Source organism: Oceanicaulis sp. MMSF_3324, assembly GCF_030733545.1.
In the GTDB taxonomy this organism is placed as follows: Bacteria; Pseudomonadota; Alphaproteobacteria; order Caulobacterales; family Maricaulaceae; genus Oceanicaulis.
Window position 1 is genome coordinate 53861 of the sequence record NZ_JASHIU010000004.1, and the last position, 56497, is coordinate 110357.

Annotated in this window: 56 protein-coding genes and 1 riboswitch (2 of these 57 cut by a window edge); of the genes, 30 read left to right on the plus strand and 26 right to left on the minus strand. The window is 63.5% G+C overall.

Translation table 11 applies throughout. From position 1 onward, the window contains the following. Window positions 1-217 carry the 5' portion of an endonuclease domain-containing protein gene (locus RBA95_RS05950; RefSeq protein WP_306015921.1) on the minus strand. Its footprint begins 161 nt before the window's first position, so only the first 217 of its 378 coding nucleotides appear in the window; its start codon is at window positions 215-217; the stop codon falls past the left edge of the window. Between the two features lie 202 nt (window positions 218-419). Between RBA95_RS05950 and RBA95_RS05955 the strand changes: the two genes are divergently transcribed. Then, on the plus strand, window positions 420-2300 hold the full coding sequence (locus RBA95_RS05955) for a peptide MFS transporter (protein ID WP_306015922.1): 1881 nt from the start codon (window positions 420-422) through the stop codon (window positions 2298-2300). A gap of 53 nt (window positions 2301-2353) precedes the next feature. Here RBA95_RS05955 and RBA95_RS05960 read toward each other — a convergent pair whose 3' ends face one another. The 4 genes from RBA95_RS05960 to tldD form a co-directional block, all read right to left on the minus strand. Beyond that, window positions 2354-3280: an aspartyl protease family protein gene (locus RBA95_RS05960; RefSeq protein WP_306015923.1), complete on the minus strand. Its 927-nt coding sequence runs from the start codon at window positions 3278-3280 to the stop codon at window positions 2354-2356. A 187-nt stretch (window positions 3281-3467) separates the two neighbouring features. After that, window positions 3468-5534, minus strand: coding sequence for a TonB-dependent siderophore receptor (locus RBA95_RS05965; RefSeq protein WP_306015924.1), 2067 nt, complete (start codon window positions 5532-5534; stop codon window positions 3468-3470). 82 nt (window positions 5535-5616) lie between these two features. Next, the gene (locus RBA95_RS05970) at window positions 5617-7704 is read right to left on the minus strand and encodes a TonB-dependent siderophore receptor (RefSeq protein WP_306015925.1); all 2088 of its coding nucleotides are present in this window, start codon (window positions 7702-7704) and stop codon (window positions 5617-5619) included. Window positions 7705-7836: 132 nt separating this feature from the next. Then, on the minus strand, window positions 7837-9249 hold the full coding sequence (gene tldD, locus RBA95_RS05975; protein WP_306015926.1) for a metalloprotease TldD: 1413 nt from the start codon (window positions 9247-9249) through the stop codon (window positions 7837-7839). Between the two features lie 142 nt (window positions 9250-9391). Between tldD and RBA95_RS05980 the strand changes: the two genes are divergently transcribed. Together RBA95_RS05980 and RBA95_RS05985 are read left to right on the plus strand one after the other, a co-directional pair. Further along, the gene (locus RBA95_RS05980) at window positions 9392-10534 is read left to right on the plus strand and encodes a hypothetical protein (RefSeq protein ID WP_306015927.1); all 1143 of its coding nucleotides are present in this window, start codon (window positions 9392-9394) and stop codon (window positions 10532-10534) included. Further along, window positions 10531-11541: an ROK family protein gene (locus RBA95_RS05985; RefSeq protein ID WP_306015928.1), complete on the plus strand. Its 1011-nt coding sequence runs from the start codon at window positions 10531-10533 to the stop codon at window positions 11539-11541. Before RBA95_RS05980 ends, RBA95_RS05985 begins: the two co-directional genes overlap by 4 nt. 25 nt (window positions 11542-11566) lie before the next feature. Here RBA95_RS05985 and RBA95_RS05990 read toward each other — a convergent pair whose 3' ends face one another. Further along, window positions 11567-12175, minus strand: a complete 609-nt coding sequence (locus RBA95_RS05990) for a tetratricopeptide repeat protein (protein WP_306015929.1) — start codon at window positions 12173-12175, stop codon at window positions 11567-11569. A 263-nt stretch (window positions 12176-12438) separates the two neighbouring features. Between RBA95_RS05990 and coxB the strand changes: the two genes are divergently transcribed. From coxB to RBA95_RS06040, 10 genes are all read left to right on the plus strand, one after another. After that, entirely contained in the window at window positions 12439-13305 is an 867-nt protein-coding gene (gene coxB / locus RBA95_RS05995) for a cytochrome c oxidase subunit II (RefSeq protein WP_306015930.1), read from the plus strand. Window positions 13306-13316: 11 nt separating this feature from the next. Continuing rightward, on the plus strand, window positions 13317-14933 hold the full coding sequence (gene ctaD, locus RBA95_RS06000) for a cytochrome c oxidase subunit I (RefSeq protein WP_306015931.1): 1617 nt from the start codon (window positions 13317-13319) through the stop codon (window positions 14931-14933). A gap of 41 nt (window positions 14934-14974) precedes the next feature. Beyond that, window positions 14975-16000, plus strand: a complete 1026-nt coding sequence (gene cyoE, locus RBA95_RS06005) for a heme o synthase (protein WP_306015932.1) — start codon at window positions 14975-14977, stop codon at window positions 15998-16000. Beyond that, complete coding sequence (locus RBA95_RS06010) at window positions 15997-16197, plus strand: hypothetical protein (RefSeq protein WP_306015933.1); 201 nt, start codon at window positions 15997-15999, stop codon at window positions 16195-16197. Before cyoE ends, RBA95_RS06010 begins: the two co-directional genes overlap by 4 nt. 6 nt (window positions 16198-16203) lie before the next feature. Then, the gene (locus tag RBA95_RS06015) at window positions 16204-16788 is read left to right on the plus strand and encodes a cytochrome c oxidase assembly protein (protein WP_306015934.1); all 585 of its coding nucleotides are present in this window, start codon (window positions 16204-16206) and stop codon (window positions 16786-16788) included. Between the two features lie 91 nt (window positions 16789-16879). Continuing rightward, window positions 16880-17785, plus strand: a complete 906-nt coding sequence (locus RBA95_RS06020) for a cytochrome c oxidase subunit 3 (RefSeq protein WP_306015935.1) — start codon at window positions 16880-16882, stop codon at window positions 17783-17785. Further along, on the plus strand, window positions 17786-18211 hold the full coding sequence (locus RBA95_RS06025) for a DUF983 domain-containing protein (protein ID WP_306015936.1): 426 nt from the start codon (window positions 17786-17788) through the stop codon (window positions 18209-18211). A 4-nt stretch (window positions 18212-18215) separates the two neighbouring features. Further along, on the plus strand, window positions 18216-18932 hold the full coding sequence (locus tag RBA95_RS06030) for an SURF1 family protein (RefSeq protein ID WP_306015937.1): 717 nt from the start codon (window positions 18216-18218) through the stop codon (window positions 18930-18932). A gap of 18 nt (window positions 18933-18950) precedes the next feature. Then, window positions 18951-19529 carry a GNAT family N-acetyltransferase gene (locus RBA95_RS06035; RefSeq protein WP_306015938.1) on the plus strand — a complete coding sequence of 193 codons (579 nt, stop codon included), beginning with the start codon at window positions 18951-18953 and terminating at the stop codon, window positions 19527-19529. Continuing rightward, window positions 19526-20686, plus strand: coding sequence for an EAL domain-containing protein (locus tag RBA95_RS06040; protein ID WP_306015940.1), 1161 nt, complete (start codon window positions 19526-19528; stop codon window positions 20684-20686). Before RBA95_RS06035 ends, RBA95_RS06040 begins: the two co-directional genes overlap by 4 nt. A 19-nt stretch (window positions 20687-20705) precedes the next feature. On the opposite strand, the gene RBA95_RS06045 is transcribed toward RBA95_RS06040, so the two are convergent. Both RBA95_RS06045 and RBA95_RS06050 read right to left on the minus strand, forming a co-directional pair. Then, window positions 20706-20861 (minus strand): hypothetical protein, encoded by a 156-nt coding sequence (locus RBA95_RS06045; protein WP_306015941.1) that lies wholly within the window; start codon window positions 20859-20861, stop codon window positions 20706-20708. Window positions 20862-20954: 93 nt separating this feature from the next. Then, window positions 20955-21539 carry a YqgE/AlgH family protein gene (locus tag RBA95_RS06050; RefSeq protein WP_306015942.1) on the minus strand — a complete coding sequence of 195 codons (585 nt, stop codon included), beginning with the start codon at window positions 21537-21539 and terminating at the stop codon, window positions 20955-20957. A gap of 125 nt (window positions 21540-21664) precedes the next feature. Here RBA95_RS06050 and RBA95_RS06055 point away from each other — a divergent pair, with 125 nt between their 5' ends. After that, complete coding sequence (locus RBA95_RS06055) at window positions 21665-22147, plus strand: peroxiredoxin (protein WP_306015943.1); 483 nt, start codon at window positions 21665-21667, stop codon at window positions 22145-22147. A gap of 50 nt (window positions 22148-22197) precedes the next feature. Here the strand turns inward: RBA95_RS06055 and rnhA are convergent, their stop codons facing one another. From rnhA to ispH, 3 genes are read right to left on the minus strand one after another with little or no spacing between them, the layout of a single operon-like run. Further along, the gene (gene rnhA / locus RBA95_RS06060) at window positions 22198-22641 is read right to left on the minus strand and encodes a ribonuclease HI (protein ID WP_306015944.1); all 444 of its coding nucleotides are present in this window, start codon (window positions 22639-22641) and stop codon (window positions 22198-22200) included. A 15-nt stretch (window positions 22642-22656) separates the two neighbouring features. Further along, a complete protein-coding gene (locus tag RBA95_RS06065; protein WP_306015946.1) occupies window positions 22657-23085 on the minus strand; it encodes a DUF1801 domain-containing protein in 429 nt (142 codons plus the stop codon). Between the two features lie 21 nt (window positions 23086-23106). Beyond that, window positions 23107-24051: a 4-hydroxy-3-methylbut-2-enyl diphosphate reductase gene (ispH, locus tag RBA95_RS06070; RefSeq protein ID WP_306015947.1), complete on the minus strand. Its 945-nt coding sequence runs from the start codon at window positions 24049-24051 to the stop codon at window positions 23107-23109. Between the two features lie 147 nt (window positions 24052-24198). On the opposite strand from ispH, the gene RBA95_RS06075 reads away from it, so the two are divergent. Both RBA95_RS06075 and argS read left to right on the plus strand, forming a co-directional pair. Next, entirely contained in the window at window positions 24199-24774 is a 576-nt protein-coding gene (locus RBA95_RS06075) for a hypothetical protein (protein WP_306015948.1), read from the plus strand. A 14-nt stretch (window positions 24775-24788) separates the two neighbouring features. Further along, on the plus strand, window positions 24789-26552 hold the full coding sequence (gene argS, locus RBA95_RS06080; protein WP_306015949.1) for an arginine--tRNA ligase: 1764 nt from the start codon (window positions 24789-24791) through the stop codon (window positions 26550-26552). A 1-nt stretch (window position 26553) separates the two neighbouring features. Here the strand turns inward: argS and RBA95_RS06085 are convergent, their stop codons facing one another. Further along, window positions 26554-28533 (minus strand): winged helix-turn-helix domain-containing protein, encoded by a 1980-nt coding sequence (locus tag RBA95_RS06085; protein WP_306015950.1) that lies wholly within the window; start codon window positions 28531-28533, stop codon window positions 26554-26556. Between the two features lie 243 nt (window positions 28534-28776). Between RBA95_RS06085 and RBA95_RS06090 the strand changes: the two genes are divergently transcribed. The 7 genes from RBA95_RS06090 (at window position 28777) to RBA95_RS06120 (ending at window position 35904) form a co-directional block, all read left to right on the plus strand. Further along, window positions 28777-29100 carry a UrcA family protein gene (locus tag RBA95_RS06090; protein WP_306015951.1) on the plus strand — a complete coding sequence of 108 codons (324 nt, stop codon included), beginning with the start codon at window positions 28777-28779 and terminating at the stop codon, window positions 29098-29100. Between the two features lie 327 nt (window positions 29101-29427). Then, a riboswitch (glycine riboswitch) is annotated at window positions 29428-29518 on the plus strand. 176 nt (window positions 29519-29694) lie between these two features. Next, complete coding sequence (gene gcvT, locus RBA95_RS06095) at window positions 29695-30789, plus strand: glycine cleavage system aminomethyltransferase GcvT (protein ID WP_306015952.1); 1095 nt, start codon at window positions 29695-29697, stop codon at window positions 30787-30789. A 33-nt stretch (window positions 30790-30822) separates the two neighbouring features. Then, window positions 30823-31188 (plus strand): glycine cleavage system protein GcvH, encoded by a 366-nt coding sequence (gene gcvH, locus RBA95_RS06100; RefSeq protein ID WP_306015953.1) that lies wholly within the window; start codon window positions 30823-30825, stop codon window positions 31186-31188. Window positions 31189-31284: 96 nt separating this feature from the next. Beyond that, window positions 31285-32631: an aminomethyl-transferring glycine dehydrogenase subunit GcvPA gene (gene gcvPA / locus RBA95_RS06105; protein ID WP_306015954.1), complete on the plus strand. Its 1347-nt coding sequence runs from the start codon at window positions 31285-31287 to the stop codon at window positions 32629-32631. A gap of 2 nt (window positions 32632-32633) precedes the next feature. Next, window positions 32634-34214 carry an aminomethyl-transferring glycine dehydrogenase subunit GcvPB gene (gcvPB, locus tag RBA95_RS06110; protein WP_306015955.1) on the plus strand — a complete coding sequence of 527 codons (1581 nt, stop codon included), beginning with the start codon at window positions 32634-32636 and terminating at the stop codon, window positions 34212-34214. 191 nt (window positions 34215-34405) lie between these two features. Next, window positions 34406-34708 (plus strand): hypothetical protein, encoded by a 303-nt coding sequence (locus RBA95_RS06115; protein WP_306015956.1) that lies wholly within the window; start codon window positions 34406-34408, stop codon window positions 34706-34708. Between the two features lie 128 nt (window positions 34709-34836). Beyond that, window positions 34837-35904 carry a serine hydrolase gene (locus tag RBA95_RS06120; RefSeq protein ID WP_306015957.1) on the plus strand — a complete coding sequence of 356 codons (1068 nt, stop codon included), beginning with the start codon at window positions 34837-34839 and terminating at the stop codon, window positions 35902-35904. A 70-nt stretch (window positions 35905-35974) separates the two neighbouring features. Here the strand turns inward: RBA95_RS06120 and RBA95_RS06125 are convergent, their stop codons facing one another. From RBA95_RS06125 to RBA95_RS06165, 9 genes are all read right to left on the minus strand, one after another. Further along, on the minus strand, window positions 35975-36469 hold the full coding sequence (locus RBA95_RS06125; RefSeq protein WP_306015958.1) for a F0F1 ATP synthase subunit B: 495 nt from the start codon (window positions 36467-36469) through the stop codon (window positions 35975-35977). Between the two features lie 3 nt (window positions 36470-36472). After that, window positions 36473-37018: a F0F1 ATP synthase subunit B gene (locus tag RBA95_RS06130; protein ID WP_306015959.1), complete on the minus strand. Its 546-nt coding sequence runs from the start codon at window positions 37016-37018 to the stop codon at window positions 36473-36475. Between the two features lie 139 nt (window positions 37019-37157). After that, window positions 37158-37385 (minus strand): F0F1 ATP synthase subunit C, encoded by a 228-nt coding sequence (locus tag RBA95_RS06135; protein WP_009803216.1) that lies wholly within the window; start codon window positions 37383-37385, stop codon window positions 37158-37160. A gap of 58 nt (window positions 37386-37443) precedes the next feature. Continuing rightward, window positions 37444-38220: a F0F1 ATP synthase subunit A gene (locus RBA95_RS06140; protein ID WP_009803217.1), complete on the minus strand. Its 777-nt coding sequence runs from the start codon at window positions 38218-38220 to the stop codon at window positions 37444-37446. 65 nt (window positions 38221-38285) lie between these two features. After that, entirely contained in the window at window positions 38286-38606 is a 321-nt protein-coding gene (locus RBA95_RS06145; protein ID WP_306015961.1) for an AtpZ/AtpI family protein, read from the minus strand. Between the two features lie 120 nt (window positions 38607-38726). Then, window positions 38727-42164 carry a chromosome segregation protein SMC gene (gene smc / locus RBA95_RS06150; RefSeq protein ID WP_306015962.1) on the minus strand — a complete coding sequence of 1146 codons (3438 nt, stop codon included), beginning with the start codon at window positions 42162-42164 and terminating at the stop codon, window positions 38727-38729. Between the two features lie 137 nt (window positions 42165-42301). Continuing rightward, window positions 42302-43024: a thioredoxin domain-containing protein gene (locus tag RBA95_RS06155; protein WP_306015963.1), complete on the minus strand. Its 723-nt coding sequence runs from the start codon at window positions 43022-43024 to the stop codon at window positions 42302-42304. A 77-nt stretch (window positions 43025-43101) separates the two neighbouring features. Next, window positions 43102-43824 carry a thioredoxin domain-containing protein gene (locus RBA95_RS06160; protein ID WP_306015964.1) on the minus strand — a complete coding sequence of 241 codons (723 nt, stop codon included), beginning with the start codon at window positions 43822-43824 and terminating at the stop codon, window positions 43102-43104. Between the two features lie 18 nt (window positions 43825-43842). After that, window positions 43843-44415 carry a DUF721 domain-containing protein gene (locus RBA95_RS06165; RefSeq protein WP_306015965.1) on the minus strand — a complete coding sequence of 191 codons (573 nt, stop codon included), beginning with the start codon at window positions 44413-44415 and terminating at the stop codon, window positions 43843-43845. Window positions 44416-44468: 53 nt separating this feature from the next. Here RBA95_RS06165 and mutY point away from each other — a divergent pair, with 53 nt between their 5' ends. Further along, on the plus strand, window positions 44469-45560 hold the full coding sequence (gene mutY, locus RBA95_RS06170; protein ID WP_306015966.1) for an A/G-specific adenine glycosylase: 1092 nt from the start codon (window positions 44469-44471) through the stop codon (window positions 45558-45560). A gap of 243 nt (window positions 45561-45803) precedes the next feature. Here mutY and RBA95_RS06175 read toward each other — a convergent pair whose 3' ends face one another. The 3 genes from RBA95_RS06175 to RBA95_RS06185 all read right to left on the minus strand — a co-directional run bounded on the left by RBA95_RS06175 (window position 45804) and on the right by RBA95_RS06185 (window position 48676). Continuing rightward, entirely contained in the window at window positions 45804-46898 is a 1095-nt protein-coding gene (locus RBA95_RS06175; protein ID WP_371933592.1) for a site-specific DNA-methyltransferase, read from the minus strand. Between the two features lie 83 nt (window positions 46899-46981). Beyond that, window positions 46982-47584 (minus strand): ribonuclease HII, encoded by a 603-nt coding sequence (locus RBA95_RS06180; protein ID WP_306015968.1) that lies wholly within the window; start codon window positions 47582-47584, stop codon window positions 46982-46984. A gap of 12 nt (window positions 47585-47596) precedes the next feature. Next, entirely contained in the window at window positions 47597-48676 is a 1080-nt protein-coding gene (locus tag RBA95_RS06185; protein WP_306015969.1) for a PA0069 family radical SAM protein, read from the minus strand. Window positions 48677-48789: 113 nt separating this feature from the next. Between RBA95_RS06185 and RBA95_RS06190 the strand changes: the two genes are divergently transcribed. Together RBA95_RS06190 and RBA95_RS06195 are read left to right on the plus strand one after the other, a co-directional pair. Beyond that, entirely contained in the window at window positions 48790-49491 is a 702-nt protein-coding gene (locus RBA95_RS06190) for a glycosyltransferase (RefSeq protein ID WP_306015970.1), read from the plus strand. After that, complete coding sequence (locus tag RBA95_RS06195; RefSeq protein ID WP_306015971.1) at window positions 49488-50075, plus strand: TIGR04282 family arsenosugar biosynthesis glycosyltransferase; 588 nt, start codon at window positions 49488-49490, stop codon at window positions 50073-50075. The genes RBA95_RS06190 and RBA95_RS06195 overlap by 4 nt, the downstream gene beginning before the upstream one ends. On the opposite strand, the gene RBA95_RS06200 is transcribed toward RBA95_RS06195, so the two are convergent. Continuing rightward, on the minus strand, window positions 50061-50846 hold the full coding sequence (locus tag RBA95_RS06200) for a uracil-DNA glycosylase family protein (RefSeq protein WP_306015972.1): 786 nt from the start codon (window positions 50844-50846) through the stop codon (window positions 50061-50063). The genes RBA95_RS06195 and RBA95_RS06200 overlap by 15 nt on opposite strands. A gap of 130 nt (window positions 50847-50976) precedes the next feature. Here RBA95_RS06200 and RBA95_RS06205 point away from each other — a divergent pair, with 130 nt between their 5' ends. The 4 genes from RBA95_RS06205 to RBA95_RS06220 are packed head-to-tail and all read left to right on the plus strand — an operon-like array spanning window position 50977 to window position 56261. Then, a complete protein-coding gene (locus RBA95_RS06205; protein WP_306015973.1) occupies window positions 50977-52650 on the plus strand; it encodes an electron transfer flavoprotein-ubiquinone oxidoreductase in 1674 nt (557 codons plus the stop codon). Window positions 52651-52663: 13 nt separating this feature from the next. Then, complete coding sequence (locus RBA95_RS06210; RefSeq protein ID WP_306015974.1) at window positions 52664-54367, plus strand: hypothetical protein; 1704 nt, start codon at window positions 52664-52666, stop codon at window positions 54365-54367. 8 nt (window positions 54368-54375) lie between these two features. Beyond that, window positions 54376-55254 (plus strand): 4-(cytidine 5'-diphospho)-2-C-methyl-D-erythritol kinase, encoded by an 879-nt coding sequence (locus tag RBA95_RS06215; RefSeq protein WP_306015975.1) that lies wholly within the window; start codon window positions 54376-54378, stop codon window positions 55252-55254. Continuing rightward, complete coding sequence (locus RBA95_RS06220) at window positions 55251-56261, plus strand: hypothetical protein (protein ID WP_306015976.1); 1011 nt, start codon at window positions 55251-55253, stop codon at window positions 56259-56261. The genes RBA95_RS06215 and RBA95_RS06220 overlap by 4 nt, the downstream gene beginning before the upstream one ends. Window positions 56262-56401: 140 nt before the next feature. Here RBA95_RS06220 and RBA95_RS06225 read toward each other — a convergent pair whose 3' ends face one another. Next, a protein-coding gene (locus RBA95_RS06225) for a M14-type cytosolic carboxypeptidase (RefSeq protein ID WP_306015977.1) crosses the window boundary here: on the minus strand, window positions 56402-56497 show its end. It continues 1029 nt past the right edge of the window; only the last 96 of its 1125 coding nucleotides appear in the window; the start codon falls outside the window, past its right edge; it ends in the stop codon at window positions 56402-56404.

Here is a 56497-nt window from a genome sequence, read left to right on the forward strand (position 1 = left end):
GCTGATGGGCGGGAAGGTTATGCTGGCCGCCATCCAGTTCGATGATCAGACCGATTTCCGGGCAGGCGAAGTCAGCCACATAGGGCCCGATTGGATGCTGACGCCGAAACTTCAGCCCGTCAGGCCTTTGTCGAAGCAGGGACCAGAGCTTGCGTTCGGCATCTGTCATGTCCCGGCGCAAGCGGCGTGCTCTAGAGATGGGTTTTCTCGATGCCATGTGAGCACAGTATCGGGAAAGCTACTCAACCAGAAGGGCATCCCTCCCTTACCCTCCCAATACCCCCACTGCCGCAAGGCTCTTGCGACTCCTCGCCACGCATGGTGTTTTGCGCGGTAGTCATTTCGTAACGAAATTGTCCACGGTCCTTCTTCTTGACGCATGAGGGGCGTCGGGCCGTGACGGGGAGGGACCTCAGCTCATGAATATCGTCGTCCTGGCGGGTCTGGTGATCACGTTCGCCACCGCCATTCCGGTCTTTCTGGAGATGCGCAAGCACCCCAGAGGCCTTCACATCCTGTTCTTCGCCGAGATGTGGGAGCGCTTTTCCTATTACGGGATGCGCGGCCTGCTGATCTTCTATCTCACCCAGCATTTCCTGTTCTCTGACAGCGAAGCGAGCTCGCAATACGGCGCCTATACCGCGCTGGTGTACCTGCTGCCGCTGTTGGGCGGGTTCCTGGCGGACCGGTATCTGGGCAACCGCAAGGCGATCGCCTTCGGCGCCTTGTTGCTGGTGGCTGGTCACATCACCATGGGGGTTGAGGGCGAGCCGGCGCGCGAGGCCCTGATCCATGAGGGCCAGCAATACGAGCTGGTCGCCGAAGGCCGCGGCTCGAACCGCTCGGTCATGATCGAGGTGGACGGCGCAGAGTACGCCTTCTCGGCCAATGCCGAGGGCGCCTTCGAGATCGCCGAACTGCCCGCCTCGGCGAGCCTGCCGGCGGTTCTGCCGCAAGGCACGTTCGAGATTGAGCGCGTGGAACGTGACCGGATGTTCCTGAACATCTTCTATCTCGCCCTGGCGCTGATCATCATGGGCGTGGGCTTTCTGAAGGCGAACATCTCCTCGATCGTGGGCCAGCTCTATGAAGAGAATGACCCGCGGCGCGATGGCGGCTTCACGCTGTACTATTACGGCATCAATCTGGGCTCGTTCTGGGCGGCCATCCTGTGCGGCCTTCTGGGCGAGACCGTGGGCTGGTGGGCCGGCTTCGGCCTCGCCGGTCTCGGCATGGCGCTGGGCTGGATCGTGTTCGTGCGCGGTCGCGCCCTGTTCTTCCTGCCGGGCAAGAACCTCATCGACCATGTGGGCAACCCGCCCAGCGAGGAGAAGCTCAAGGCCAAGGCGCTGGGTCCGCTCAACACCGAATGGCTGATCTACGGCATCGGCCTGGTCGGCGTCGTGGTGGTCTGGTTCATGGTCCAGGCGCACACCATCCGCTTCTCCGTGCCGGGCATGGGCGAGCAGGATCTTCTGGCGCTCTTCCTCCTGATCGGCGGGCTGGGCTTCCTGGGCTATGTGGTCTTCTACATGGTCAACAACTGCACCCGGGTCGAAGCCGAACGCCTGATCCTGGCGCTGATCCTGATCATCGTCTCGGTGGTGTTCTGGGCGCTCTTTGAGCAGGCCGGTTCGTCGATGAACCTGTTTGCGGCGCGCAATACCGACCTGTCGGTGGGGCCGTTCGAGATCACGGCGTCACAGACCCAGTCCTTCAATGCGGGCTTCATCTTGTTGTTCGCGCCGGTCTTCGCGGCGATCTGGGCGTTCCTCGCCAAGCTGCGCAAGAATCCCAACACCCCGCTGAAATTCGGCCTCGCGCTGGTTCAGGTGGGTCTGGGCTTCATGCTGCTGGTCTGGGGCACCCAGTTTGCGGGCGATGACTATCGCGTGCCGCTGATCTTCCTGGCGGGCGCCTATCTGCTGCACACCACCGGCGAGTTGTGCCTGAGCCCGGTGGGCCTGTCGGCGATCACCAAGCTCAGCCCGGGCGCGGTGGTCTCCACCATGATGGCGGGCTGGTTCCTGTCCTCGGCCTTCGCGCAGTATGTGGCGGGCATCATCGCCACCTTCACCGCGACCGATACGGTGGCGGGCCAGGTGCTGGACCCCGCAGCCGCGCTCAACGGCTATGCCGCCGTGTTCGGCTCGATCGGCCTGTTCGCCATCGTGCTGGGCGTGATCTTCGGCGTGCTGAGCTTCTGGCTCAAGGGCCTCGGCCATGGCCGGGCCGAAGACCAGATCGACGCCAAGGCGGAAGCCGCCGGCCCCGACCAGGATGCGCGCGACCTGCTCTAGGTTCAATGCGGATCTGACAAGGAAAGCCCCGGAGCCTGGCTCCGGGGCTTTTTTCAGGGCTGGATCTGGGACCGCGCGGCGCGGCAGCGCCAGCGCTCCGGGCCGGGATCGATCTGCGCCCGCCCTGTCGCGTAGTCGACAATCAGGCGCGTATCCTGCAACAGGTCGAGCCCGACAATCATGGCCGGTCGCTCGGACCAGCCCATGGCGTCAAAGACGTCCAGCTCGGCTTCATCAACGCTCATGCCCCGAATGCAGACGCCCCCCAGCCGGAAGCGGGTCAGAGTCACGCGGCCGTCGACCTCGACCGTATCGGGAATGCGCGAGACGCTGCCCACATTCATCACCCGCATGGGCGTGCGTTGGGACAGCCGCCGCGCCAATACGGGATTGACCAAGGTGACCGGCGAGCCGGTATCCACGAGCACGGCGATAGGCTCATCTATCCAGCGCGCTCGGGCTTGTCCCACAAGCACCTGGCGCACGGGGTCCAGTCGCGCATCCGCATGCCGGGGCGAGGGCGCGTCCAGGGTCAGCGCACTATTGGGATAGTCGATCTCGACGGTCTGACCCGCGAAAGCCTCGCTGCCCAGAAGGCCGAACAGCTCCAGTTCGATATCCGTTGCAATCGGGGTCACTACGGCGTCGACCTGCCCCTGCGGAGCATCGCCCAGCCGCAGGTCCACCAGGATATGGCGTTCGGCTGTCACCTCGGCAGTCAGGGTCTGTACCGGATCCAGGCGGTCTCCCGAACGCACGAAGCCATGACGTTGCGCCAGCGTTTCGGCGATCGCCACATGGCTGGCGCCGGTATCGGGCGCGAACGGGTAGGGGCCATCAGCGCCGAGGAAGACCGGGGCGACGAAATATCCTGACGATGTGCGTTCAAGCGTGAAGGTCTGCGGCTGTGCGACCGCCGTGGCGGTCGCGCAGGCAAGGCCGGCCAGGCTGGCGCACAGGCGCACAGCATGCTCGATCATGTCGAACTCCTCCGCGCAGCGTCGCCGGATCGTCACATGTCCGGCGTTGGGCTGTCAGGCTAGAGCCTAACAGCTAGGTCGGTCATGGCCGTATTACAAATGACGCAGGTCAGAGAGCGCTGCACGGAGCGGACGCGGGGGCGCGCAAAAGCGCCCCGACATCGCAACGCCTAGCGAGAGGCTGGCTTCAGAATACGCCACGCAGCGCAAAGGTGACGTAACCGTCGGACTCCTGTTCGCGGCGTTCCAGCTGGGTGGGGACGCCGATGGCGCGACTGACGGGCCAGCGATAGCGCTCTCGGCCATTGGTCCCGCCATTGAGTTCCACACCGAGCCGGGCCGTCATGCCGCCCCAGATCTGCTTTTCGGCAAAGACATCCAGATCGCCGCGGGCGTCGGAGGTGCGGCTGAATTCCCGGCGGCGATAGAAGTCCTCATCGCCCTGGACGGAATAGTCAAAGCCCCACGCCATGCCCCAGCCGGGCAAGTCCTGACGGAAGTCGAGGCTGAAGCGCCAGTCTTCATCGCCGCGGAAGCGTCTGTCCTCGCCGGTCACCGGATCAGGCACATTGGTGTCGCGCAAGCGACCGCTGAGCACGAGCAGCCCGCCGTCCACCCCGAACCGGTCGGTGGGCAGATCGGCTTCAAACTCGATCCAGCTGCGTTGGCCATCATCAAGATTGCCCGGCGCATCGCCCGACAGGCCGACAGGGACACTATCGAGCACGCCTTCCACCCATTCATGACGGAGGATCACGGTGAGCGCGCCTTCCTGCCAGAAGCGGCGCGTCCACTCGACCTGGGCGGCGGTGGTGCGTTCAGGCTCCAGATTGGGATTACCCAGACTTTCCGTATCATCAACCACATCCACAGAGGAGATGAAGTCGCCGAAGGAGAGCTGTCCCACACTGCGGCGCAGGCTGAACCGGATCTGGTCCGTTTCGCGTGGGGTCCAGGTCAGGGTCGCTTCAGGTTTGAAATAGGTGAAGGTGCGCTCTTTCTCGGCATCCCCGGTCTGGGCGATACGGCTGAACTCCACAGCCGCCGTGGCGTCCAGCGTCCATCGGGGCGACAAGCGCCACAGCTCGCTGACGCCCGCATTGACCCGGTGTTCCTCCACCCGTGTGTCGGACACCGGCAGGTCGACTTCGATTTCGCCTGTTCCGTCGTCTTCAAACAGGTCGAAATCACCTTCAAGGAAGTTGTAAGCGCCTTCCAGGATGAAGGTGCGCGAGCGGGAGGGAGAGCTGGCGCGCCGGGCTTCCAGACGCAGAACGGTTTCGCCTTCGTCTTCGGTTTCTGCAATGCGGGTGACATCGTCAAGCGCGCCTGTTGGCTCGAAATCGACGAACCGGTCATTGCTCTCTTCAATCGTCAGTCGTTGAAGCGCTGTCAGTTTCAGCGACCAGACATCGCTGAGACGATGATCATAATCGGCGGAGACCTCAGTCCCGTAAGCATCCGTCTCGGACCGGCTGGCGGCAGAGCCGAGCAACACCGATTGCGCATCTTCAACAAAACCGGTCCGGTTTGCCGCAAAACCCCAGGCCCAAACGCGGGCATCCACGCGCAGGCTGTGTCCGGCATCAAACTGGCGCTGATAGCCCACAGACGGGGTCAAATCCCAGAAGCGCTCCTGAAAACGGTCTTCGATCCGACTCTCCAGTGCGGCGCCCCGGGTCAGGTCAAAAATGCGCCGGAGCTCATCGCGACCATTGGCGTGACCGGACAGATCCACCGCCAAAGTCAGTGTGGCGTTCGGGGATGTGCGCGTCATGGAGGCGTCTCCACGCGGAATCACCCGTCCGCTTTCGAACAAGCGCGCTTCGCCATTCCAGGCGCCGGTCCATCCGCCCGAGCGATCGGTGATCACATTGACCACCTGATCCTGACCGGCCATGTCGATGCCGGGAACGGGAGAGCGGATCAGCTCAACTCTCAGGACCGTGGCGGCGGGCAGGCGCTGCAACAAGGTCGTCACCCCGGCTTTGGAGCTGGGGCGGCGACCATCGATCAGAACATTGCCCAGAGCGGCGTCCAGACCGCGGCCGCCACCGCCGCCCTGCAGATCAAATCCGGGGACTCGCGTGACCAGATCCAGAGCCGATTGCGGGTTGTAATCCGCAAAGAAAACAGGCTCGTAAGTCAGTACGGCATCGGTCTGCTGCGCATCGGGCGCCGCTTGACCCAGGGCGAGGGCGGGCATTGCGCTGAGGGCGAGGCCCATCAGGCAGGGATAAAGCATCTGTTTCATGGCGCGGGACACTAGTACGCGCGACCAAAAATTCAGATAATGAAGCGGAAAGAAATCTCACATTGCTGTGAAGCTGTCCGGATCAGAAGGCGCCTCGCACACTGAGGAAGACCTGCGGGCCATGGTCGAAATAACGTTGCTGATGCAGGCGTTCGATCCCGTCCGCCCGAGAGCCGTCATAGAAAATCAGATCCTGGCGTTCCGTCGTGTCGAGCGTGAAATTGGCGCCCAGTCGCGTGGTCAGCCCGAGCCAGCGGGTGGTCTCCACATAGACATCCAGATCTCCCGCAGGGCGCTGAATGTTCGTGAAGCGGCTTACCCGGTAAGAGGATGCGTCAGAGAGATAGAAATAATCCCAGCCCCAGGCCATCTGCCGTTCGGGGAAGGTCTGGCGGAAGTCAAATCGGACTTCCCATTCCGAAATCCAGGACCAGGACCGCTCCTCGCCCGTGACCGGGTCATCCACATTGCTGTCAAACCATTCCACAAACCCGTCCAGCGTGGCGTTGCGCAGGCCCAGCCAGCCCAGCGGGCTGGTCCAGTCCAGCGTGATGCGGTTCAGGCCCCCGTCGCCGATATTGCCGGGTGCGTCAAACACTTCGGTCGGGGTGATGATGGCGATGTAATCGTCCAGATCCTGGCGCCAGACCCGGCCCAGGGTCAGGGTGACTGAGGCGTCCTCGTTGAAGCGCTGTTCAAATTCCGCTTCCAGCGTCCAGTCAGTTTGCGGGCGATAATCGGGATTGCCCACATCGACCTGATCAGAGTTCAGGTCGACGGAGCTGGCGAAGTTTCCGAAATCAAGCTGATCCACATTGCGCTCAATCCCGACCCGAAAGCGGCGCTGCTCGCCCGGACGCCAGGTCGCGCTGGCGCGCGGCTTGAGATAGGTGAAAGTGCGCGCCTGTCCGGCAGGGCCGGTTTGGGATATTTCGCTGTATTCGTAACGCAGCCCCCCTTCCAGGCTGAAGGCGTCATTGATCACCCAGACGGTGTCGGCGAAGGCCTCGCCGCGCACTTCCTCGACCCGCGTATCGCTGACGGGAAGCGGGATGGGCACAAACCCGCCGCCCGTGTCCTCAAACAGCGCCAGGCTGGCGTCGAGCGCGTTGAAGGCGGCTTCCGCGCCGAAGGTCAGCGAGTGGGCGTCTGAGATCGTCCAGTCAAAGCTGTGGCGCAGGGCCGTTTCTTCCTCGGCGTTCTGATAGAGCACCTGCACGCGCTCAATGCCGGCGCCCAGCGTGTGGACGCTTTCGGTTTCGGGCCCGTTATCGGTATCCGAGCGCGTCAGCAGGAAGGTGGTCGTGGAGGCCAGCCCCTCGCCCCAGTCGCGCTCCAGCGTGGTCGACAGGGCCGCTTCCCAGCTGCGCTCATCATTGACCTGGTCGAGATAGGCGGCGGGCTGGTTGGCGTCATCATAGATGAACCCTGAAATACTGCGCCGCCAGGCGACGAATTCGGCATTGGCGTTGACCCGCAACTGCATCGCGTCACCAATGGGGCCGGCAAAGCTGATCGAGGGCTCGATCTCGCGATAGCGGCGCTGGTCATTATAGCGTTCACGCGAAATCAGATCGCCGTCCGGAGTTTCGGTGATGAAGGTGCGGTCGTTGGCCGGGCCCCACGCTTCCCAGTTCAGCCCCAGCGTGATTTCGCCGGAACCGACCGGGCGCGTGATCGAGCTTTCCATGGCGGACGCCAGACGCGACGAGTTGTTCCGGGTCAGGGTGTGCTGAAAGCTGGCGCGCGTGCCCGACCCGTCGGCCAGGATGACATTGGCGAGCTGGCTGTAGCCGCGCATTTCATATTCGGGGAGGGGCTCGCGGATCAGTTCGATCCGGACGACCTGACTGGCCGGGATCCGTTGCAGCACCGTGCCCAGGCCCAGCGTCTTGTCGGAGGGGCGTTGACCATTGATCAGAAGGTTGCCGAACGCGTCCGCCAGACCACGGCGCCCGGTATCTCCATCAGACAGGGAGAACCCCGGCAGGCGGTTGATCATGTCGCGCGCGGTCACCGGGCTGAATTCGGTGAAGAAGCTGGCCGGATAGGCCAGGATGGCGCCGTCCGCTTCACCCTCGGCGACCACCGGCTCGGGCGCATCATCAGCGAAAGCCGGTGCGGTCACAGTCAACAGAAGGGCAAGCGGGGTCGTCCGGGCAAACATCATCGTTCCAGCCTTGCAAATCAAAATCGAGTGCAAGCTAGGACGGCTGGTTTGGAATGACGTATTACAATGCGGTAAGTGGATACATTGTAATAAGTGGATGAAATGTAAGCTGATCTATCGGCAACTAAACGCCTAGCCCGTGCCGCCGACCGTCAAACCGTCAATGCGCAAAGTGGGTTGGCCCACGCCGACCGGCACGCCCTGACCGGCCTTGCCGCAGGTGCCCACGCCCGGATCGAGCTTCATGTCATTGCCGATCATGGAGATCTTCGTCAGCGCAGTCGGGCCGTCGCCAATCAGGGTCGCGCCCTTGATCGGCTCGCAGATCTTCCCGTCGCGCACGCGATAGGCCTCGGTGCAGCGGAACACGAACTTGCCCGAGGTGATATCCACCTGACCGCCGCCGAAATTCTTGGCGTAGATGCCGTCCTTCAGGCTCTCCAGGATTTCGCCCGGATCGCGATCGCCCGCTTCCATGATGGTGTTGGTCATGCGCGGCATGGGCGGGTGGGCATAGCTTTCCCGCCGGCCGTTGCCAGTGGGCTCCACCCCCATCAGACGGGCGTTCTGCCGATCCTGCATATAGCCTTTGAGCACGCCGTCCTCGATCAACACCGTTCGGCCGGTGGGCGTGCCCTCGTCATCAAAGCTCAAGGAGCCGCGCCGATCGGGAATGGTGCCATCGTCAACGACGGTCACGCCCTTGGCGGCGACCTGTTGACCGATCTTGCCGGAAAAGGCGGATGCGCCCTTGCGGTTGAAATCGCCTTCAAGGCCATGGCCCACCGCTTCGTGCAGCAGGATGGCGGGCCAGCCCGGGCCCAACACGACCTGCCATTCGCCCGCAGGGGCATCCACGGCTTCCAGATTGACCTTGGCGACCCGCAGCGCTTCGTCGGCGAGGCCTTTCCAGGCGCCGGGTTCAATCCATTGATCAAAGGCGGCGCGACCGCCGGCCCCGGCCGATCCGGTTTCCCGGCGGCCCTGGCGTTCACAGGTCACGGCCACATTCACGCGCACCAGCGGACGCACCTCGGTGCGCACATCGCCGCCTGTGCGGACAATGCCGATGACCCGGCGCGAGGCGGAGACAGAGGCGGACACTTGGACCACTTCAGGATCCTTGGCGCGCAGATAGGCGTCGATTTCAGCCAGCAGGGTGGATTTCGCTTCGAACCCCGGCTGGGCGATGACGTCCACATCCTTGTAGAGGGTCTGGTTGGCGCGGGCCGGGGAGGGCGCCATCACCGCGTCGCGCCCCTGACGGGCGGCGCTCGCGGTTTCACCCGCGCGTTTGAGCGCCGCCAGGGTGGGGTCAGAGGAATGGGCGAAGCCGGACGCCTCGCCGAACACGCCGCGCAAGCCAAAGCCGCGCTCGGCGTCGAAATTGGCCACTTTCAGCCGGCCATCATCGAAGGCGAGGCTTTCAGACGCCGATGTTTCAAGGAACAGTTCGCCGTCATCCGCCCCGACCAGCGCCTCGTCGAGCACGCGGCCCGCATCATCAGCGTCAAATTCAAAAGCGGTGAACGGATCAGTGGTCATAACGGCTCCTGCACGTGGCGGTACGCCCCATACATAGACCGTGCGGCAAGTGAGTGCGAGGGGCGCGGACAGACGCGTATGGTCAATCAGAAATAACAACCATCGAGCGCATTAAGCGTAGAGGTTTCCCCTTTGAGCGGATATGATTGAGACATCTGATGGCATCTGCGGGGGCGTGATGTTTGTTTTGGTCAATCTTTTTCGCTGGTTGTCTAGTTGGGGGCGCGTCCTGCTATGCGTTATCGCATTCGCCATTCTGCTCGGCGCTTGCGTGGCCTGGGCCATTACCCATTTCGATTGGAGCGATAGCCTGCCGGAGTTCGCCGCTTTCTGGGTCTACAGCTATTACAGCTTTGTAAAAGCCAACATCCTTCTGACGGTGACCTTGTTGACGATTTTCGTGACCAATGCGGAGACCGTTTACCAGCTTTTACTGCGCCGTCGATTCAAACGCGTGTTCGGTCACCAGATCAGGACGCAGCGATACATTGTCTCTATTCCTGAGTTCAAAATCTCCGATGAAGCCAACACGGCCTTGAACGCAGCAGGCCTTTACACAACCCGAAAGCGCTTCACTCCACAAAATGTGCCTGACCGGTACAAGGCCGGCGATATTCGCCGGATCATCGCCTCCAGCGACCTTGAAGGCGCGTCCTTCCTGCTTGACGAGATCGGCAAGTACACCATCAGTGGCCCAGTGATCAAAGCGGGTGATGAATTGTTTAATGCGGGGGACAGCTTTCTCGCATTCGGTTTGCAGACCAATCCGAACACGCAATTCTTGATCAGTAGCTTGAACCAATTCCGCAAGGCACAGGTCGAGCTGTCCAACCTTCCTATCCGCAATCCCGAGACATCTGTCCGGGCGCTTGCGGCATTAACCGACTTTAAGTCCATATCAATGAGGGAAGTCGATGAGGGCGAGTCTGCGAACCTGCTGGTGACTACGAAATCTACGGATCCTATCGACATTTCTCAGCAAGACTCCAAGCGCTGGAATATCGGCGTTGTGGTTATCCGTTGTGTGGGACAGAACTCGGGCGTGGATGGGCGACAAATCCTTTGCGCCGGCGTGGGACATGGCGGAACATCCGGTTCGGCCTATTGGCTGTCTCAGCATTGGGACAAGCTTCATGATAAGATCGGCAAGAAAGGCGTAAAAGCCGTCATGGTTTTCACAGCCACTCCGATGGAAGCAGACGAAGGCGAGGGTGAGCATCCCGAACATCTTCGAGCGGTTGTTACCGAAACTATTGAATTAAGTAGGGTCATATTCAAAGAGTGAGACGGTTCGACAATAATAAGCCTGCTCTTGGCATTGATGTGGGGGGCACAAAAACCGAACTCGGGTTGGTGGATCAAACCGGCGAAGTTGTTTGGCGGGATCGCCGGCCCACGCCGCAGCTCGCTGACCCCGATCCATATCAGGCGTTTCTCGACCTGCTTGTGGACATGGTTGAGACTGGAGTTCGGCAAGGGGGACTTGGACCTAGACAGCCGATTGGCATGTGCCTGCCAGGGGCGATAGATCAAGACGGGCGCGTGAAGAATTCCAACGCGCTCTGGATGAACGAACAGCCGTTAAAGGTCGATATTGAAAGCAGGCTGGGACGCAATGCCGTCATGGCCAATGATGGCGTGTGCTTTGCGGTGTCTGAAGCCATGGATGGCGCCGCTAAAGAGGCGTCAATGGTATTCGGCGTGGTACTGGGAACGGGTGTTGGCGGCGGTCTCGCCGTGGATGGGCGTCCCTGGCATGGGGCCCATGGGCTGTGCGGAGAGTGGGGGCATAATCCGTTTCCTGTAAGAAGCCGTGCAGACTTTGAGCGCCTTGAAGCCGAGCTGGGCCCGGTTCCAACCTGTTTTTGCGGTCAATCGCTGTGCGTTGAAACTGTTTTGCGGGGACGGGCGCTGGCTGAGCGATATCAAAGGCTAACAGGTCGGAGCGTTGAGGGCGCTCAGTTCGCGCGCTTGATTGAGCAGAAGGATGCTGACGCTCAAACAGCCTTGCACCGCTACGGGCTCGATCTCGCGCGCGCATTGAGCGTGGTTGTTAATCAGATTGACCCTGATGTGATCGTGTTGGGCGGCGGCGTCTCAGACAATGATGGACTGGTGTCCATCGTCAGCGAGGCGCTCCCGGACTATATTTTCCATGCTGGGCAAGTAGACACGCGGCCCCAGCCTGTCGTTCGACGACACGTCTGGGGCGACAGCAGCGGCTTGCGCGGCGCCGCTTGGATGGCGCAATCCCTATCGCTCGGATCTGATGCGCCTATCGCTTCTACGTGAAATCAAGACGCGCCTGGAACGCGATCTAGCCCTGGTGCCAGATGAAGCGGGCCGGCTGGGCGGCGAGGGTGACATTCTCGGGATCGCTCTGCGCGGCCTCGTTATAAGCGGCATAGGCGTCTTCAAAGCGGCCCAGCGTTTCCAGTGCGATAGCGGTGTTGAACGCGGCCAGCGCGGCGCTGGCGCCCAGTTCACGGGCCTGACGAGCGGTCTCGATGGCGGTCTGGGCCGAGCCAGTGGCGATTTGCGCCGCGGACAGGTTCAGCCAGGCTTCCGCCAGTTCCGGTGACAATTCGACGGCTTCTTCCAGATCGGAACGCGCCTGGATGTTCTGGCCACGGGCCAGCAGCATGACGGCGCGATTGGTCAGCACGCGGGCGCGGGTCTCGCCCGTCACGGACGCGTCCCGCAGCAGAAGATCGCAGGCGCCGAGCGCGCGGCCCGTAGCATTGGTGTCGCGTGCGCCCGCTTCACATTCGTACCGGGCGTCGCCCTCTTGGCCCAGTGCGCGTCCGGAAAAGGCGAAAGACACCGCCAGCGCCAGCAAGGCCGCCATGGCCAGGCCGCAAACGCCGCCGGTCAGCGCCTGAATGACAGGACGGTTGGAACGGGTGTGAAAGCTGTGTGTCGACATGAATCTGGCCCCCTCAGAGTTCATAGTGATGAGGAAGGTTAGCAAAGCCTAAATCACGCGGCCAGACTTTCATGCGTACAAGGAGGTGGAAAAAGACGGCCAAGTGCGACAAAAAGGCGCTCAAGCTCGATTGGCTAGCACGTCATAGCAGTCTATATCGTGCCGAACTCGGAGGTGGCGACTCGTCGCCACAAGTGACGTTTGATCGCACCTCTCAATCAAGCGTCGCCAACCAGACGATAGAACCAGGATTTGGGGGAATTATGCGATTCTCGGCCATACTGGGCGCCTTCGCCGCCCTTTGTGTTACGACAGCCAGCGCTTCGGCCACCGTGGTCGGTGCGCCGGTCGACGGCAATCTGGGACTGCAGGACGCTGTAACCCCGGTCATGGAAAACATTTCGGTTTTCCACTCCATGGTGTTGTGGATCATCACGGCCATCTCGCTGGTCGTTCTGGGCCTGCTGGTCTGGGTGATGGTGCGCTACAACAGCAAGAAGAGTCCTGAGGCCAAGAAATTCAGCCACAACACGCTGGTTGAAGTGATCTGGACGGGCATCCCGATCCTGATCCTGGTCGTGATTGCGGTGCCGTCCTTCAAGCTGCTGTACCTGCAAGATGTGATTCCCGAAGCGGATTTCACCATCAAGACCACCGGCAACCAGTGGAACTGGACCTACACCTATCCCGATCATGGCGGCTTTGATTATGTCGCGAACATGATTGCGGACGAGGACATCGCTTCTCACCCGTATGCAGCCCTGCGCAACCTGTCGACCGATCTGCCGGTCGTGGTGCCGACGGGCGCGACGGTGCGCGTGGAAGTGACCGCGTCCGATGTGATCCACAACTGGGCGATGCCGGCTTTTGGCATCAAGATGGACGCCATTCCGGGCCGCCTGAACGAAACCTGGTTCACCGTTGACGAGCCAGGCATCTATTACGGTCAGTGCTCCGAGCTGTGCGGCCTGCGCCATGCCTATATGCCGATCGAGGTCCATGTGGTGCCTGAAGAGGTGTTCAACGCATGGGTCGAAGCGGCCAATGAAGACCCCTACACGGCGCCGGAAGTCCTGGTCGCCTACTATGATGACCTGCGCGGCGACGCTCGCCTCGCTTCCGTCCAATAAGGAGAGATCAGATGTCAGACGCTGCTGCGCATCACGACGATCACACCCCCAGCATCTGGGATTGGAAGCGCTGGGTATATTCCACCAACCACAAGGACATTGGCACGATGTACCTCATCTTCGCGATCTTCGCGGGGGTGATTGGCGGCGCCATGTCCGGCCTCATCCGTTGGGAGCTCGCCGAGCCGGGCCTTCAGGTCTTCAACAACGGCTTCTGGGGCAACGAGCATAACTATAACGTCATCACGACCATGCACGGTCTGATCATGATCTTCTTCATGGTCATGCCCGCCATGATCGGCGGTTTCGGCAACTGGTTCGTGCCACTGATGATCGGCGCGCCGGACATGGCCTTCCCGCGGATGAACAACATCTCCTTCTGGCTGCTGCCCTTCTCCTTCATCATGCTGTTCGCATCGATGTTCGTGCCGGGCGCAGGCGGGGATAACGGCTTTGGCGGCGGCTGGGTGATGTACCCGCCCTTGTCGACATCGGGCCATAACGGGCCCGCCTTCGACATGGTGATCTTCTCGCTGCACATCGCCGGCGTGAGCTCGCTGCTGGGCTCGATCAACTTCATCACCACGATCTTCAACATGCGCGCGCCAGGCATGACCCTGCACAAGATGCCGCTGTTCGCCTGGTCCGTGCTGGTGACCGCCTTCCTGCTGCTGCTCTCGGTTCCGGTCCTGGCCGGCGCCCTGACCATGCTGCTGACCGACCGTAACTTCGGCACGACTTTCTTTGATCCCGCCGGCGGCGGCGATCCGATCATGTACCAGCACCTGTTCTGGTTCTTCGGTCACCCGGAAGTGTACATCCTGATCTTGCCCGGCTTCGGCATGATCTCCCACATCGTGTCCACCTTCTCGCGCAAGCCGGTCTTTGGTTATCTGGGCATGGCCTACGCCATGGTCGCCATCGGCTTCATCGGCTTCATCGTGTGGGCGCACCACATGTACACCGTGGGCCTGAACGTGAACCTGAAAGCTTATTTCGTGGCCGCCACGATGATCATTGCGGTGCCGACCGGCATCAAGATCTTCTCGTGGATCGCCACCATGTGGGGCGGCTCCATCCAGTTCCGCACCCCGATGATCTGGGCGATCGGCTTCATCTTCCTGTTCACCGTGGGCGGCGTGACCGGCGTGATGCTGTCCAACGCCGGCATCGACCAGTCCCTTCACGACACCTATTACGTGGTGGCGCACTTCCACTACGTGCTGTCGCTGGGCGCGGTGTTCTCCATCTTCGCCGGTTTCTACTACTGGTATGAGAAGATCTTCGGCATCAAGTTCAACGAGACGCTGGCGAACATTCAGTTCTTCTTCTTCTTCGTGGGCGCCAACCTGATCTTCTTCCCGCAGCACTTCCTGGGTCTGCAGGGCATGCCGCGCCGGTATGTGGATTATCCGGATGGCTTCGCGCTGTGGAACCACGTTTCGTCCATGGGCTACGTCGTGATGCTCATCGGCATGGCGGTGTTCTTCGTGCTGCTGGTTGAGTCGATCCTGCGTCGCCGTCCGGCCGAAGCGAATCCGTGGGGCGAAGGCGCGACCACGCTGGAGTGGACCTTGTCCTCGCCGCCGCCCTTCCACCAGTTCAACGAACTGCCGCGCATCAAGTAGCGGTGACGTTGAGCCAACAGACGGAACCGGAAGCGAATACCGTGACCGACCTTTCCGCCGATCTTCGCAAGGGCGGCGCTGCTGACGCAGCGCCGCCCAGCGATCCTTCGGACGCCGCAGCGCTGGCGTCCTGGCGAGACTATGTCTCGCTGATGAAGCCGCGCGTCATGACCCTGGTGGTGTTCACCGGTCTGGCGGGTTTTGCGGCTGCGCCTGTTGACGTGAACTTCCTGACCGCCGCCATCGCCATGCTCTGCATTGCCGTGGGCGCGGGCGCGGCTGGCGCGTTCAACATGGCCTATGACGCCGATATCGACGCCATCATGAAGCGCACCCGGCGCCGCCCGGTGCCGACCGGCCGCGTGCCCGCCAATGAAGCCTATGTCTTCTCCGGCGTGATGGCGCTGGCGTCCGTGCTGCTGATGGCTTTGGCGACCAACTATGTCGCCGCGGGCCTGCTGGCCTTTTCCATCTTCTTCTACACGGTGATCTACACCATGTGGCTGAAGCGCTCGACGCCACAGAATATCGTCATTGGCGGCGCTGCAGGCGCGTTTCCGCCGATGATCGGCTGGGCTGCCGCCACCGGGGACATCAGCCTCAACTCGGTGCTGCTGTTCGCGATCATCTTCCTGTGGACGCCGCCCCATTCCTGGGCGCTGGCGCTCTACAAATCGGGTGATTATTCCGCTGCCGGCGTGCCGATGATGCCGGTCGCCAAGGGCGCGAAATCCACCCGTTTGCAAATCCTGATCTACACCGCGCTGTATCTGGCCGCGACCGCTGCGCCGATCGTCACCGGCCTGGGCGGCTGGCTTTATGCGGGCGCCGTCGTCATTGGCGGCGCGCTGTTCGCCCTGCTGGCGGTACGCGTGTTCGCGTCCCGTGCGGGTGACGCCAACGCCGCCGAGGACGAGCTTTACGCCGTTCGCGCCGGCGACAAGGCCGCGCGTGACCTGTTCGCCTATTCCATCGCCCATCTGACCTTGCTGTTCGCTGCGCTGCTCGTCGAGCATGGCGCGGGCGCCTACAAGCCGGTCCTCAGCCTTCTGGGAGGCGTTGCATGAGCGATGATCTGAACAAGACCGAGAACGCGCAGACCGCCGCCGAGGGGGATGCCGAGTTCGTCGCGCTCACCGAAGAGCAGAAGGCTGCGCGCAAGCGTCGCAACCGCGCCATCGCGCTCGGTCTATTTGTGTTCGTAGGACTGATCTTCGTGACAACGATGGTCCGTCTCGCCGGCAATTATAACGCAGGAGGCTAGCCGTTCATGTGGTCCCGTCTCGACAAGAACACCAAGATTTTCGCCGTTTGCGGCGCGATCATCGTGGGCATGGTCGGGATGGCGTATGCGGCTGTGCCGATCTATGACCTGTTCTGCCGGGTGACCGGCTATGGCGGCACGACCCAGGTCGTCCAGTATGATCCCGGCCAGGTGCTTGATCGCGAAGTGACCGTGCGATTCGACGCCTCCCGGTCCCGGAACTTCCCCTGGGAGTTCGAACCGCTGCAAAACGAAATGCAGGTACGCGTGGGCGAGACGGCTTTGGCCTTCTATCGCGCCACGAACACCTCGGACCGCCCCGTAACGGGCATCGCCAGCTATAATGTCAGCCCGTTCAAGATGGGGCCGTATTTTTCCAAGCTGGAATGCTTCTGCTTTACCGAGCAGACACTCGAACCGGGCGAATCCATGGATATGCCGGTGATCTTCTTCGTAGATCCCCTTATGGACGAAGAAGACCGGTTGGACGATATCCGCACCGTCACGCTTTCCTACACGTTCTGGGAAGCCGGTGACGAGCGGGTCTATGAAACTGCGGAGGCGTCCGGTTCGGATGCTGACGCCCAGTAAGCGCTAACGCGTGTGATTAATTGAATACCGGGGCGGGCGAAGCTATAGAGTCGCTCGTAATTTGACCCGGAAATACTGGCGGGAGAGCATCATGGCCGGCGCAGCCGTTAAACACGACTATCACCTCGTCGACCCCAGCCCTTGGCCGTTCGTCGCTTCGCTCGGCGCATTTGTGCTGACGCTTGGCGCGGTCGTCTTCATGAAGGGCCTGTCGACCAATGAAGAGTCGATCTTCTACTTCTTCCTGCAGCAAGGATCCCCGATCCTGATGCTGCTGGGCTTCGCCATCATCATCTATGTGATGTTCGGCTGGTGGGGCGATGTCATCAAGGAAGGCCAGAAGGGCGATCACACGCCGGTCGTCGATATCGGCCTGCGCTATGGCATGCTGCTGTTCATCGTCTCCGAGGTGATGTTCTTCGCAGCCTGGTTCTGGATGTTCTTCGACATGGCCCTGTTCCACGGCGATCGCGCCGGTGCGGGCTGGACCGGTGAAGTGCTGGGCATCGACTATTCGGGCTGGGAAAACGGCGTGCCGGGTATCCAGACCTTTGACCCGTTCCACCTGCCGCTGATCAACACGCTGATCCTGCTGCTGTCGGGCACCACCGTGACCTGGGCGCACCACGCGCTGCAGCACGGTGATCGCAAGGGCGCCAAGCTGGGCACCCTGCTGACGGTTGTCCTGGGCGTGTGCTTCACCGCGCTGCAAGCCTATGAGTACTCCCACGCCGCTTTCGGCATTTCGGGCAGCCTCTATGGCGCGACCTTCTACATGGCGACCGGTTTCCACGGCGCCCATGTCATCATCGGCACCATCTTCCTGGCGGTCTGCCTGATCCGTCTGCTGATGGGCCATTGGACCAAGGAACACCATTTCGGCTACGAGGCCGCCGCCTGGTACTGGCACTTCGTGGACGTGGTCTGGCTGTTCCTGTTCGCCTTCGTGTACGTGGCCTTCGCCGGCCTCGGCACCGTCCATGGAGTAGGACACTAAATGACTGAAACGAGCTCCTTGCGCGCCGGCCTTCTGGGGCGCTGCCCCCGCTGCGGAAAAGGGGCTCTGTTTCGAAGCTATCTCAAGGTCGCGGACGCCTGCGGCGTCTGCGGCCTTGATTTTTCCAATGAGGATTCCGGCGACGGCCCCGCCGTGTTCGTGATGTCCATCGTTGGTTTCATCGTGGTTCCCGCCGCCCTGGCGCTGGAACTTGCGGTCTCGCCGCCGGTCTGGCTTCACATGCTGTTGTGGCTGCCTCTGTCCACGGTGCTGACGCTGTTGATCCTGCCCCCCTTCAAGGCGACCCTGTTCGCCCTGCAATGGAAGCACAACGCCCATGAGGCGCAGCTGGATCTGGCGCCTCAAGGCGATGAACCGGATTCCCGTCCTGGCGCGGCTTCCCGAAACGATACTGACGCGGCGTGACCTGATGGCGAGCTTTCGCCCGCTCCCTGTACTGAGTGTTCTGATGCTGCCGGCTTTGGCGCTGCTGGTCTGGCTGGGCAGCTGGCAACTGGATCGGCGCGCCTGGAAGGTGGATGTCCTGGCGGATTTCGCCGCCACCGCCCAGGCTGAACCGGTTATGCTGGCGCAGAGCCTGTGCGAGGACCGCGCCGAGATCGGCCGCCGTGTCGTGCCGCCGCAGATCGACAATGACAGCGCTGTGGTGCGCGTCTCGGGGCGGAGCCCTCAAGGGGCGCCGGGCTGGCGGCTCTTCACGCCGGTCAGCGCCTGTGAGGGCGATACGCGGGTCCTGATGGAAACCGGCTTTGAAGGGCTGGAGACCGCGACCCGGGCGGATGACGGCGCTGTCGTCCAGGCATCCGACTTCACCCAGCTGCGCTTTGAACAACCCTTGGGGCAGGGGCCTTTCACCCCGCCCGCCAACCCGGCTGCGAACGAGTTTTACGCTTTTGATCCTGAGGCCATGGCGCCGGTGCTGGAGGTGTCGGCGCAGCAGCTGAACACCGAGGTCTGGCTGGCGCTGAGCGATGGTGCGCCGCCCGCCTATCTGACCCAGACGCCGCCCGAACGCCATCTGGCGTATGCCATTACCTGGTTCGGAATGGTGCTGGCTTTGCTGGCTGTTTACTTCGCGTATCATATACATGTCGGCCGCCTGACCTGGCGGCGCGACAATTCGTGACGGCGAAGGAAGTCCCCGATGGCGCTCTGGCGCGAAGAGATGCACGAGACGGTGCTGTGGTCCGAAGGATTGCGCCTGCGCCATCCTCAACTTGAGGATTATGAAGCCTGGGCCAAGCTGCGCTCGGCCAGCCGCGCGCATACCGAGCCGTTCGAGCCGAGCTGGGCGGAAGATGAACTGACCAAGTCCGCCTATAAGCGCCGTCTGCGCCGCTATCAGAGCGATGTGGAGAACGGAACGGGCTATCCGTTCTTCATCTTCCGCGCCTCAGACGATGTGCTGCTAGGCGCGTGCAATCTGAATAATGTTCGCCGGGGCGTGCTGCAGGCGGCCGATATCGGCTACTGGATCGGCTCGCCCTATGTGCGCAAGGGGTATGCCCGCGCCGCGGTGCGCCGGGTGCTGGGCCATGCCTTCAGCACCTTGCGGCTGCACAGGGTGGAAGCGGCGACGCGGATTGATAATGAAGCTTCGCGCCAGCTCCTGTTATCGGTCGGTTTTACGCCCGAAGGCGTGGCGCGCGGCTATCTGAAAATCTATGGTGAATGGCGCGACCACCTCAAATTCGCCATTCTGAAGAACGATCCGATCCGATGACTGATCCCTCCACCCTGCGCCCCTATATGGATGCCGTTTCAGCGGCGGGGGCGCTGGCGGTGGAAATCGGTTTTCTGGACGACAGCCTGTCCCTGGGCGGGGAAGCGACAGCCCTTGGGCTGGGCGCGTTATGCGCCTCGGGCGACTTTCATCATTTGAAGGAAAGACTGGCGCCCGCTGACCAGCCGCGTCTGGAGCTGCTCCGACGCGCCGGCCCCTGTGATGTCCGCCTGCGTCTTCTGGGGGATGATCATGAGGTGCGGTATGTGCGTCTGATCGGGCAGGGCGATGGCCTGAACTGGCGCGGCCTGATGCTGCCGGCGGGCGGTTCTGCGGGGGGGCGGGCGGATATGGATCTGGAAACGGCGCTCGCGGAATCCCTGCAGTCGGGCGATGTCTGCGCCTATTACCAGCCTGTGGTGAATCTCAGCACGGGCGCATTGTCCGGCTTTGAGGCCCTGGCGCGGTGGGACCGACCGGGCGTGGGCCTTCTGGGAGCGGATGAGTTCATGCCGCTGGCGCAATCTCATGGCTATATCGAGGCGGTCGGCGAGACCGTCCGCGCCATGGCCGCGCAAGACCTGTCCGCCTGGCTCGCGGCTCAGTCTGCCTCGCTGGATCTGTTCGTCACCGCCAACGCCACGGCGAGCGAGGTGAGCGCGCCCGATTTCGCCGAGCGCCTTCTGGAGGCGGTGCAGGGGGCGGGCCTGCCCAAGGGGCGGTTCAAGCTCGAAGTGAACGAGACCGATGTCATGATTGATCCCGACGCGGCTGAGCGGACCCTGAATGCCGTCCGCCAGGAAGGGGTGCCGATCGTGCTCGATGACTTTGGCACAGGCTATTCCTCCCTGGCCCGGCTCGACCGCTTCGCCTTCGATGTGGTCAAGCTCGACCAGTACTTCATCCGCGCCGCCCTGACAGACGGGTCCGCGCGATCCATCATTTCATCGGTTGTCCGCATTGCGGAGAGTTATGGCATGCTTGTGGTTGCAGAAGGGGTGGAAAGCGCCGCCGCTCAGACCCTGTGCCAGGAGCTGGGGTGTGATTTCGGGCAGGGCTATCATTACGCGCCCGCGCTTTCGCCTCAGGATGCGGCGCGCGCGGTAACCCAGGGGCTGAAGACACGCTTTGAACCGGCGCGTCTGTCCAAGGTTTGAGATCTGCGCAAAGCGGGGCTCAGAAGTACCAGAACGCCCAGACGGACCCCGATGTGAGCATCAGGGGGAACAGCACAAGCGCCATCCCCAGAACGCCGAAAACAAAGGCCTTGGCGGAGCAGTCGCGGATACGGATTAACCATGCCGCGGGCTTGCGGTTGATACGGACAGTCATGGCATTCCCGAAACGCGTTGGAAGTGAGGCTTTTCCCCATTCAAGCGAATCGACACACCAAGTCAATTGTGAATGTGGGTCATGCGCCAGTTTTTAGGCGCTTCCGCTCGACGCGGTCAGGAATTCGGGCGTTACCCCGAGCTTGCTCAGGGCCCGGGCCCATTTCTCATCGGGTTGGTCATCAAAGATCAGTCCGTGATCCGCGTCCGCCACCAGCCAGGCGTTCAGGCTGATTTCGTCTTCCAATTGCCCCGCGCCCCAGCCCGCATAGCCAAGCGCCATGAGGGCGTGCGCCGGGGCCTTGTCAGACGCCAGCGCGTTCAGGATTTCCTGAGTGGCGGTGAGCCCGAGATCCGTGCCGACCCGTTCGGTCGCCGGTCCGCAATCCACGTCCAGGGTATGCAGCACGAAGCCCCGGTCGCGATCCACCGGACCGCCTTCCAATACGGGCGCGTCCTGCGCGTGTTTACCGCCGCTGACGTCGAGCTGCTCGAGCAGGTCGGGCAGGCGCAGCCCGGTCACCGGGCGATTGAGAATGATCCCCATGGCGGTTTCCGCGTCATGCGAGCAGACATAAATCACAGTGCGGTCAAACCGCGGATCACCGATCAACGGGCTGGCGATCAGTAATTTGCCGTTCAGATAGCCAGTCTGTGTATGCGCGAGCGCGGATGTCATGACGACAGCTTTTCCCCAAGCGCGCAGATTGTCCAGTCCCGGCGGGACCGCTGTGTCTTGTCGCGGGCAGGGGGGCGTCTTAAGTCAGGTCCATCCATAGTCCAGTCCATTTCAGGAGCCCCCTCATGACCCTCAAAGCTGGCGATACCCTGCCTGACGTCACCTTCATGACCATGACCGCAGACGGTCCCCAGCCGATGAGCACGGATGACGTGTTCGCGGGCAAGCGGGTCGCGCTGTTCGCCGTGCCGGGCGCCTATACCCCGACCTGTTCGGCCAAGCACCTGCCGGGTTTCATCGAGAAAGCGTCCGAGCTTCATGCCAAGGGCGTGGACCGCATCGCCTGCACCTCGGTCAATGACGTGTTCGTCATGGGCGCCTGGGGCAAGGATCAGGGCGTGAAGGATGACGTTCTGATGCTGGCTGACGGCAATGGCGATTTCGCCACCGCCATTGGTCTCGACATGGACGGGTCACGCTTCGGAATGGGCAAGCGCTCCCAGCGCTATGCGCTGGTGGTCAATGACAAGGTCGTCGAGCATTTCTTCCTCGACGAGCCGGGCAATTTCGAAGTCTCTTCGGCCGAGCACGTGCTCAAGGCGCTTTAGCGATTACTGAAGACAGGCCCCCGGTCTGGTGAGAACCGGGCCGGGGACGTCTAATCGGACAGGGTGGAGATCGCCTCGCGGGCCAGCTGGTCCGCGCGCTCGTTCTCGGGATGACCGGCATGGCCCTTCACCCATTCCCAGCTGACGTCATGCTTTGAGGCGATGGCGTCCAGCCGCTTCCACAGATCGTCATTCTTGACCGGTTTCTTGGCGGCGGTCTTCCAGCCATTGCGCTTCCAGCCATGGATCCACTTGGTCACCCCGTCGCGCACATAGGTGCTGTCGGTGACCAGTCGGACCTTGGAGCGGCGCTTGAGCGCTTCCAGCGCGGCGATGGCGGCCATCAGCTCCATGCGGTTATTGGTGGTCTCGGCCTCGGCGCCGGACAGCTCCTTCTCGTGACCCTTCCAGTGCAGGATCGCGCCCCAGCCGCCCGGGCCGGGATTGCCTGAACAGGCGCCGTCAGTGTGAATCACAATGGTGTTCTCGGCCACGCGCGTCCTCGAAGTCTAGCTGGGTTTGACAGGCCATTTGCGGCCCAGATCATCGAGCCCGGCTTGGATGAGTTCGGCCAGAACGTCCAGATCAACATCCGCCAGCTTTGTCACGTACAGACAGCTCTTGCCGGTCTTGTGCTTGCCCAGCCGATCCAGAATCGCGCCGTACTCGCCATAGCCGGGCATGATGTAGATCGAGAGGCTGGTCTTGCGGGGGCTGAACCCTGTGGCGAGGAAGTCGCCCTCGCGCCCGCTCTCATAGCGATAGTGGTACTGGCCATAGCCGATCATGCTCGGCCCCCACATGACGGGCGACCAGCCCGTCACGCGCTGGAACAGGGCGTTGAGGGTCTTGGCGTCCTCGCGGCGGCGCTCGGGCTCGACCGCATCCAGAAAGGCTTCCACATCTTCAGGCGTGGGCTGGGTCTTGTTTGCGGTCATGCGCGCCTCCTCGCGGAGAGCTTACGCCACTTCGCGGGGGAGTTTGAACACCACGTTTTCCTCCGCCACCCGCACTTCGCGAATATGCAGGGTGTAGCGGCGGGCGAGGGCGGACAGCAAACCTTCCACCAGCTCCTCCGGCGCACTGGCGCCGGCGGAAATGCCGATGCGCTCCACGCCATCAAGCCAGCTCCAGTCGATTTCTTCGGCCTTCTGAAGCAGTCGGGCTTTTTTCGCTCCGGCGCGTTCGGCGACCTCCACCAGACGCACCGAGTTGGACGAGTTGGGCGCGCCCACCACCAGGACCAGATCAGCGCCTTCGCCGATGGCCTTTACGGCCGCCTGACGGTTGGTGGTGGCGTAGCAGATGTCTTCCTTGTGCGGGGCGGAGATGCCGGGGAAGCGTTTTTGCAAGGCGGCGACGATGTCCGCGGTGTCGTCCACAGACAGCGTGGTCTGGGTGACAAAGGCGACATTGTCAGGGTCCTTGGGTTCGAACGCCTCGACGTCCTCGACTGTCTCGATGAGGTGCATGACGCCATCGGGCAGCTGGCCCATGGTGCCGATCACTTCAGGATGCCCGGCATGCCCGATCAGCAGGATTTCCTGGCCGGCCTTGTGATGACGTTGGGCCTCCACATGCACCTTGCTCACCAGCGGGCAGGTGGCGTCCACATACAGCATGTCGCGCCGGGCGGCTTCGGCCGGCACGCGCTGGGGCACGCCATGGGCGGAGAACACCACCGGACGGTCATCGGGGCATTCGTCGAGTTCCTTGACGAACACCGCGCCCATGGCCTCGAGCCGGTTCACCACATGTTTGTTGTGCACGATCTCGTGGCGCACATAAACCGGTGCGCCATATCGCTCGAGCGCCTTTTCCACGATCTGGATGGCGCGGTCCACGCCCGCACAAAATCCGCGCGGCGAGGCTAGCTGAACGGTCAGAACAGGTTTGTCGGTCATGGATTTCCTCTGCCCGGAAAGGCGGCGGGGCGTTGCCCTGTCCGCGCGCGCGTCGTACAGACTGCTCTAGCAGACCCCGTGCGCCCCGCGAAGGGGGGCATGCCGTCCTCCGTGATGGTTCGCCATCCGAATGCCTTGAGGTTTTTCATGCGCCTGTCCGTTCTCAGCCTGTCCGTCGCTGCCCTGGCCCTTGCTGGCTGCTCAACCATGCGAGACACGTTTGTTGAGCCGGACCCCAATCCGGGTCCGTGCCCGAACGCGCTGGCGCTGTATGACGCGCACCGCATTGTCGAGATCAATGGCGACACCAGCATTTATGAGAATGTGGGTTTCACGGGCGAAATTCTCAATGTCGCCAGCTCCTGCCGCTACACTGACCGCAATGCCGACCCCATCGAAATGGAAATGGCGGTGCGTCTGGCGTTCGGCCGCGGCCCGGCGGCCCAGGGCTCGTCCAAGACCTATGAGATGTTTGTCGCCGTGACGCGCACCGACCGCGCCGTCATTGAGCGTCAGGTCTTCCCCATCAACGTGACATTCGAGCCTGGGCAAGACCGGGTGGAAGTCATCGAGGAGTTCAACACCATTGAACTGCCGCGCGCTTCGGCGACCACGTCGGGGGCGAACTATGAGGTTCTGGTCGGTTTTGAGCTGACCGATGAACAGCTGGCATTCAATCGCGGCGGCCTGCGCTTCCGCGTTCGGGCCGGGCAAGACGATTAACACGCCGAGACAGTATGACATCGATTGTTGAACAACTCAGCAGCGCCGTGGGCGCTGCGTTCGCGGCCGTGGGCCTGCCTGAAGAGCTGGGTGCGGTGTTTGAATCCGACCGTCCCGATCTTGCGCCCTATCAGTGCAACGGCGCCATGGCGGCCGCCAAGCAGGCGAAAAAGGCCCCGCGTGCGGTGGCCGAGGATGTGAAGGCCCAGCTGTCCGAGCTGCATCCCCAGCTCGAGGTGGAGATCGCCGGACCCGGCTTTCTGAACATTACGCCTGCGGGCAATGTGTACGCCATCCGCGCCAATGGCCTGGCCGATGATGCGCGTGCAGGCGGCCGCAAGAGCGCCGACCCCAAGCGCCTGATGATCGATTTTGGTGGTCCGAATGTCGCCAAGCCCATGCATGTGGGCCATTTGCGTTCGTCGGTCATTGGCGACAGCCTGCAACGCCTGATGCGCTTCCGCGGGCATGAAGTGACCTCTGATATCCACCTGGGCGACTGGGGGCTTCAGATGGGCCATCTGGTCACCGAGCTGGAAGACGAGCAGCCTGACCTTGTCTATTACGACGCCGATTTCACCGGGCCCTATCCGGACGAGCCGCCGGTGACCATCGACGATCTCGCCCGGCTGTATCCGCAAGCGTCCGCCAAGGCCAAGGACGATCCCGAGCGCAATGCCCGCTCGCGTCAGGCGACGGCGGAGCTCCAGGCCGGTCGCGCCGGCTATCGCGCGCTCCTGCGCCATTTCATCAATGTCTCGATCGCTGCGCTGAAAGAGGATTTCAACGCGCTGGGGGTGCATTTTGATCTGTGGAAGGGCGAGAGCGACGTCAACGATCTCATCCCCGAGCTGGTCGAGGACTTCAAGTCGCGTGGCGTGGCCGAGCAGAGCGAGGGCGCCTGGATCGTGCGTGTCGCGCGTGAAGACGACAAGAAGGAGCTGGCGCCGCTGATCCTGGTGTCCAGCCAAGGATCGGCGCTGTACGCCACCACCGACCTTGCGACCATTCTCGACCGCAAGCGCCAGCACGATCCCGAGCTGACCCTGTATGTGGTTGATCTGGGCCAGTCTGATCACTTCGAACAGGTGTTCCGCGCCGCCTACAAGGCGGATCTTGCGCAGGAAGGCGCGCTGGAGCACGTCAAGTTCGGCACGGTGAACGGGCCGGACGGCAAGCGTCTGCGGACGCGCGCTGGCGGCACCTTCCGTCTGGCGGACCTGATCAGTGAAGCGCGGGAGCGGGCGCGGGCGCGTCTGAACGAGGCCGGGCTGGGCGCAGAGCTGTCGTCTGACGAGTTCGAGACCGTGGCGCGCGCCGTGGCGAACGCGGCCATCAAGTTCTCCGATCTGCAGAATGTGCGGACGACCAATTACATCTTTGATCTGGATCGCTTTGTCAGCTTTGAAGGCAAGACCGGCCCGTATCTGCAGTATCAGGCCGTGCGTATCAAATCGCTGCTGAAAAAGGCCGGTGAACAAGGCATCGCGCCGGACGCCGTGACGATTTCGGATAAGGCGGAAGAAGCCCTGATCCGTCGCCTCGACGCGTTCGAGAGCGCGCTGACGCGGGCCGAGCGTGATCGGGCTCCGAACGTGTTGTGCGAGCACGCCTATGGCCTGGCGCAGGCGTTTTCGGGTTTTTACGCGGCCTGTCCGATCCTGCCCGAGAAAGACGAGGCGATCCGTGCGTCGCGTCTTCGTCTGGCGCAAACCACGCTCACCCAGCTTGAAATCGTGCTGGGCCTGATCGGGATCGACGTGCCCGAGCGCATGTGACTCATATCGGTGCCGGGCAGCGCACAAGCGGCGGGGAGGGCTCTGCAAGCCGTCCGCCCGCAGCAATGACCGCCTCGGCCAGATATGGCAGCCGGCTCGGATCGACGCTCGGATTGAACAGCATCTCCCGGGCGAACCCCGGAATCCCCGGCTCGTCGATCTGCACGAGCCGTTCGTAGGCCGCCTCCTCATCGCCAAGCATCATCAGAACCTCAAACCCCATGATCCGGGCGCGCGGTTCGTCGATGATGTCTCGGCCCATCTCGGCGACCTGCGCGCCGTCGCCCTCTGCGCAAAGCTGACGCATCTCAGCGCCTTGCCTAGCAAACCGCCCGAGATCGCTGGCCTGAATGCGTTGATTGATTGTCGCGGCTTCCTCCACCGCTCCGACCCGCAGCAACGCCGCATGGGATTCCATCAGCGCGAACCCGTCATAGGGCGCGTGCGCCAAGGTCCTGCGCGCAATGTCGGCCGCAAGCGAAAACGCGCGCGCCTTCGTCGCATGCTGGATAAGAATAGAGCGATTGAACGTGTCGGCCGCCGGCAGCCGGCGGTCTAGGTCCCGCACGACCTCCTGAGCGGATTCGAACCGGCTCATCATGGTCAGCGTGTTGGAGTAATCGAACCATCGGTCCCAATCGTTCGGACGATCGTCCAAGTACGCTTCATACGCGGCGGCGGCTTCTGACAATTGGAACAGCTCCTGGTCGCGGCGCGCCCGGAAGGCCGATGCTTCGATTTCGCTGCGCGCGCCTGCGATGGCGGCCGCCATGCGCGCTGTGTATTCGCGGCGGTACGTCTCGCCGGTATCCGGATCGGGACGCATCACGAGCGACGGCGTGTTCTCGTAGCGATAGACCAGCGCCGCGGCGGCGTGCGCTTCGGCGAAGGTCGGATCGATGGACCGGGCCCGATCGAAAAAGTCGCCGGCGGCGCGCCAATGCGCGTGATCGCCTGTTTGATTGAACAGGCGCATCGCCGCCTGGCCGCGCAAATAGGCCTCGTAGGCCGAGATCGACTCGGTTCCAGCCGACACCATTCCACGCAAGGTCTCGGGATCGAGCGCGGTGTCCAGAAGGCTGGCCAGATCGGAGGATATCTCCGACTGGATTTCGAGGATGTTCTCGAACGCTCGGTCGTAATGGCCTGACCAGACCTGAGCGCCGTCGTCGGCCGAGATCAAAGACACGCTGACGCGGATCATTCCGTTATCCTGGCGGACCGAACCTTCCAGCAGGTGCGCCACGCCCAGCAGGTCGCCCAGTTCGGCTGTCCCATCCGCCTGCGAGGCGGCGGCGTCGCTGGCGCGGCGCGAGGCGACACGCAGATACGGCATCCGGGTCAGGGCATTGGTCAATTCTTCAGCCAGTCCGGCGGCGAACCATTCGATATCATCGCCGGGGCTCAAGCTTTCGAAGCTCAGGACCGCTACCGATCGGTCGAGCTGCGCACGGTCGCCGCCAGTTTGGACGAAGACGACAATGAAGGCGATGAGCGCCGCTCCGGCGCTGGCCGCCGCCAGCACGAGCCGGCGCCGGACCACGTTCGAGAATCGGCCTGTTTCCGCCGCCGGTTCGTGCGGGGGCGCGCGGCGCTCTTCGTGGGACGCGCTTTGCGAGACCTCGGTGACGCGGGCGATGAAGCGATAGCCCCGCCCGTGCTCGGTCTTGATCCAGAAGGGGCGTTTGGCGTTATCGTCCAGTGCTCGCCTGAGTTCTCGGATAGCTGTTGTCAGGACGGCATCTGAAACGGCGCGCCCTTCCCAGACCAGTTCGATCAGCTTGTCCTTAGACAGAAGCTGCATGGGATGACGCATCAGGGTGTGCAGCAGGGTGAAGCTGCGCCCCCCCATCTCGAGTGTTTCGCCATCCAGTTCGACCGTAGTGCGGACCGGATCAAGACGCAGGCGACCGCCGCCCCCCAGGAGCAAACTGGAGTCCGGACCGTCGGTGTTCGAAATTGGATCTGGACCGTGGTTCAACGCATCGCCCCCACTGCAATGACGGGGCCGATTGTACCGTCTATTGGCGCTTTTGCACCCGTTTATCGATTCATAACTCCAAAAAAAGCTCAATTAAAGCAGATGTCTATACTTTTTCAGGAATGGCTCACGACCTGCTGAGGATTTGGGCCGGTCCGCGACGCAATCTGTCTCCCGTCAAACAGACGCCCGGTCAACGCCCTCGCTGGTTCAAGTCCGGTCTTTACCTCAGGAGAAATCAAAATGACTGCTCTCAAAACGCTTTTCGCCGCCGCTGTCGTTGCTTGCGTGTGCTCCACGGCCTCTCACGCCCAGACGTTCAATTTTGAATATGATCGCTGGATGCTGTCCTCGCCTGAAGGACGCTCAGCGGTGCTGGACCGGCTCGCGAACAGAGTTGAGTCCTATTGCAAGGTCCATGAAGCGCGCGGGCTCTGGGAAGTCCGGATCGCTCGCGATTGCCAAGTGCGCACGACCGGACAGGTGCTAGAGCGGATGAATGATCCGCGCGTCTACGCCCTGCACCAGGAGCGTGTGCGCCTTCAGCAAGTCACCGAGCGGACCTGATCCCAAGGCGCGGTTCCAGCGCGTCAGGATCTCCCCGCTCGCGCTGTGTGGGCCGCACCTCTTCTCTTCAAAGACCCACCCTTAGGTCAGGAGAGGCGCGGCCCACTTTAGGCTTCTGCAGGGCCTGCTCGATCCCCCGCCCAGCCAGGCAAGGTCAAGCTCAGTGATGGATTGCGGCCCGTCCTCGGACGGGCCGTTTTCATATGGAGAGCCCGTGTTGGAGACCTATGCTGCAGCGCCCAATCGCGATTGACTCAAGGCCGGCAAACGCTAGGTTTGCGCGTCGCTGCTGACCCGCCGTGAGGCGCGCTGCAGCGAGCGTACATAAGGTCACTTGCGGGAGAGACCGGCCGAAGACGCCGGCGCCGAAGGCGCAACCGCCCCGGAAACGCTCAGGCTAACGGACCGCAAGCCTAAGACCTAACGCTGGAAAGCGGGCGCTGAGCACTCAGCGCTCCACCGAAGGAGCAATGCGGGCGCGCCTCTCCCTGGCCGGCGCCGCGCGGGAATCTCTCAGGTCTTCAAGACAGCGGGGGCGAATCGGAGCCGGCATGAGCCGCGCGACGCTCGCAAACCCGCATGCTGAGGCCAGACATGACCGAAACGCTCAAACGCACACCGCTTTACGATCTCCATGTCGAGCTGGGAGCCAAGATGGTCCCGTTCGCCGGCTATGAAATGCCCGTCCAGTATGACGGCGTCATGGGCGAACATAACCATACCCGCGAGGCGGCCGGTCTGTTCGACGTGTCCCATATGGGCCAGGCGCGGCTCATTGGTGATGAAAGCGCGCTGGAAAAGCTGATCACGGCGGATCTGGCGGCGCTCAAGCCGGGTGAACAGAAATACACCCTGCTGCTCAACTCCGAAGGCGGCATCAAGGACGACCTGATGGTCTCCCGCCCCGATGACGAGGGGCTCTTCCTGGTGGTCAACGCCGCGTGCAAGCGCTCTGACTTTGATTACATCCTCGAGGCCGTCAAAGGCGTGGCCGAGCTCGTCGAACTGGACGGCCGCGCGCTGCTGGCGCTGCAGGGGCCGCAAGCGGGCGCGGTGATGGCGGAGATCTGCCCGGACGCCGCCAAGCTGGTCTTCATGCAGGCGGGCTGGTTCGAGATTGATGGTCTGCGCCTGATGATCTCGCGCTCGGGCTATACCGGTGAAGACGGGTTCGAGATTTCCGTCGCCAACGCACACGCCAGTGATTTCGCCCGCAAGCTCCTGTCCGATGAGCGCGTGAAGCCGATCGGCCTGGGCGCGCGCGATTCCCTGCGCCTGGAAGCGGGCCTGTGCCTGTATGGCCATGACATGGACGAGACCACCAGCCCGATCGAGGCGGCCCTGACCTGGGCGGTGGCCAAATCGCGCCGTGAGCGCGCCGACTTCCCCGGCGCCGAGCGCATTCTCAAGGACATCGCCGACAAGCCCGCCAAGAAGCGCGTGGGCATCGCCCTGAAAGACCGCGCTCCGGCCCGCGAAGGCACCGAGATCGCAGTGAATGGCGAAGTCGTCGGCGTGGTTACCTCAGGCGGTTTCGGCCCGACGGTCGGCGCCCCGATCGCCATGGGTTTCGTGGCCAAGGACTATGCCGCCCCCGGCACACAGATTGACTTGATGGTGCGCGGCAAGGCGCGCCCGGCCGAAGTGGTGAAAACCCCGTTCGCGCCGCATCGTTTTTATCGCGGTTGATCCCGCACAGTACCGCTCTGGAGGAGACGTCTGATGAGCACCCGTTTTACCAAAGACCATGAATGGATCCGCGTTGAGGGCGAAGAAGGCGTCATGGGCATCACCGCCTACGCCGCCGAGCAGCTGGGCGATGTGGTGTTCGTGGAGCTTCCCGAGGTTGGCAAGACCGTCTCCCAGGGCGACGAGCTGGCCGTGGTGGAAAGCGTGAAAGCCGCGTCCGAAGTCTACGCCCCGGTGTCGGGCGAAGTGGTCGCCGTGAACGAAGCGCTCGAAGGCGAGCCGGCCAAGGTCAATGAATCGCCGGACGCCGAGGGCTGGTTCGTCAAGATCAAGCTCTCTGACAAGAGCCAGCTTGACGCGATGATGGATGAAGCGGCCTACGCCGAACACACCAAGTAAGTCTCGACGCCGGACGGCGTCGATCTAGATGCAGCGACAAGACCGGCGGCCCTTTGCGGCCGCCCGCCCTGCTTATTGAAGGAAGGTGGATCGCCCATGCGCTATCTCCCGCTGACCGACGCCGACCGGGCCGAGATGCTCGACAAGATCGGCGTGGATTCTGTCGACGCCCTGTTTGAGGACGTGCCGGAAAAGGCCCGCCTTGACGGAACCGTTGATCTGCCGCGCCACAAGAGCGAGATGGAGGTCGAGCGCCAGCTCACCCGGCTATCGCGCAAGAATATTTCGGCCTCTGAAGCGCCGTTCTTCGTGGGGGCGGGCGCCTACAAGCACCATATTCCCTCTAGCGTGGATCACTTGATCCAGCGTTCGGAATATCTGACGAGCTACACGCCCTATCAGCCCGAGATCAGCCAGGGCACGCTGCAGACCCTGTTCGAGTTCCAGACCCAGGTCGCGCTCCTGACCGGCATGGAGGTGGCCAACGCCTCCATGTATGATGGCTCGACGGCGTGCGGCGAAGCCGTGTTGATGGCCTGCCGGATCACCAAGCGCTCCAAAGCGATCCTCAGCGGCAATCTGCATCCGCATTACGCCGCGGCGACCCACACGCTCGCCAAATACATGGATATCGAGATCAAGGACGATGCGGCCAAGCCGGGCGGGCTGGACGATATCGCGGCCGACATTCCCGATGATGTAGCCTGCGTCGTGGTCCAGAACCCTGATGTGTTCGGCCAGGTTCATGATCTGGAGCCCATCGCCAAGGCCGCCCATGAAAAGGGCGCGCTGCTGATCGCCGTGTTCACCGAAGCAGTGTCGCTAGGTCTGATGAAGACCCCGGGCGCCATGGGCGCGGACATCGTGGTCGGCGAAGGCCAGTCCATCGGCGTCGGCCTGCAGTTCGGCGGGCCGCATGTGGGCCTGTTCGCCTGCCGCAATGACCGCAACTATATCCGCAACCTTCCGGGCCGCCTGGCGGGTGAGACCGTGGATGCGGACGGTCGTCGCGGCTATGTACTGACCCTGTCCACGCGTGAGCAGCATATTCGCCGCGACAAGGCGACGTCGAACATCTGCACCAATTCAGGTCTGATGACATTGGCCTGGACGATCCACATGTCCCTGCTGGGCGATACCGGGCTTCGCACCATGGCGCAGCTGAGCCATGAGAAGGCCTGCGAGCTGGCGGATCGCCTGAGCGCGATCTCCGGCGTTGAGCTGGTCACCGACGCCTTCTTCAACGAGTTCACCCTGCGCCTGCCGAAAAACGCGGCGGATGTGGTGGAAGCGCTCGCCGAAAAAGGCGTTCTGGGCGGCGTGCCGGCCAGCCGGCTCTATCCGGGCAAGGGCTATGACGATCTTCTGATCGTCGCGGCCACCGAAACCAACACCGATAGCGATCTCGACGCTTTCGAAGCGGCTCTGAAAGAGGTGCTGTAATCATGGCTATGAATACGCAAGGCCGTCCCTCCGCTCCGCTCCACACGCCGGATCCGGGCGCTTATGACGACACCTTCTCGGGCTCTCGCGGGCTCGACCAGGCCGAACCGCTGATCTTCGAGCGTCAGACCTATGACAAGAGCGGCGTGGATTTCGAAGCGCCCAAGGGCAAGCCGTCGCGCCTGGGCGCGCTGGAGCGCACCGATGATCTGGGGCTTCCGGGCCTCTCCGAGCCGGAAGCCATGCGCCATTATGTGCGTCTGAGCCGGAAGAACTACGCCATCGATATCGGGCTCTATCCGCTGGGCTCGTGCACGATGAAGCACAATCCGCGTCTCAACGAGAAAATGGCCCGCCTGCCGGGTTTCTCCGACGTGCACCCGCTGCAGCCGCAATCGACTGTGCAGGGCGCGTATGAACTGATCGGCGAGCTGGCCCATTGGCTGATGACGCTGACCAACATGCCCACCGTGGCGATGAGCCCGAAAGCGGGCGCGCATGGCGAGCTGTGCGGCATGATGGCGATCCGCGCCGCGCTTGACGCGCGGGGCGAAAGCCATCGCCGGCGTGTGCTGGTGCCCGAAAGCGCACACGGCACCAACCCGGCGACGGCGGTGCAGTGCGGCTTCTTCTGCGACGAGATCCCGGCGGGCCCGGATGGCCGCGTCGACATGGAAGCCTTCAAGGGCAAGCTCGGCGATGATGTCGCCGCGATCATGCTGACCAACCCCAATACCTGCGGGCTGTTCGAGCGAGACATCCGCGCCATTGCGGACGCGATCCATGAGGCAGGCGGCTATTTCTATTGCGACGGCGCCAACTTCAACGCCATTTCCGGCCGGGTGCGTCCGGGCGATCTGGGCGTGGACGCCATGCACTTCAACCTGCACAAGACCTATTCCACGCCCCATGGCGGCGGTGGTCCGGGCTCCGGCCCGACGGTGCTGTCCGCAGCCCTCGCCAAGTTCGCGCCGCTGCCCTTCGTCATCAAGGATGGCGATAGCTGGCGCATGGTCGAGGATGAAGCCGACGCCAAGGCGCAGGGCGCGGAGCCCTTTGGCCGCATGGTCGCCTTCCACGGCCAGATGGGCATGTTCACCCGGGCGATGAGCTACATGCTCAGCCATGGCGCGGACGGTCTGAAGCAGGCCAGCGAAGACGCGGTCCTGAACGCCAACTACATCCTGGCGCGCCTGAAAGACGTGATGACCCAGTCCTATGACGGTCTGTGCATGCACGAGGCGCTTTTTGACGACCGCTTCCTCAAGGACACCGGCGTCAGCACGCTCGATTTTGCGAAAGCCATGATCGATGAGGGCTATCACCCCATGACCATGTATTTCCCGCTGGTCGTGCACGGCGCCATGCTGATCGAGCCGACGGAATCGGAATCCAAGGCGAGCCTGGACCGCTTCTGCGACACGCTGGAAGCACTGGCTCTGGCGGCCAAGGCGGGCGAGACCGAACGCTTTACCGCCGCGCCGCGTTATGCGCCAACCAAGCGTCTGGATGAAACCCGCGCCGCCCGTCAGCCGGTTCTGCGCTGGACGCCGGCTTCGGCGGATACCAAGGCCGCCGAATAAGCGAAAGCGCGACGCAGTTTCATGGGGCGGTTGAGGTTGCAGTGCAACACTGTGACGAAATCGGTCCGGTCAACTGCAAGATTGCGGGCCTCGTCAGTCGATACGGGTTGTATCGGATGGCGGGGCCCTCAACATAGGCCTATGTAGCAGACATCAGGGTCTGCAATCGGGTTAGGATGGCGGCGGTGGCGATGAACGACACCCCCAATCGCTGGGCGCGCAACGGCATGAATGGCGTAACCGGCATGGTCATGGTGGTGCTGCGTGCGATTTCTGTCGCGCTGGCCCTGTTCCTGCTCGCCCTGTCGGTCCCGCTCTTCTTCCTGCCCATTCCGCTGGGCCTGCCGCTGGCCGTTATCGGTCTGCTGCTGCTGGCGATGACCTCCAAACGCGCCCATACCTACATCACCAATTGGCTGAAGCGTCATCCGGGTGTGTGGGACAAGGTCAAACACATCTTCGACCGCTTCCACCGCGATGACCGTTCCGGCTGAAGGGCCTGATCGGTGATTATTCGACGAATGGCGTCGCTCCATCGGTGAGCGGCGCTGCGCCAGAGTCCTGGAACAGCTAGGTTTGCGCTCCTTTCAACGTCAGTCTGTCCGCAGACAGGAGCCGCTCCATGCCCATCGCCCTTCCCATGCTACTCGCCGCTGTTCTGACGCCCTCAGACGCCCCGCCAGAGCCCGTGGCCACATGGGTGGAGGCGCATGCCTTCAACGGCGTTCTGCGCCTTGATACGGGCGACGCCGCGCACAGCTGGGCTTGGGGTGTCGCCGATCCGGATACCGGTCGCCCCTTAACGGTCGAGACGCGGTTCCAGACCGGATCCGTCGACAAGTATTTCGCGTCGATCGCCGTCTTCGCGTTGATCGATGAGGGGGTGCTTGACCTGGATGCGCCGATCAGCACGTATTTGCCGGACTACCGCTCTGACACCGGCGCGCAACTGACCCTGCGCCTGATCCTGAGCAACCAGTCCGGTCTGCCCAATGATCTGCGGACGGCCTTTCAGCGCATCGCCCAGGGCGAGGCCGGGGCTGTGGATGTGCAAACGGTTGAGGAGGCGGTGGCGGACTATGCCAGCGGAGATCTGCACTTCCAGCCGGGCGCCCGCTTTGATTATGCGCTGTCCAACTGGTTGCTGGTCCAGCATCTGCTGGCAGAAATCACGGGCCTGTCCTATCCGCAGGTACGCCAGCGCTATGTCTATGACCGCGCCGGAATGGGCCAGAGCGGTGGGTATGTCCATGACTTGCGCGACACCGACCCGCACAGCGCTGACGTGGCCATCGGGTTTGACCCGGATGACCCGGAGGGGCGAGGGGATTACTGGAGCCCGAATTTCTTCAAGGGCAGCTATACGACGGCGGCGGACCTGATCGCGCTGGAACGCGCGCTTGAGGCGGGCGATGTCCTGTCAGCCGGGTCTCTGGCGCAATTGCGCACCATCCAGGTTCCCGAGCAGAATTACGCCTATGGCGGCCGGTTCCGGCAGCTGGAATTATGTGGCGAGGCTCATCTGGCTTCGACCCAGTCTGGCTCCAATGGCGCGAGCAATATCACGCTGGTCTATGTGCCTGCGTTTGATGCGGGCGTCGCCCTGCTGACCAATGTGGATGAGAGCCAGGGTGAGATGTTCGCGCTGTCCTATCAATTGCTGGAAGAGCAGGTTGTCTGCAGCGACTAGCTGCCTGCCCAGACGCAAAAAAGCCCGCGAATATCTCGCGGGCTTTTTCATGTCGGTCTGTCAGGGCTGACTAGTTCAGCTGGTCCTTCAGGGCGGCCGTGTCGGCCTTGAGAAGGGCATTGCGCTGGGTCTTGGTCAGCTTCTTGGACAGCAGCTGTTCAGCGGCTTCCACAGCCAGGTCAGCGGCCAGGGCTTTGACTTCCTTGGCGGCTTGGGCCTCGGCCTGGGCGATGCGCTGTTCGGCCATCGCGGTGCGACGGTCGACGCGCTGCGCGATCTCGGTCTTGGCGTTGTCGCGCAGATAATCGGCTTCCGCCTTGGCCTGCTTGATGATCGCTTCAGCTTCGGCCGCGGCCTCGGTCTGCTTGCGCTCATAGGTGGCCATCAATTCCTGCGCTTCTTCACGCAGGCGACGGGCTTCATCCAGCTCCTTGCGGATCAGGTCGGCGCGGTCATCGAGCGCCTTGCCGATCATTTTCGGGGCGCCCACAAAGATGATCACCACGAAGAACAGGATCAGGCCGACAAAGGCCCAGAAGCTGGTGTCAGACAGGAGGTAGTTCATGACTTACTCCTTCACCGCGTCGACGGCTTTCGCCGCGTCGTCTTCAGACACCTCAAGGCCGGCCAGATGCTCGACGGCGACCACGGCGGTGTCCGCCGCAATGGTGCGCACTTCGCCAAGCGCCGCGTCGCGAGAGGCGCGGATGCGATCCTCGGACTCAGCGAGTTTGGCTTCCAGCTCGGCGTCGGCCTTGCGGATGGCTTCCGCCACTTCAGCGTCAGCAGCGGCTTTCGCCTCCGCCGCCACCGAATGCGCCTTGGCGCGGGCATCGGCCAGAGATTTCTCGTAAGCGCGTACGGTCTCGTCCGCCTGCGCCTTGAGTTGCGCGGCCGTATCGAGATCGTCAGCGATGCGATCGCGGCGTTCTTCAATGGCTCCGCCAATGCGGGGCAGGACAAAGCGGCTCAGCAGCACGTACAGAACGATGAAGCTGATCGCCAGCCAGAACAGCTGCGATGCAAAATAGGTCGGGTCGAAAGGCGGGAACGCGGCTTCAGCGGCGTGTCCAGCTCCTTCGGCGTATTCGGATTGGGACTCCGGCGCCAGCACGGCGGCCTCCCTTGCGCAAAGGCTAAACTAGCCCGAGCTTACCGTAAGCTCGAAGACTATAGAACGCCCCAAGCCGGAATGACGCAACGATGCTTCGTGCGCCTTCCGGCCGGAACGAGGGCTGTTCAGTCGGGGTCTGTTAGACCACGAAGAGCAGCAGCAGCGCGATGAGCAGCGAGAAGATGCCCAGCGCTTCGGTCACGGCGAAGCCGAAGATCAGGTTGCCGAACTGGCCTTGCGCGGCGGACGGGTTGCGCAGGGCGCCAGCCAGGAAGCTGGAGAAGATGTTGCCCACGCCCAGAGCGGCGCCCAGCATGCCGAAGGTGGCCAGGCCTGCGCCAATGTATTTCGCGGCTTCCGCTTCCATGTCGATACTCCTCGTAGGTGGTCGGTGCGGATGGATAGGTAGGTCTTGTCGAACGCCCCTAGTGACCAGGGTGCAGTGCGTCCGAAAGGTAGATGCAGGTCAGAACGGCGAACACATAGGCCTGGAGGAACGCCACCAGGAATTCCAATGCGGTCAGCGCGACGACCATGATCAGCGGAGCGACAGCGCCCAGAACGCCCAACGCGCCCACTGACCCTAGCATGATGATGAAGCCGGCGAACACCTTAAGCAGGATGTGGCCAGCCAGCATGTTGGCGAACAGACGAACCCCGAGAGTCACCGGACGCGACAGGAACGAAATGATCTCGATCGGGGTCAGAAGGATGTACAGCGGCCACGGCACGCCGGACGGGAAGAACAGCGAGAAGAATTTCAGGCCGTGCTTGAACACGCCATAGCCGATCACGATCGCCATCACCACGAGCGCCAGCGCAAAGGTGACGATGATGTGGGAGGTGAAGGTGAAGCCGTGGAAACCCGGAGCCGGGAAGTACGGGAACATGCCCAGCATGTTGCCCATCAGAATGAAGGCGAACAGGGTGAACACGAAGGGGAAGAACTTCAGGCCTGCATCGCCCGCGGTGGAGCGAATCATGCCGGCCACGAACTCATAAAGTAGCTCGGCGACCGATTGGGAGCGACCCGGCACCAGTGCGCGCTTGGACATCGCCAGCGACAGCAGACCAGCCACCAGAACCACGGAGGTCACCATGAAGAAGCTGGAGTTCGTGAAGGAAAGATTCCAGCCGCCGATCGAGAAATCGGCGATCGGGTGAATCTCGAACTGTTTGATCGGGTTCGTCGCGTCAGCCACACCCGGCCCCTTGTGCTACGGCGCGCACGCCGCGTTTCTAACTTCAAACCCCAGCGCCGGTCGTCTCACGAAGAGGCGTCGTCGCTTTGGTTCATGCTCTGCGCAGCGCGAACTACATTCAAAGTGCCCGCTGCGAAACCTATTAATACACCAACCAGCAAGCCCCAGGGCGTCCAGTTGAGGATCTGATCGGTCAAATAACCCAGACCAGCCCCGACGAGAACCCCTCCGGCGAATTCCGATCCATACCTGACGCCCTGACCCCAGCCTGAGGGGTTCGAGGCGGCCTCCTTCGCCCGACGCGCCTCAAGCTTGGCGTTCAAACGCCGCTCGAAGTCGTGGGGGTCGGAGGGTGAGTTCTGGTTCGGTTCGTCTCGGTGAGCCATGATGACAGGCGACCTCCGGGAGGTAGTCCCGACAGGCGCGCGCACCCTATAAGGGGGCCTATACCCTGTCAAGCAAGGTTGCGGACAAGTTAACCCTTTGAAGTATATGGCTGTTCGCGATTATTCCGCAGCCAGCATCTCTTCAGCCGAGCTCAGATTGACCGAGACGAGCTGCGAGACGCCCCTTTCGCCCATGGTCACGCCGAACAAACGGTTCATCCGGCTCATGGTCACGGGGTTGTGGGTGATGACGAGGAATCGCGTCTCGGTCATGGCTCGCATCTGCTCCAGCATGGCGCAATAGCGGTCCACATTGGCGTCATCGAGCGGCGCATCCACTTCGTCGAGCACGCAAACCGGGGCGGGGCTGACCAGGAAGACCGCAAAGATCAGCGCAGTGGCGGTCAGGGCCTGCTCACCGCCGCTCATCAGGCTCATGGTCTCCATCTTCTTGCCCGGCGGGCAGGCGAAGATTTCCAGGCCCGCTTCCAGCGGATCATCGTTCTCGGTCAGGCGCAGTTCGGCGGCGCCGCCGCCGAACAAGGTTTCGAACAGGGTGCGGAAATGCCCGTCCACGACCTCGAAGGCGTCCAGGAGCCGCGCCCGGCCTTCGCGGGACAAGGTGTCCACCGCCTTGCGCAAGCGGGCCACGGCCTCCAGCAGGTCGTCGCGTTCCTTGGACAGGCGGGTGCGTTCGGAATCAAGCTCGCGGGCTTCTTCATCGGCGCGCAGATTGACCGCGCCCAGCCGCTCGCGGGTCAGGCGGGCATCATCAAGTCGGCGCTCCAGCTCGTCGGAGGACAATTCGGCGAACTCGCTGCCCGCCGCCAGCCGCTCCAGCGCGCGCGGTTCCTCTCCCGTCGCGTCTTCCAGGCGTTCGGTGGTTTCGGTCAGACGTTCTTCCGCCGCAGACAGGCGCGCCTGAGCGGCGGCGCGGGCCTCGCGGGCATTGGCGCTGAGTTTTTCCGCTTCGCGAAGCGCGGCGTCTTTTTCCCGCTGCAGCGATTCGGCGTTCAAGACGGCCTCGCGCGCCAGGCTCGCCTTCTTTTCCGCCTCGGTCAGCGTATCGAGAATGGCGTCGCGCTGGCCTTCCAGCGTTTCGGGCTGGGTCAGCGCCGTCTCCAGCTCGGTCTCGGTCTGGCTGATCTGGGATTTGAGGGTTTCGACCTGATCTTTCGAGCGCGCGTGGCGACGATCCCAGTCCGCGGCTTCGCGTTCGAGCGACGCAATGCGGTGACGGCGGCCCTGGGCCTCGCGTTTGACCGATTCCAGCGCGGCCCGGGCGTCAGCGGCCTTACCGCGGGCGCGCTCTGCGCGGGATCGGGCGGCGATCAACGCCTCCTGGCCATCATCGTCGGCATTGACGGTTTCTAGCGCCTCTTGCGCCGCCAGATGTAGCTTGCGCGCCGTTTCAAGACGGCTCTGGGCGCGGCCGACCGATTCCACCAGCCCTGAACGCCGGGCTTCGGCGCGGGCGGCCTGAGCGCGGGCGGCGGAGAGCGCCTGCTCGGCTTCACGCCGGCGGTTCTCGGCTTGCTTCAGGGCTGTGCGGGCCTCATTGAGTTCCGCCTCCGCATCGAGTCGCGCCTGATGGCTTTCTTCGGCCAGGGTTTGCGCCCGCGATGCGCCGCGCCGCGCCGTGTCGAGCTGGGGCGTCAGATCCGCCAGCCGGTTGCGGGTTTCAAGGCGCACGGCAGCGGCGGAGGGGGCGCCGGCTTCACTGGCGAAGCCATCCCAGCGTCGCAAGGCGCCATCCTTCGTGACAAGCCGTTGGCCGGGTTTGAGCGCGCCAGCATGCTGGTCGAGCGCGTCCGGTGTGACAACGCCCACCGCTTTCAGCCGGGGCCACAAGGCCTGCGGCGCCTGGACATGATCAAACAGGGTTTCGACGCCGTCGGGCAGGGCGGGCGGTTCGATCTCGGCGCCTTGCCAACGCCGGGCCGAAGCCGGATTCAGACCCGCTTCCAGATCATCGCCGAGAGCGGCGGCGAGCGCCTGTTCATACCCCGCTGCAGCACGCACTTCATCAAGCGCGCGGTCCTCTTCATCCGAGCTCGCCAGCAGGCGTTCAAGCCCGGCGATCTCGCGCTCCAGCGCGCGCACATCGGCCTGGGCGAGCTGAACCTCCTCGCGAGCGGTCTGGGCGGTATTGCGCGCGGTTTCAGCAGCGTCATCCAGATCGGCGATCCGACCCGCCTGATCCTCGACGGCCCGGTTGGCGTCATCGACGCCGGCCTCAAGGCTATCCAGGTCGGGGCCGACCACATCATCAAACCGATCGAGCGTCGCCTGGGCGTTCTCCGCTTCGCTTTCCAGCGTGCGGACCTGACGCTCGGCCTGGTCCAGTTCACGCTGCGCACCGTCCCGGCGCGCCTTGATCTGGGCGACGGCATTGGAGGCGGCGTCCAGATGCTGTTCGGCCTTGGCCCGGTCGGCGTCCGCGTCATTGAGCACCGCTTCGGCGCGCCCTTGAGCGTTCGCATCATCAGCGGCCTGATCGCGGGCGTGCTTGAGCTGGCCATGCAGGCGCTCATGGGCGGCCTGCGCCTCTTCCAGCAATTCGCTCTCGCGCTTGAGCGTGCCCTTGAGCTCCACCAGGCGGGCCTGGCCCCGCTCGATGGCGGCGCGGGCGGCCTCGATATCGCGCTCGAGCTGGTCGCGCGCGCGCTCGGTATGGCGCAAGGCGGCCGCGGCTTCGGCCTCGGCGTCCCTAAGCGGCTGGACCGCGTTCTGGGCCTTTTCCGCCTCCACCATGGCGCCGGCGGAAGCGCGCAGGGTGAGCTCGGCCTCGGCGTCGGTCTGCTTGAGCTTGACGCGCGCCGCTTCCACCGCTTCGCCCGCTTCCTTCCAGCGGCGGATCCACAGAAGGGCTTCGAAATTGCGGATGGTCTGGGAGAGGTCGCGATAGCGGCCCGCCTGCTTGGCCTGGCGTTGCAGGGCGGCATGGCGGCTGTCGAGATCCTCGACGATCTCCAGAATGCGATCGAGATTGGTCTCGGCCGCGTTGAGCTTGAGCTGGGCTTCGCGGCGGCGTGCGCGCAGTCCGGCGACTCCGGCGGCTTCTTCCAGAACGCGGCGGCGGTTTTCCGGCTTGGCGTTGATCAGCTCGCTGATCTGGCCCTGACGGACAAGGGCGGCCGAGTTCGCGCCCGTGCCCGCATCGGCGAACAGCAGCTGGACGTCCTTGGCGCGGACTTCCTCGTCATTGATCTTGTAGTCAGAACCCTTGCCGCGCGTGATCCGGCGGACGACCTCGAGCATGTCATGGTCATTGAACCGCGCGGGCGCGCGCTTGTCGGTATTGTCGACGACCAGGGTGACTTCGGCGTGATTGCGAGCCGGGCGGCTGTCGGTGCCGGCGAAGATCACGTCTTCCATGCCGCCGCCACGCAGGGATTTCGCCGAGGTGGCGCCCATCACCCAGCGCAGGGCTTCAAGCAGGTTGGATTTACCGCAGCCGTTCGGACCGATAATGCCGGTCAGCCCGGCGTCGATCCGCAGCTCGGTCGGGTCAACAAACGATTTGAAGCCGGCCAGGCGTAGCTGGGTGAACTTCAACCTCAGACCTCCACTGGCGCTGAACGCCGGTTTTCCGGTCTGTCAGTCGCCGCCATCCCTGCCGAAACATCTTTCGGCTCAAACCCTTCGCAGGCGATCTGAGGGGAGATCGCCTGCAAAAGGTCTGCACGGGAAGGCTAGCCTTCCGCGCGCGCCTTGAATAGGGCGATGATTCGGTCCCAGGTGTCTCGGTCAATCTGAGCCGGGATCTGGCCCTGATCGTCCACCAGGATCTCACCGTCCACGGCATAGACCGGGCCTTCGGCGCCCGACTGCTGGTCCAGGTCCTGACCGTTGATGATGAAGTGCGGCGTGCCGGTCACGCCATCACGAACGGCCTGCATGTTGGCCTCTTCCACTGCTTCGAGCACCTCCTGATTGGTCATGCAGGCGCGGAACTCCTCGTCAGAGAAGCCGGCGGTGCGGGCGATGGTCTGGAACTGGCCTTGAGCGTTGCCTTGCTGCATGGCGCTGAACAGGGCGCGCTGCTGTTCAAACAACAGGTCGATGACGTCCAGATACTGGTCCTCGGGCGCGCAGCGGGCGAGCATGAAGCCGGCGCGAGCCAGATTGGGCTGACCGGTCAGCATTTCGCGGAAGACAAAGCGCACATCGCCGCGCTCGATTCCGTCATCAATGGCGGGTTTGCCCTGGAAATAGAAGGCGCCGCAGCCGCCGCAGGAGGTGGAGGCGTATTCGATGATCGTCACCGGCGCATCAATGGGGCCGACGCCGACATCGCCTTCACGTTCATAGGCGGACTGACCATCCGGGGCGCCGCCGCCCGAACAGGCGGTCAGCATCACGGCGCCGACGGCGGCGGCGGCGAGGGTGAGGGCGCGGCGGGTGAAAGTCGTCACGGGATCAACTCCAATCAGGGTGTCTGGCCGCCACGCTCAAGGCGCAGCGGATTTGAATTGTCGGCAGCTTAGCGGTCTCAGCCGCCCTTATACAGGGCGATGATGCGACGGAAGGTGTCGGCTTCGAGATTGGCGGGAATGACGCCTTCGGAATCGGTGAGAACGTCGCCGTTCACGGTGTAGACCAGACCCTGGCCATCACCGCCGGACTCCGCAGCCAGGCGATCGCCATTGACGATGAAATACGGCGTCGAGGTCACTCCGTCCTGGACCGCCGTGCGATGGGCGGTCTGCACCCGGGCGACGGTTGCTTCATCGCTGAAACAGGCCTGCACATCCTCCGGCGTGAAACCGAATCCGGCGGCCAGCTCGTCATAGCGCTGCTGGGCGGTTCCGTTCTGCATGGCCTCATAGATCGAGCCCATCTCGGCGAACAGCGTGTCGACGACCTCGAAATACTGATCGTCCGGCGCGCAATTGGCCAGCACGAACCCGGCGATGGCGATATTGGGCTGGCCGGTGATCATCTCGCGAAAGACAAACCGGACATCGCCCGCTTCAATGCCCTCGCTCACTGCTTCAAAACCGGTTTCCTGAAAATGGCCGCAATGGCTGCAGGCGACCGATCCGTATTCGATGAAGGTGACCGGCGCGTCCGCATCGCCCATGACCCGGTCCGTGTCGCGCACCTGTCCAACCTGAGCGTCGGTGATCGAAGTGGCGTTCTGCGCCAGAGCGGCGCCGGACAGGAACAGGGCGGCGGCGGTCGCGGCGAGGCCGCGGCGGGTCAGTGACAACACATCAGTCTCCAGTTTGCGTCAGTCGCTATCGGATTTGGGCGGCAGGCTCACGCCTTCGCGCCGTTCAATCTCTTTGCGCCAGTTTTCCAGCGTCTCATCAAGGGTCATCGCCCGCTCTGACGCAGATGTGACTTTCACGACGCGATTTTTGACCGGCTTGGGTTTTTTCGGCTCGGGGTTGAGCGGGCCCTGCACGATCTTGAGCTTTTTGGGCGTCTTGCCTGAATAGGCGGCGACGCGGGCCAGAATCTGCGCCGATTGCGCTTCCACCAGGGTGGCGGCCGGGCCCTGCGCCCGCACGACCAGCGCGCCCGCCTGGTATTTCTCCGGACGGGTCAGCTTGGCCAGCTGCGGGCCGACGATCTCGGCCCATTGAGCGTCGAGCTCGTGCCGGGTCGGGCCTGCGAATTTCTTCGAGAGCGGCTTGATCAGCGCACTCATGGCGCGATCTACATTGGGCGGCGGCTTGATGGCGGCGCGTCCGCGATGCTCGCTGATCCAGCTTGAGGCATCCGCTTCGTCTCGCGGCGTGCGGGCGCCGCGGGCGATCAGGTGCCGGTTGGGCGTTGACGTCAGGGGCGGTCGCTTCATGGTGCGCACCATCGCGCTGTCACGCCGTTCTGGCAAGCTTGAGAGGACACGCCTTGCCAACATCTGCACAGACTGCTCTGCCCGCTCCGGACCTGCAAGCGGCGCTGCTGGACTGGTATGATCAATCGGGTCGCAGCCTGCCCTGGCGCATCCGGCCCGAAGACCGGGTGGCGGGCGCAGTCGCTGACCCTTACGCCATCTGGCTATCGGAAATCATGTTGCAGCAGACGACCGTGCCTCATGCCACGCCCTATTGGGAGCGGTTTCTGGAGCGCTGGCCGACGGTGACCGATCTGGCCGAGGCGCCGCGAGAGGATGTGCTCGCCGCCTGGGCGGGTCTGGGCTATTACGCCCGCGCTCGCAATCTACACGCCTGCGCTCAAAAAGTGGCCCATGAGCTGGGCGGTGAATTTCCCAGCGCGCTGGATGGCCTGCTGGCTCTGCCCGGCGTGGGCGATTACACCGCCAACGCGATCCGCGCGGCGGCTTTTGACCAGCCCGCCAGCGTGGTGGACGGCAATGTGGAGCGGGTGATCACTCGCATGGTGCGGCTTGAAACGCCCTTGCCCAAGGCCAAGCCCGAAATCAAGGCGATCGCCGCCGGACTGGCCTCGCCCGAGCGTCCGGGCGATTACGCTCAGGCCATCATGGATCTGGGGGCGACAGTGTGTACGCCCAAATCGCCCGATTGCGCGGCCTGTCCCTGGTCGACCTGGTGCGCGGCGCGCGCCGCAGGTGATCAGACCCGCTATCCGCTCAAGACGAAGAAAAAGCCCAAGCCGGTTCGCCGCGGTGTCTGTTTTCATGTCGTGCGCGAGGGCGCCATCTGGCTGCGGCGCCGGCCCGAGACCGGGCTTCTGGGCGCGATGATGGAGGTGCCGGGGACCGACTGGTGCGAAGGCGGCGTGTCAGAGCGGGAGGTGGCGAGCGCGGCGCCGTTCGAGGCGGACTGGCGAAACGCCGGGCACGTGCGCCATGTCTTCACCCATTTCGCGTTGGAGCTTGAGGTGCTGTGCGCGACCGCGCCAGACGGCTGGTCGCCCGAGGAGGGCGTCTGGACACCATTGTCGGCGCTGAAGGAGGCGGGCCTGCCCAGCGTCATGATGAAGGCGGCGAAGCTGGGGCTGGAGCGGCGGCTTTTGTAGTCAGTCTCACTCAGACCTCTTTCCCTGCAAAGGCGGGGACCCAGAGCCGGAAATGCAGCGCTTCAATATCTCTGGGTCCCGGCCTACGCCGGGAAAGAGAAGATACATCAACAGATGTCATCCCCCGCTTCATGCGGGGGATCCATGCCGGTTGCTCTGATCAAGGTCACGGCCTGGGTTCGCCGGATAAGCCGGCGAATGCCAGAGTGCGATGAAGGCGTTTCAGCCCGACTGCAGCAGGCCCTAGACCTGCAGTTCCGCGCGGATACGGGCGCGCAGCACATCGATCGGAGCCAGAGCGCCGCCCTGGCGCACATGCCAGAACGTCCAGCCATTACATGAGGGCGCGCCTTGCACATGGGCGCCCATCTGGTGGATCGAGCCGGCCTGGCCGCCCGCGATCACCGTGCCGTCCGCACGCACCTGGGCGGTGCGGCGTCCCTGCGAGCAATACAGGGTGTCACCGGGCTTCAGAAGGCCGGCCTCGACCAGCGAACCGAACGGAATGCGGGGCAGGGCGCGCTTGGACTGGGTGACCTCCAACAGGTCTTCGCTGGTGGGGTTGATCGCGGCGATGCGCTTGCGCGCCACATCGGCGTAACCGGGATCGGCCTCGATGCCGATGTAATGCCGGCCCAGCTTCTTGGCGACCGCGCCGGTGGTGCCGGTGCCGAAGAAGGGATCGAGCACGACATCGCCGGGATTGGAGGTGGCCAGCAGGACGCGATGCAGCAGGCTTTCGGGCTTCTGCGTCGGGTGAGCCTTCTTGCCGTCCTTGTTTTTCAGGCGTTCGCCGCCCGCGCAGATCGGCAGCGTCCAGTCCGAGCGCATCTGCACGCCGTCATTCAGCGCCTTCATGGCGGCGTAATTGAAGGTCGGCTTGGCGTCCTTGGTCTTGGACGCCCAGATCAGGGTCTCGTGCGCATTGGTAAAGCGCGTGCCCTTGAAGTTCGGCATCGGGTTGGATTTGCGCCAGATCACGTCATTGCGGATCCAGAAGCCCATATCCTGCAAGAAGGCGCCGACCCGGAAAATGTTGTGATAGCTGCCAATGGTCCACATCGCCCCATTGGGCTTGAGGACGCGGCGCGCCTCTTCCAGCCAGGCGCAGGAGAACAGGTCGTAGGCGTCAAAATCGCCGATCTGGTCCCAGTCATTGTCAACGGCGTCCACCTTGGAATTATCCGGGCGGTGCAGGTCGCCGCCAAGCTGGAGGTTGTAAGGCGGGTCTGCGAAGATCAGATCGACGCTCTCATCGGGAAGCGTCTTCATCACCTCGGCGCAATCGCCCTCCAGAATGACATCGACGGGAATCTTGCTATTCGTTTTCACTGGCACCTCAATCGCCCTTCTGTTCGCAACAGCGCTGATTCCCTGAGGGGTGAATCGTTTCGGCTTACCCGATGGTTAAGGCCGATTCATTATGTGGCGCTCCACAGCCCGCGCGCCTGTCTGGCCTGCTGCACCGGAGCATAGCTTAACCGATGGATCGGCGACGCGCCCAGATTTTCGAGCGCGGCTTTATGGCTCGGGCTGGGATAACCCTTGTGTCCGGCCAAGCCATAGCCGGAAAAGCGGTTTTCCGATTCTATCAGGATCTGGTCGCGCAAGGTCTTGGCGATGATCGAGGCCGCGCCGATGCACGCTTCAAGCCCGTCTCCGCCCACAATCGCGCGCGCCGGCGTGTTCAAACCATCAGGAACACGATTTCCGTCGATCAGGACTTCATCGGGGATAACGCCCAGCCCTTCAACCGCGCGCACCATGGCCGCCATGGTGGCGTGCAGCACGTTCAGACGATCAATCTCGACGGGTTCTGCGATGCCCACACCCACACGCGCCTCGGCCCGGATGAGAGCGGCCAGCGCCGTACGCCGCTTTTCAGAGAGCTTCTTTGAATCGTCCAGTTGATCGAGCGCCGAGAAGTCCGGCGGCAGGATCACCGCCGCGCAGACCACAGGGCCGGCCAGCGGCCCGCGCCCGGCTTCGTCCACGCCGGCGATGAGGGGGGAAGAGGAAGACATGAAAGGCTCCGGTCAGAACAGGCTGAGCTGATCTTCGGTATCAAGAGGCCGTTCGAACAGGTCGCAGCGCAGTTTGACCCGGTCCTTGTCGAGGCCATAGCGGCGCACCCCGGCGCGGAAGCGCTTGGAGATCATCTCCGCAATCGGGCCCTGGCCCCGTCCGCGCACATGGAATTCTGAAGCGTAATCGGCGCCGCCGCGAGTATCGCGCACCATGTTCATGACCTTCTCGGCGGCGTCGGGTTTGACCTTTTTCAGCCAGTCATAAAACAGATCGCGCACCTCCAGCGGCAGGCGCAGCAGCACATAGCCCGCGCTTTGCGCGCCGGAATTGGCGGACGCCTTCAGGAGCGTTTCGATCTCGTGGTCGGTCAGGCCGGGAATGACCGGCGCGGTCATTACGGTGACCGGCACGCCGGCCTTGGAAAGCGCCTCCATCGCTTCCAGCCGGCGCTTGGGGGTTGCGGCCCTGGGCTCCATGGTGCGGGCGAGCTTGCGATCTTGCGTGGTGAGGGAGATCGCAGTCTTGACGAGCCCGAGGGCCGCAAGCTCGGACAGGATGTCGAGATCGCGGGTGATCGCGGCGGATTTGGTGATCAGACTGACCGGGTGCTTGAAACGCAGGCAGACTTCCAGAATGGAGCGCGTCAGACGCAATTGCCGCTCGATCGGTTGGTAGGCGTCGGTGTTCGCGCCGATCACGATCGGTTCAACCTGGTAGTACGGCTTGCGAAATTGCTGTTCTAACAGGCGCGCGGCGCCGGGCTTGAAGAACAGCATGCTTTCAAAATCGACGCCCGCCGAATAGCCCCAATAGGCGTGGCTGGGCCGCGCATAGCAATAGATGCAGCCATGTTCACAGCCCCTGTACGGATTGATCGACCGGTTGAACGAGATATCCGGGCTGTCATTGGTGGCGATGATGGTGCGGCTATTGTCCTTGATCAGCGTGGTGCGGACCTGTTTGGGCGCAGGATCGTTCTCGCCCCAGCCATCTTCGAAGGGTTCGCGGGTATCGCGTTCAAAACGCCCCGACGCATTGGATGTGGCGGCGCGGCCGCGCGGTTGCAGCGGCTCGGGAAGGGGGCTCATGCCCCGGGCGGGAACAAAGCGTGCGGTCATGTCCGAACGGTGACTCAGAGCGCGGAACAGATCAAGAACATTTTTGCATTGACTCCGCAGCGCCGCCGGAGTTTCTCAAGCGTATGAGCCAGATCATCACCCTCCTGCCCACGCTGAACGCCAACACCCGTCTGGAACGCACGCTTCAAAGCCTCGCAGAGGCGGAACGTGCTGGCCTGTCGGCGGGCTGGGTCGTGGCCGATGGCGGCTCGACGGACGGGACGCCGCTGACGGCGCGGCGGCTGGGGTGTCATCTGGTTCAGGGCGCAAAGGGCCGCGGAGCGCAGCTGGCCGCCGGCGCCGCCTATGCGCGCTCGCGCATCCGGGCGCAGGACTGGATCCTGGTCCTGCACGCCGATACGCGCCTGTCGCCGGGCTGGTCGAGCGAAGCGGCGGCGTTCATGGCCGCCAACGCCCATCGTGATCGCGCCGGGTATTTCCGGTTCACGCTGGATGACATGTCCCATCGCGCGCGCCGGCTGGAACGGGCCGTGAATTGGCGCTGCAAGACCTTTGGCCTGCCCTATGGCGATCAGGGGCTTTTGATCCGGGCGGACTTTTATGACCGTCTGGGCGGGTTCAAACCCTGGCCGCTGTTTGAGGATGTCGACCTGGTGCGCCGCATCGGCAAGCACCGGCTCTGGCCCATGACGGCGCGGGCGGAAACCAGCGCGGACAAGTTTCTCGCGGACGGCTATCGTCGCCGCTCGATGAAGAATCTGGTTCTGCTGGCGCGCTATTTCCTGGGCGCCCGGCCTGCAGATCTCGCCAAGAGTTATCGATGATGCTCCGTCCCCGCCTTGTGGTCTTTGTCAAAGCGCCGGTCATCGGCGGCGCCAAGACCCGTCTCGCCCGGGGCATTGGCAAGGTGCAGGCCTGGCGTCGGCATCGCGCCATGACCGCGACGCTGCTGCGCCGCCTGACCGATCCGCGCTGGGAGACCGTGATCACGCTCAGCCCGGAGCGGGCGGTGTCTCGCCGATTCCCCGGCGTCTGGCCCGATCATCTGCCCCGCAGCCTGCAAGGCGACGGCGATCTGGGCGCGCGGCAATCGCGTGTGTTCGCACACCGGGCGCCGGTCTGCGTCATCGGGTCGGACGCGCCGCAAATCACCCGCGCGGACATTGCGGCCGCCTTTTCGGGGCTCAAGCGCCATGACGCCGTGATCGGCCCGGCCGTGGATGGCGGCTATTGGCTGCTGGCAATGAACGGTCCGGCGCCGGACGGCCTGTTTGACGGCATGCGCTGGTCGCATGAAGAGACGCGCAACGACCTCTTGCGCCAGCTTCGCCTGCACGGGCTGGAGCGCGTGAAAATGCTGCGCCCGCTGCGTGATGTGGATGAGGCGTCCGATTTAAAGCGCGGCTAGCTTCGCCTTCAGGCTCAGCAAATCCTGCCAGCTTTTCGCTTTCTCCTGCGGGCGGCGCAGCAGGAAGGCGGGGTGGTACATGGGCAGGGCGGGGATCACGGTTCCATCGCCGAGCGTGTAGTCGTGCCAGCGCCCGCGCAGCGCCATGATGCCGTTTCTGGAATGCAACAGGCTTTGCGCCGCAATGCCGCCAGCCAGCACCACCAGCTTGGGCCGGGCGAGCGCGATATGGCGTTGGGCGAAGGGCAGGCAGGTTTCAATCTCGGCGTCGGTGGGCTTGCGATTGCCCGGCGGGCGCCAGAACACGACATTGGTGATGTAGGCGGTGGTCTCATCCAGGCCGATGGCGGCCAGCATCCGGTCCAGCAAATGCCCGGCCTGTCCGATGAAGGGCGCGCCTTCTCGGTCTTCCTCCCGGCCCGGGGCTTCGCCCACGACCATCACGTCAGCCTGTGGATTGCCGCGCGCAAAGACGGTCTGGGTGGCGGTCGCCTTGAGCGGGCAGCCGTCAAAGGCGTCCAGCGCCTGCTTGAGCTCGTCAAGGGATTGGGCGGCCTGCGCCATGGCGCGACCATCCTGGGTCGGCGCGGCGCCGAATCCCGCTTGTCGCGCCTGGGCGCCGGTGGCGCGCGCCTCGACCGAGGGCGGCGGAGCCGGCTGGGCGGATTTCGGAACGGGCAGGGGCGGCAGCGCCTCGACGCCGGACTGCTCCCACCAGCCGATCAGGCTCTTCAGCGCACGGATGTCTTCTGGATTGAGGGGGGCGGTCATGGGCGCGCGGAATTCCGATCTGGTCCGTGTGAGGCTTCACCCTAGCTCATAACGCAAGGCTGGGTTAATACGAAAGGGAATGCGGCGCCAGCGAAAGAGCGCTGCAGGGGCTGAGACTGTAGGAGACGACATGGCCGACGGGTCTATCGAGCGCGAATCCATGGAATATGATGTGGTCATCGCAGGGGCTGGTCCGGCCGGCCTGGCGGCGGCCATCCGTCTGAAGCAACGCTGCGAGGAGACAGGGCAAGACCTCTCCATCGCCGTTCTTGAAAAGGGCTCCGAAGTCGGCGCGCACATCCTCTCGGGCGTCGTGTTCGATCCCAAGGCGCTCGATGAATTGCTGCCGGACTGGCGCAATGATCCGACCCAGCCCTTCGACACCGAAGTGGGCGAAGACGTCTTCATGGCGCTGGGTGAAGCAGGCTCGGCGACGCTTCCCGGCTTCGGCATGCCGCCCTTCATGCACAACCATGGCTGCTATGTCGGCTCGCTGGCCAATCTGTGCCGCTGGCTGGCTGAAAAGGCCGAAGCCATGGGCGTAGAGGTCTATCCCGGCTTCCCCGCCGACCAGTTCATCGAGGAAGACGGCGTCGTCAAAGGCGTCATCACCGGCGATATGGGCGTGGCGCGCGATGGCGGTCAAAAGGACATGTACCAGCCCGGCATGGAGCTGCGCGGCAAGTACACCCTGATCGGCGAGGGCGCGCGCGGTTCGCTGTCCAAGCAGCTGATCGACAAATACGGCCTGAGCGAAGGCCGCGACCCGCAGAAATTCGGCATCGGCATGAAAGAGCTCTGGCGCGTCAAGCCGGAGAACTTCAAGAAGGGCCGGGTCCAGCACACCATGGGCTGGCCGCTGGACAACTCCACGGGCGGCGGCTCCTTCCTCTATCATTTCGGCGACAATCTGGTGTCGGTCGGTTTCGTGGTTCACCTGAACTACAAGAATCCGCACCTCTTCCCGTTCGGCGAATTCCAGCGCTTCAAGACCCATCCCGACATCGCGCCGATCTTTGAAGGCGCCGAGCGTCTGTCCTATGGCGCGCGGGCGATCACCGAGGGTGGCTATCAGTCCGTGCCCAAACTGACCTTCCCGGGCGGCGCGCTGATTGGCTGTTCGGCCGGGTTCGTGAACGTGCCCCGCATCAAGGGCAGCCATAACGCCATGAAGACCGGCATGATGGCCGCCGAAGCCGCGTTCGACGCGCTGGCCGAGGGCCGCGAGGGCGATGAGCTGACCGCCTATGCCGAAGCGTATGACAAGTCCTGGGTGAAGAAAGAGCTCAAGACCGTTCGTAACGCCAAGCCGCTCTGGACCAAGTTCGGCACGGTGCTGGGCGTCGCGCTGGGCGGTCTGGACATGTGGACGAACTATCTGTTCGGCTTCTCGATCTTCGGCACGATGAGCCATGGCGGCACCGACGCCGAAGCGCTCAAGCCGGCCGATAAGTGCAAACAGATCGATTATCCCAAGCCTGATGGGGTGCTGACGTTTGACCGTCTGTCCTCGGTGTTCATCTCCAACACCAATCACGAGGAAGATCAGCCGATCCACCTCAAGGTGAAGGACCCGGCGCTGCAGAAATCGTCAGAGTATGACGTGTATGGCGGTCCGTCCGCGCGCTATTGCCCGGCCGCGGTCTATGAATGGGTCACGCCGGATGAAGGCGGCGAGCCGAAATTCGTGATCAACGCGCAAAATTGCGTGCACTGCAAAACCTGCGACATCAAGGACCCGAACCAGAACATCAACTGGACCACGCCCGAAGGCGGTGGCGGTCCCAACTATCCGAACATGTAAGGGCGGGGCGAGCATGCGCCCCGCACTCGGCTTTCGCGCCGCGTTGAGAACCACCTTGGCGACTGTGCTGGGGGTGGCGCTCGGCGCGTGCGTCAGCGCACCCTACGCCGGGTTTGAGGACGAAGAGCGGTCGGTCTATGGCGCCTATCTGGCGGCGCGATACGCCAGCACGGCTCAGGAGCTTGATGCATCGTCGGACCTGTACGCCCGCGCTCTGGCGCGCGCGCCGGAATCCGGACTGATTTCACAACGCGCCTTCTTTGCCGCGCTCATGGCGGGCGATTACGAAAACGCCGATGACGCCGCCGAAGCAGCGGCGAACGATCCGGACACTGCCCAGATCGCCGAGTTGTACTGGCGCGGCGCTAGACTGGGCCGCGGACGTGAAGCGCCCGAGATCAGCAACACGCCGATCGGGCCGTTCTCCACGCTGGTCAGCACCGTCATGTCGGACTGGGACCAGATTGCGAGAGGCGAGGCGCCCGCCTGGGCGCAAACCGAGATTCAGCTTGAGACCGAAGAGGTGATCTCCGCCGAGCAGCAAATGCATCGGGCGTTGGTCTATGAACATCTCGGCAAGACGGCATCAGCCGACGAAGCCTATCGGCAAGCGCTATCGGGCGTGCCTGGGCTGAATGCTTTCAATAGCTTGATGTATGGCGGCTTTCTGGAGCGCGAAGGCCGTCGGGATGAGGCGCGGGCTCTGTATCGGGCATCGCTGGACGCGTATGTCAGTGCGCGTCCGGATATCGAGGCGGCGCTGGCGCGTGTTGAGCGTGGCGGACGGGCCCCGCGCATGTGGACCCCGCGACAGGCGGCGGCGCGGGCCATGTTCCCGCCAGCCTCGTTGATCAGCAACCGGGCGTCCAACGAGTTCACTGTGCTCTTCCTGCGCGTCATTCAGCGCCTGGATTCGTCATTTGACTACAACACGCTGACCATCGCTCAGCTTCTGGATAATCTGGATCTGCAGGACGCGGCCGTCGCGGAATACGCCAAGATTGACGATGGTCCGCTAAGAGAACAGGTGCTGGTCAGCCGTCTGTGGCTGCAGTTTCGCATGGATCAGAGCGATGCGTTGGTGGATGAGGCGCGGGCGCTTGTGGCCGAGCGACCAACCCTGTCGCGTCAGCTTCTGCTCGCGGACATGCTGCGCATTACCGATCGCTGCGCTGAAGCCATACCGATCTACGCGGACGTGTCCGCACAAGCGGAGGCCGAGCAGGGCCAGGCGAATTGGCGCTATGTCTTCTATCACGCCGCCTGTGTGGAGATTGCCCGCGACTGGGACGCGGCCGCGCCCCTGTTCGAGCGCGCGCTGGATCTTGCGCCGAGTGAGCCCATGCTGCTCAACCATCTGGGCTATAATCTGATCGTCGAGGGCGAACAGATCGAACGCGGCCTGGAGATGGTGGAGCGGGCGGTGTCACTGGATCCATCCAATGGCGCCATCGTGGATTCGCTGGGCTGGGGCCAGTACAAGCTGGGGCGCCTGGACGAGGCGATCTACTGGCTGGAACGCGCCGTGACGCTCAGCCCCGACAGCGGCACCAATAACTGGCATCTGGGCGATGCATACGCCGCCGCCGGTCGCACGCTCGAAGCGCGGTTCCAATGGCGCCGGTCGCTGGAGCTCGATCTGGATGACGATGAGCGCGCCCTCGTCGAGCGGCGGCTGGAGCTGGGACTGGACGCCGGGCCCGCCGATCTGCCATGAGCGGCGCCATGACGGACGCCGCCACAGAATTCGCCCCCGCCAAGGTCAACCTCACCCTCCGGGTGGGCGGACCCCGGGCGGATGGCTATCACCCGCTTGATTCGCTCGTGGTGTTTGCAGACTGGGGCGATACGCTGACGGCGACGCCCGCTGACAGCCTGACGCTGAGCCTGACCGGGCCGGGGGCGGAAGGGCTCAAGGCCGATCCGCAGAATCTCGTTCTGAAAGCCGCCTATGCCCTGCGCGCCGCCGCAGACCAGCCCGAGCTGGGCGCGACCCTGACCCTGGACAAGCATTTGCCGGTCGCCGCTGGTTTGGGCGGAGGCTCCTCTGACGCCGCCGCCGCCCTGCGCATTCTCAACCGGGTCTGGGATCTGGACTTCACCACCAAGCAGCTGGCTGAAATCGGCACGGTTGTGGGCGCGGATGTGCCCGCCTGCGTGCATGCGCGTCCGCTGCACATGCAGGGCATTGGTGAGCGGGTGAGCCCGCTGATCGCCTGGCCGGCGCTGCATGGCGTGATCGTGCATCCCGGCGCGCCCGTGCCCACAGGACCGGTCTTCAAGGCCTATGACGAAACCGGTCCGGGCCGGCTGAGCCCTGGCAAGCCGATGATCGCCGGGACGCTGGATGACGCGATTGACCGGTTGATGCTGGATGGCAATGACCTGGAGGCGCCCGCCATCGCGCAGACGCCTGTCATTCAGGAGGCGCTTGATGTGCTGACCGCCCAGCCGGGCGTGCGGCTGGCGCGCATGTCAGGGTCGGGTGCGAGCTGTTTTGCGCTGTTTGAAACCGCTGACGCCGCCGACGCTGCGGCAGACGTAATTGCGCGCGAGCATGACGACTGGACAGCCAGGGCCGTGGTCTTTGGAGGCGCGGCGTGAGTGCGGCCCTGATCGCCATGGCGGCCAGCGCCGGGCTGATCAGCCTCATCGTCTCCTTTTGCGTCCTGAAGGGCGGCATTCTCGACTTTCCAAACGCCCGGTCGAGCCATACGACGCCCACGCCGCGGGGCGGCGGTCTGGGCGTGATGGCGGGCGTGGGCGCGGGCGCCATGGCGGCGGCGGCCTTTCCCCTGGGCGCGCCTGAACTGGGCGGTGTCCTGGCCGTTACGCTGTTGTTCGCCTTTCTAGGCTTTCTCGATGATCTGTTTGTATTGGATGAGCGGCTCAAGCTGATCGCTTTCATCGCCTTCTGTTTCGCCATGGTGGCCGCAGCCGGGCCGGTCAGCCGCTTTGGCCTGACCTATGAGCTGGGCGTCGCCGTGCCGTCTCTTGTGGGCTGGATGGGGTCGGCCCTGTTTGTCTTCGTCGTGGTGAATGCGGCGAACTTCATGGATGGCTCGGATGGCATCCTCGCCGCCGTGATGATCCCGGCCGGAATCGCGCTGGCCGTGGCCGGGCTCGCGGCGGGGGTGATGACGTCCGTGATTGCGGGCGTAATTCTGGCAGCCAGCGTTGCAGGCTTTGTGGTGCTCAACTGGCCGCCGGCGAAACTGTTCGCCGGCGATGTGGGCGCGCTGGGCGTCGGTGCGCTCTATGCGGGGGGCGCGCTGGCGCTTGTCAATCACGGCTTTTCCGGCACGCTCTGGCTCGCGCCGCTCTTCGTGCTGGTGTTTCTGGCGGATGTCCTGCTGACGCTGCTGCGTCGCGCGCGACATGGCCGCTTTTCACTGTCGGCGCATCGCGAGCACGCCTATCAGCGCCTGATTGATAGCGGCTGGAGCCATAAGACGATTGCGCTCGTCTATGGCGGGCTGACCGCTGTGATCGGACTGACAGGGCTTGTCGCCGGGCAGCTTGTGGACGGCGCCGTGCCGATGGTGTTCTCAGCCTGGGTAGTGATCCTGACCGGTCTGCACGTCTCGGTCGGGCGGGGTGTGGGGCGGTAGCTGGCTGACCCTCAAGCCTGTCATCCCGGACGCGCCGCGATCCGGGATCTACCGAAATCACTCTGTTCTGATCACAGAGACGCCTGCAGTAGATCCCGGCTCAGGGCCGGGATGACATAGTGGGACAACAGAGTGGGGGCTTACAGCCGATCCAGCATCGCGCGGATGGCGTCGAGCTGGCTGGCGCCGAGCTTCATCGAGCGTTCGGGGGACCAGCCATAAATCTCATCAGGCGT

Excerpts from the sequence above, each read along its gene's own strand:
- RBA95_RS06065 (WP_306015946.1), bottom strand. The coding sequence starts at position 23,085 with ATGACCGCAAACAAGACCCAGCCCACGCCTGAAGATGTGGAAGCCTTT.
- RBA95_RS05960 (WP_306015923.1), bottom strand. The coding sequence starts at position 3,280 with ATGATCGAGCATGCTGTGCGCCTGTGCGCCAGCCTGGCCGGCCTTGCC.
- RBA95_RS06045 (WP_306015941.1), bottom strand. The coding sequence starts at position 20,861 with ATGACTGTCCGTATCAACCGCAAGCCCGCGGCATGGTTAATCCGTATC.
- RBA95_RS06135 (WP_009803216.1), bottom strand. The coding sequence starts at position 37,385 with ATGGAAGCGGAAGCCGCGAAATACATTGGCGCAGGCCTGGCCACCTTC.
- RBA95_RS06010 (WP_306015933.1), top strand. The coding sequence starts at position 15,997 with ATGAGCGATGATCTGAACAAGACCGAGAACGCGCAGACCGCCGCCGAG.
- RBA95_RS06180 (WP_306015968.1), bottom strand. The coding sequence starts at position 47,584 with ATGTCTTCCTCTTCCCCCCTCATCGCCGGCGTGGACGAAGCCGGGCGC.
- RBA95_RS06040 (WP_306015940.1), top strand. The coding sequence starts at position 19,526 with ATGACTGATCCCTCCACCCTGCGCCCCTATATGGATGCCGTTTCAGCG.
- RBA95_RS06190 (WP_306015970.1), top strand. The coding sequence starts at position 48,790 with ATGAGCCAGATCATCACCCTCCTGCCCACGCTGAACGCCAACACCCGT.
- RBA95_RS05980 (WP_306015927.1), top strand. The coding sequence starts at position 9,392 with ATGATTGAGACATCTGATGGCATCTGCGGGGGCGTGATGTTTGTTTTG.
- RBA95_RS06030 (WP_306015937.1), top strand. The coding sequence starts at position 18,216 with ATGGCGAGCTTTCGCCCGCTCCCTGTACTGAGTGTTCTGATGCTGCCG.
- RBA95_RS05955 (WP_306015922.1), top strand. The coding sequence starts at position 420 with ATGAATATCGTCGTCCTGGCGGGTCTGGTGATCACGTTCGCCACCGCC.
- RBA95_RS06210 (WP_306015974.1), top strand. The coding sequence starts at position 52,664 with ATGCGCCCCGCACTCGGCTTTCGCGCCGCGTTGAGAACCACCTTGGCG.
- gcvH (WP_306015953.1), top strand. The coding sequence starts at position 30,823 with ATGAGCACCCGTTTTACCAAAGACCATGAATGGATCCGCGTTGAGGGC.
- argS (WP_306015949.1), top strand. The coding sequence starts at position 24,789 with ATGACATCGATTGTTGAACAACTCAGCAGCGCCGTGGGCGCTGCGTTC.
- gcvT (WP_306015952.1), top strand. The coding sequence starts at position 29,695 with ATGACCGAAACGCTCAAACGCACACCGCTTTACGATCTCCATGTCGAG.
- RBA95_RS06215 (WP_306015975.1), top strand. The coding sequence starts at position 54,376 with ATGACGGACGCCGCCACAGAATTCGCCCCCGCCAAGGTCAACCTCACC.
- RBA95_RS06020 (WP_306015935.1), top strand. The coding sequence starts at position 16,880 with ATGGCCGGCGCAGCCGTTAAACACGACTATCACCTCGTCGACCCCAGC.
- tldD (WP_306015926.1), bottom strand. The coding sequence starts at position 9,249 with ATGACCACTGATCCGTTCACCGCTTTTGAATTTGACGCTGATGATGCG.
- RBA95_RS06185 (WP_306015969.1), bottom strand. The coding sequence starts at position 48,676 with ATGAGCCCCCTTCCCGAGCCGCTGCAACCGCGCGGCCGCGCCGCCACA.
- RBA95_RS06035 (WP_306015938.1), top strand. The coding sequence starts at position 18,951 with ATGGCGCTCTGGCGCGAAGAGATGCACGAGACGGTGCTGTGGTCCGAA.
- RBA95_RS06025 (WP_306015936.1), top strand. The coding sequence starts at position 17,786 with ATGACTGAAACGAGCTCCTTGCGCGCCGGCCTTCTGGGGCGCTGCCCC.
- RBA95_RS05970 (WP_306015925.1), bottom strand. The coding sequence starts at position 7,704 with ATGATGTTTGCCCGGACGACCCCGCTTGCCCTTCTGTTGACTGTGACC.
- RBA95_RS06015 (WP_306015934.1), top strand. The coding sequence starts at position 16,204 with ATGTGGTCCCGTCTCGACAAGAACACCAAGATTTTCGCCGTTTGCGGC.
- RBA95_RS06090 (WP_306015951.1), top strand. The coding sequence starts at position 28,777 with ATGACTGCTCTCAAAACGCTTTTCGCCGCCGCTGTCGTTGCTTGCGTG.
- ispH (WP_306015947.1), bottom strand. The coding sequence starts at position 24,051 with ATGACCGACAAACCTGTTCTGACCGTTCAGCTAGCCTCGCCGCGCGGA.
- RBA95_RS06125 (WP_306015958.1), bottom strand. The coding sequence starts at position 36,469 with ATGAACTACCTCCTGTCTGACACCAGCTTCTGGGCCTTTGTCGGCCTG.
- RBA95_RS06200 (WP_306015972.1), bottom strand. The coding sequence starts at position 50,846 with ATGACCGCCCCCCTCAATCCAGAAGACATCCGTGCGCTGAAGAGCCTG.
- RBA95_RS05965 (WP_306015924.1), bottom strand. The coding sequence starts at position 5,534 with ATGAAACAGATGCTTTATCCCTGCCTGATGGGCCTCGCCCTCAGCGCA.
- RBA95_RS06165 (WP_306015965.1), bottom strand. The coding sequence starts at position 44,415 with ATGAAGCGACCGCCCCTGACGTCAACGCCCAACCGGCACCTGATCGCC.
- RBA95_RS06145 (WP_306015961.1), bottom strand. The coding sequence starts at position 38,606 with ATGGCTCACCGAGACGAACCGAACCAGAACTCACCCTCCGACCCCCAC.
- RBA95_RS06055 (WP_306015943.1), top strand. The coding sequence starts at position 21,665 with ATGACCCTCAAAGCTGGCGATACCCTGCCTGACGTCACCTTCATGACC.
- RBA95_RS06050 (WP_306015942.1), bottom strand. The coding sequence starts at position 21,539 with ATGACATCCGCGCTCGCGCATACACAGACTGGCTATCTGAACGGCAAA.
- RBA95_RS05990 (WP_306015929.1), bottom strand. The coding sequence starts at position 12,175 with ATGTCGACACACAGCTTTCACACCCGTTCCAACCGTCCTGTCATTCAG.
- gcvPB (WP_306015955.1), top strand. The coding sequence starts at position 32,634 with ATGGCTATGAATACGCAAGGCCGTCCCTCCGCTCCGCTCCACACGCCG.
- gcvPA (WP_306015954.1), top strand. The coding sequence starts at position 31,285 with ATGCGCTATCTCCCGCTGACCGACGCCGACCGGGCCGAGATGCTCGAC.
- coxB (WP_306015930.1), top strand. The coding sequence starts at position 12,439 with ATGCGATTCTCGGCCATACTGGGCGCCTTCGCCGCCCTTTGTGTTACG.
- RBA95_RS06205 (WP_306015973.1), top strand. The coding sequence starts at position 50,977 with ATGGCCGACGGGTCTATCGAGCGCGAATCCATGGAATATGATGTGGTC.
- RBA95_RS06195 (WP_306015971.1), top strand. The coding sequence starts at position 49,488 with ATGATGCTCCGTCCCCGCCTTGTGGTCTTTGTCAAAGCGCCGGTCATC.
- ctaD (WP_306015931.1), top strand. The coding sequence starts at position 13,317 with ATGTCAGACGCTGCTGCGCATCACGACGATCACACCCCCAGCATCTGG.
- RBA95_RS06120 (WP_306015957.1), top strand. The coding sequence starts at position 34,837 with ATGCCCATCGCCCTTCCCATGCTACTCGCCGCTGTTCTGACGCCCTCA.
- RBA95_RS06115 (WP_306015956.1), top strand. The coding sequence starts at position 34,406 with ATGAACGACACCCCCAATCGCTGGGCGCGCAACGGCATGAATGGCGTA.
- RBA95_RS06075 (WP_306015948.1), top strand. The coding sequence starts at position 24,199 with ATGCGCCTGTCCGTTCTCAGCCTGTCCGTCGCTGCCCTGGCCCTTGCT.